The sequence below is a fragment of the Cytobacillus sp. FSL K6-0265 genome, from assembly GCF_038003465.1.
Taxonomy (GTDB): Bacteria; Bacillota; Bacilli; order Bacillales; family Cytobacillaceae; genus Cytobacillus; species Cytobacillus stercorigallinarum.
Map to the genome: position 1 here is coordinate 345456 of NZ_JBBOPE010000001.1, position 57671 is coordinate 403126.

Genomic DNA, 57671 nt, shown 5'->3' on the forward strand with positions numbered 1-57671 from the left:
TAAAGCGATTATTGGATTTGCATCTGTTCCCCTGATGGAAGAATTAGGATTAAATGCTGAACAGTGGGGTATTATTGGCAGTGCTTTTTTCTTTTTATATTCTATTTTTGCTATTATCGGTGGTACTTTAGCTGACAGATTCGGTGCGAAAATTGTTATTGCTTGTATGGCAATTGTTTGGGCGACCGTGCAGTTTTCTACCCTATTTGTGTCAAGCTTTACCTTTTTACTGATAACGCGCATTATATTAGGCGCAGGAGAGGGACCGTCTTATTCACTTGCAATGACTGCTGCAACAAAATATCTACCAAAGGAAAAGCTTGGAATAGGTTTAACACTCGTATCTGTAGGTGGTCCTTTAGGCGTGGCTATGTCGGCACCTATCCTTATTTCATTAATCACCCAATTTGGTTGGCGTTCGGCATTTCTAGCGACTTGTATTGTCGGTTTGATTTGGGTTGTATTTTGGCTAATGATTGCAGAAAATGATCGCAAAGAAGCAATAGCAAAATTCAAAGCTAATCGACAACAAGACCAACAAACAGCAGTAAGTAAATTTGGGCCCGTGCTAAGGTCAAAAAACTTTATTCTTATAGCCATCTGTGGTTTTGCGACGTATTGGTCTTTTACTATAGGGTTAAATTGGCTTCCTAATTACTTGGAAAATGTTCGTCAATTGAGTGCGGAAACCTTATCCATAGTAGCAGCACTCCCATGGATCATGATTACACTTTCTCAAATCATTTTCTCTACTGTCTCAGACCGATTATTTAAGAAAACGAAAAGTATTGTGAAGGGCCGGGTGTTTGTACTAGGTCCGGTCATGTTAGCGGGAGCAGTTAGTTACTTTATTGGTACATTATTAAATGCGAATATGTTGGTTATTGCCTTTCTCTCTTTAGGACTTACTTTCGGTTGTATTACACTTGTGCTTGGTCCGACTATTCTATCGAGTATGGTCTCAAAAGAGCATATAGGTAAAGTACAAGGGTGGTTTATGGCGTTTACCTCTTTAGGAGGAATTGTTGGTCCTTATATTACGGGTCTCCTTATTGAAAGATCTGCCACGCAAGCAGCGGGCTTTCATATGGCCTTTCAATTATGCGGTATAATCCTGCTTGTTTGTGGTGGACTTGTCTGGTTATTTGTCCGACCGAATAAGGATGAGAATATCCAATCGAATGTAGCTTAATGAAGAAAATGAATGCGGTTACAACCCGATTTTTAAAAAAATAAAAAATCAGAATAATTTATATTGACAAACAAAAGGAAAACATCCTACAATTTTAATATGATATTAACGAATGACATTCGATATTATCGAACTACGGAGGATGTATGACGATACAATCAGTTTTGCGGGCAACAGATATTTTAGAATTATTTCTTAGTGGACAAAAAGAGCTAAGTGTAAAAGAAATAGCGGAAGCCATGGAACTTTCTAAAAGCACGGTCCATGGTTTAATAAAAACATTGGCTTCGAAAGGTTATCTTTATCAAAATCAGGAGAGTGGTAAGTACCGTTTAGGTATGAAGCTTTTTCAACTAGGACATATCGTTGAAAACCAATTAGATTTTGCTGAAGTTTCGAGACCAATCATCAACAGGCTCGTTACTACTCTAAAAGAAACGGTGCATTTAGTTTCTTTTGAGCAAGGTGAAGCGATTTACATTGAAAAGAAGGAAGGTACTCATTCTTTGCGAATCTATTCGCAGGTTGGTAGGAAGGCACCCTTTCACTGTACGGGAGTAGGGAAAGCGATATTGGCTTTTTTACCTAAAAAAGAACAAGAGGAAATCATCGAAACCCTTCCTTTAGAGCCGTTCACTGAGAAAACCATTCTCACTAAACAAGCATTAGTAAAGGAATTAGCTGTAGTGAAAGAGCAGGGATTTGCTGTTGATAACGAGGAGATTGAGATCGGTCTTAAATGTACTGCAAGCCCGATCTTTAATTATCAAGGAAGAGTAGTTGGTTCCATTAGTTGCGCGGTACCAACCGTGCGATTAAATGAGACACATCAACAAGAGGTTATTTCTGGGATTAAAAAGGCAGCCAATGATATTTCAACTGCACTTGGATATCAGAAGGAAATTAAGGAGGGAACTGAGGTTTGAGTAAAGTAAAAGTAGCGATTTTAGGATCAGGTAATATTGGTACAGATTTAATGATTAAATTAGGTCGTTCAGACATTTTAGAACTTACAACGGTTATTGGCATTGACGCAAATTCTGATGGCTTAAGACGTGCGAAGGAATTAGGGTATGTCGCCATTGATACTGGGATTGATGGATTTTTAGAACAAGCAGAACTTGCAGATATTGTTTTTGATGCGACATCAGCAAAGGCGCATATTCATCATGCAAAAGCTTTAAAAGCGGCAGGTAAGAAGGTGATTGATATGACACCAGCAGCTGTAGGTAAGTTGATTGTTCCCCCAGTTAATTTAAAGGAACATTTAGAGGCTGAGAATATCAATTTAATTACATGTGGTGGTCAGGCAACGATTCCAATGGTACATGCGGTGAACCGAGTAAGCCCAGTTGCCTATGCTGAAATCGTTGCGACAATCTCTAGTAAAAGCGCCGGACCTGGTACGAGGGCTAATATCGACGAATTTACTGAAACAACTTCAAGGGCGATTCAAGAAGTGGGTGGCGCGAAAAAAGGAAAAGCTATTATTATATTAAACCCAGCTGAACCACCAATTCTCATGAGAGATACCGTCTACACGTTAGTGGAAGAGGGGACGATGAAAGAAGAAGAGATTAAAGCATCTATTGCTGACATGGAAAAAACCGTGCAAAGCTATGTACCGGGATATCGATTACGTACGGAGCCAATTATCGACGGTAATCAAGTAACTATTTTTATAGAAGTAGAAGGAGCAGGCGATTATTTACCTAAATATTCAGGGAATCTAGATATTATGACAGCGGCTGGTGTGAAGGTAGCTGAAGAGTTTGCAAGGAATTTAATTACACAGTAAAAGGAGAGAGATTCATATGACCGAACGTCAAAAGGTATTATTAACGGAAGTGGCATTGCGAGATGGGAGTCATGCGCTTTCACATCAATATACTGTTCAGCAAGTGGAGAAGATTGCGAAAGGCTTGAATGAAGCTAAGGTGCCTTATATTGAAGTAGCTCATGGGGACGGTCTAGCAGGATCATCTTTGCAATATGGAAGGTCAAAAACGAATGAGTTTGAATTAATCGAAGCAGCTGTGGCTGTAACTGACTTTTCAAAGGTGGCTGTCTTATTAATTCCTGGTATAGGAACAGTTAAAGAATTGAAACAAGCGCAGCAACTAGGGGCGAAGATGGCGCGTATCGCTACACATGTGACAGAAGCAGATGTGTCTGCCCAACATATTTATGCTGCTAAAGAGCTTGGGATGGAAACGGTTGGATTCTTAATGATGTCTCATATGGCAGAACCGGAGAAAATCGTTGAACAAGCAAAACTAATGGAAAGTTACGGTGCTGATATTGTTTATGTCGTTGATTCTGCTGGAGCTTTATTACCGAATCAAGTGACAACAAGAATCAAAGCAATGAAAGAAAATATTGGTGTGGAAATTGGTTTCCACGCTCATAATAATCTCTCATTAGCAATGGCAAATACGTTAGCTGCCATTGAAGCAGGCGCAACAAGAATCGATGGAAGTGTTCGTTGTCTTGGAGCCGGTGCGGGTAATACGCAAACAGAAGTGTTAGTTGGTGTATTAGATCGAATGGGCATTGAAACAGGTGTGGATTTTTATAAAATGATGGATCTAGCTGAAGACGTTGTGGCACCTATCTTACCTGTTCCTCAAGAAATTACTAAAAATAGTTTAGTTCTTGGATATGCAGGCGTTTATTCTAGTTTTGCTTTACATGCCCAGCGTGCAGCAGAAAAATTCAACTTAGACGCACGAGATATTTTAATTGAACTAGGTAACCGAAAAGTTGTCGGCGGGCAAGAAGATATGATTGTGGATGTCGCGGCAGAGTTAGCGAAAGTAAAAACATTCGTCTAAAGTTTAAAGCATGTGAACTTTCGTTTCAAAACTAGCAAATCATTCAATCTTCTAATAAAATAGACTGAAAGGGGCGAAATTTCCCCTTTTTTTAAAGAAATAGAAATGTTTGCGCTTTCAATCTTGGGATTTAGGAGGTTATCTATGCATATTGTTGTTGATGAAGTTTCAATCAATCCTATTACAAAAGGGCATGAAAGAGTCGTTTCGACACCATCGGCATCATTAGGTATTTTGCGTCATCAACTCGTTAAGCATATAGGTTTTGAGCGCCTTAAGAGTTTCTTATTTTCTTTCGGATGGGAGAACGGGGTAAAGGATGCTAAAAAGGCAATGAAAGAGCATACTTCGATTCCTTACTTAATCAAGCACGGTCCCCTGTATCATAAGGAAAATGGGCAAATTACGGGTGTGAAGCATATTTGTCATTTAACAATGTGTGAAAACAATCAGTATGTAAAATCTCTCTATTCAGAGGGGATTTGGTATGGTTCTTATGAAGCTGAAGAACATATTCGACTACATGGATATAGTGATACACCGCAATGTCATACATTAGTAGGTTATGCAAGCGGCTATATGACTACCATCACAGGTGTGTCACTGCTAGTAAAAGAAACTTGTTGTGTGGCGAAGGGTGATGCCGAATGCAAATGGACAATCCAATCGCAAGAGCAATGGGCGATGAAAGGGGAAGATGCTCATTCACCCTATGAAGAAACCCCCATTGTTAAAGAGTTAGCTTATACATATGAACAATTATTAGATCAGCGCAATTTTGTAACAAAACTAGCTGAGTTTCAAAGCAAATTAACCGAAGAGATTTCCGGGGGTAGTAGTTTAGAAGAAATTACTGAACTTGTCTACGATCATATGCAATTACCGATTGTGATAGAGTCAATTGATTTTTATCAAATGTCTAGTGCAGGCTTATCTCCAGATGAATGCCGTGAACTGACGGATGATATGAAGCAATATTTTTCACTTCATATGAATGATAAAGAAGAAAAGCATCCTACCTATCCATTATTTTTTCAAAAGAGAATCGTCCATACTGAAAAGCAGACAAGGCTGATGGCCCCTATTTTAGTTCAAAAGAAAATTCAAGGGTACTGCTCATTTGTTTATGAACCAACGATAGATAACAGTCATGAATCTGACTATTTATTACTGGAACGCTTTGCTAATGCTGCTTCCCTAATATTATTAAATGAAAAAACACGCTTTGAATCGTTAGAGAGAATGAAAGGTAGTTTCTTAGAACGTATATTAGAAGGAAAAACGTCTAAAGCAGAGATTATTAAAAGGGGTAAATATACAGGTATCGATTTAACACAGTCCTATTTCTTGGCCATGATTGATTTTAGTATCGGTACAGAATCATTTGAGGAAGAATTTCAGTTACAGGAAGATATATATGAATGGATGATTCGCTACTTTAGTGAAAAAAAGAAAAGTGTATTAATCAATATGCGTGATCATCATCTAATCATTTTGGTCCCTGATGCGGCACTTTCCTATGAACATCATGAAAAATTTTTCCGTCCATTAATGAAAACTTTACGTATGGACTTTCCTAATGGTGAATTTACCATTGGTCTTAGCAATCAAGGAAATGAGATTACAAGCGCCCATCAACACTATGAAGAGGCTCTTGTTTCTTTAAGACTATCTTCAAAGGAAAATATGATGTCCTTTAAACAGTTAGGAATCGTTGGCGTTCTCATTAATTCTAAAAATACAGCTGGGGTGAAAACAATCGCCAAACAAGAATTAGGCGCACTATATGATTTATCTGACTGTAAGATGGTAGACCTATTGCAAACCTTATATGTGTTTTTATTAAACGGAGGAAAGTTGGAACAAACCACAATTGATTTAAATTTATCTATGAGCGGTCTTCGCCATCGAATTCGAAAGATTGAACATCTATTAGAAAAGGACTTGCGTAATCCACAAGAAACACATCAACTATTTTTAATTATTCAATCTTTAATTGCTTTAGGGGAAATGAAAATAAATTAATTATAAGATCATATAATCCACCAGAGTTGGTTTCTGGTGGTTTTTTATGTGCATTTATATCAACTATTCCTATCTATTTAATCTTTGTTGTAATGAGCATTCTAAGTAAAAGTTGTTATAGAAAGAAACATAAAAAGTAGTTGTCCTTCATATTAAATTAAAAGAAAGACAGAGAAGAATATGGAGGGAAATATGGACGAAAATAACGAAAAACATCAGTCACAAGCAAAGATTCATTTCAATAGTCGAGGAAATCAACCAGAAGAAGAAGCGCAAGGAAGAGATTTAAATAAATGGAAAGGGGACGAACCGGCAAAGCTTCATTCACAAACTGTTGGCAAAAGAGGACCTATCTTAAAACAGGATAGTGTAGAACATGAAACACTCCAAGAATTTATCCATGAGAAAATCCTTGAGCGACCTGTTCATGTCAAAGGTTTCGGTGCTTTCGGCTATTTTCAAACCGTGCATTCGATGAAAGAGCATACAAAGCTAAGCTTTTTGCAGCGCCCTGGTCAACAAGTACCTGTCATGGTGCGATTTTCATTAGCAGTAAGTACGAAAGGAACGCCTGATACGTCAAGAAATGTAAGAGGGTTTGCAACTAAGTTTTATACAGACGAAGGGATATTTGATTTAATTTGTAATCATATTCCTGTTTTCTCTGTGCGTGATACGATCCGTTTCCCAGAGGCGATTAAAGCGTTTTTACCATCTCCAGTTAATAATTTAATTGATCCGAATCGTTTTTGGAGCTTTGTAGCAAGGGCACCAGAGTCGTTAAATTTTGTCGTCCACCTTTATTCCGATGCTGGAACGGTGAAAAGCTTGCGGCATATCCCAGGAAAATAGTGTGAATACTTAGTTAGGGGGAGTTTAATCTTAACGGTTCTGTTGCATTTTTAAATAGAAATTTAGTTATTAATTCTATCAGTCATAACATTTACTTTCGTAAAAAGATATCAAAAAAGATTAACAAATAACGCTTTCTTCCAATTCTGGTTTGATTTGTTTTTTCTGCGGTCTATTTTCGTCCTCAAACGAATTGATACATTTCATGTCTGTTCATTTTGTTAACAGGAAAAATTTTCTACTATTTCAAAATTTACACTTACAATTTAATTGATATAATGGTATATTTTAACTGAACTACAACCATGCAGTCGATAGGATTAAACACATTATATTTGTGCTACATATTATGTGTTTTGGAAATATTGGAGGGGAAAGGAGGTTATGGAATAAAATTACATTTAATAACTGTTATAATTTTTATGTTTTCTATTGTTCTGTCAGGTTGTCAGAATTCCAATGAAAACTCGGAATCTATCACAGAACAACTTGAAAAAGCTAAGTATGAACAAGTGGTTCCGTGGGGTATTGAACTTGTGGGTTATCAAACCAGTTTATCTAGTGATCCTATGAAAATAGCAATTTTAGATAGTGGTATACATAAAAGTCACGAGGATTTACAAGGGAAAGTATTGAAAGAATATAACGTAATTAATCCTGGACAGCCAATTGAAGATGATTATGGACATGGAACAGCAGTAGCAGGAGTTATTACTGCTAATGATAATAATGTAGGCATTGTAGGTGTAGTTCAAGACGTAGAGCTTTATGATGTGAAAGTTTTAAACTCTGAAGGGAAAGGAAATATCGAGGATTTGATTTCCGCCATTGAGTGGTGTAAGAAGGAACAAGTAGATATTATCAATATCAGTTTTGGTTTCCAAGCAGAAAATGAAGAACTTGAGAAAGTAATCGAAGAAGCGGTCTCGCAAGGGATTATTATTATAGCAGCAGCAGGTAATAACTACGGTTTGAATACTGATTATCCTGCAAAATATGATAATGTCGTTTCTGTTACGGCAGTAGATAAAGCGATGAATATAAGCAAATCACATTCTGCTAAAGGGAAGGTAGACTATGCTATGCCAGGAGTGTCTATATTAACTACCTCAAAAGATGGCGGGTACGCCATTCACAGTGGCACGTCAATGGCAACCGCTTATATGACGGGTGCTATTTCTGATTCATTAAAAAACGATGATAGATATAGTATGGAAGAAAAAGGTCTGAATTCACTTCAAAAAATAAATGAACTGCTAAAAGACAATCTAGTTTCAATTAATGAATGTAGTGATTGTGGCAATGGTCTAGTAAAAATAAAATAATAAGGTGGTAATCGTTGTGAAAAACTTCAATAAGATTATAGCAATCATTTTAGTATCAACAATGATAGTTAGTTTACCATTAAATGTCTCAAATGCTCAGGGTGTCCCCAAAGAGAATTTTGACGAGATTCTTTCAGATGAACTCGATTATGAGATTAATGAAGAGGGCTTAACAGTAGAAACTGAATTATCGTTAGAGGAAAGTGAGTATTCACAAGAGAATAGCTTTCAGTTGGATAATAGTACCCAAGAAAAGGATGTCGAACACGTAGAGGTAAACTTAGATTTGACCCTTGATGAGGATGAAGATAGTAGATTAATATCTATTGAAACTGATTCAGATGGAAATACAGTCGAAAAAGAGTATCAAGTAGTTATCGAAGAAGCGGATGAAGAGAAAATCATAGCAACATTCATTGATTTAAGTACAGGAGAAGAATATACTTATAACTCTACAGAGTTATCAGCCTCGTTTGCTCCGGCAATCCCAATTGGTATTGGTATAGGCAAAGCATTGTTAGATTCTTTATTTGCAGCAGGGTTGGCAGTAGTTATAGCCGGAGTTACATATGTTTCCTATTCTGAGTTTTCTAAGAAAAAGAAAACTAAGAGCCATTATATGGCTACTAGAAAAAGTAGTGGTTTGTTTATTGGTAATGGAATGTCTCGAACTAAGGCTGTTTCTCATTTGAAATCTGGTAAAGATACGTGGTCAACTTCTAAGTCGAATGCTCAATCAATTGCGAAATCTGCAAGTCCAAAAGGAAAAGCTGTTGGTGCAGAAATAGATAAAAATGGAAAAGGAAAACATTATCACTATCATCCAGTTAAATCGGTTAAGCAAGGTAAGTCAGTAAGAATGGCTTCTCATGCTTTTTATGGTGCTCCAAGAAAATAAGAAAGTTTTTTACTGTGTCGTGTACTTATTATCAATATGAAGGGGGGAGAGTAGATTGATATTATTGCAGAAAAATCCAAGTGGAAAAACTTATAACGATTTAATAGATTTATGTTTTGATATTTGCGATCAGTTTCATTTGGTTTTAAGAAATGATATGGGTTCTCTAAAGAGTTTTGATAAATTCCTAAATAAAATTGATTCTGCTTTAGTTACAATGAAAGAAGAATCTGAATGGGCAAGTACCATTTTAGATGAAGGGCAAACGGCTAAGGTGTATTATTACCATACTAAAGACGAGAATGTTAAAAGAATTATTAAAGAAACTGTTAATTCTTTATATGAGTGGGAGATGCCTAATCATCCGGAAGACTTATCTTTCTTTATAGATGGTGAGGTTTGGTTGGCAACAAGCAGTCATGAAAGGGAGTGTTATATATTTTCAAAGGAGGAAGAAATCGGGAAGATTATGAATATAAATGGAATAGATGCTATAATAGAAGAAGATGAATAATATGAAGCTATGAAGGAATTGAAGAAAATATCTTCTTTAAAAGGCCATTTCTCACCTGAAATGGTCTTTTATATAATCTTTGATATTAAAGATATATGCTGTGATTGTTTAGTGAATTGGATTATTTTAAGCTAAATAATTATTATTGGTAAACAGCAAGTATTCCTGGATTAAAAACTTGAAGTAAACTTAACTCAAGTACTTTATTAAAATCAGTAATTACTAATAGAATTAATTAAGAAAGGAGATAAGTAAATGTCTCTAAAGCATTTCATCGCAGCTCCACATGAGATACCAGTTGGAGAATTTGGAATGAAGCCAGCTAAAATAAAACTTTCAGATTTGAATGCAGAAAGAAATAGAAAAAGAGATAAGAAAAAGCAATCAAACACAGATGAACAATATGTGATTCATTATGAAAAAGAAGAAGATTTTTATGGTGTTTATATTTCTGAACTAGATCATGGTTTGAAACAAGTTCTTAAAACCAAGTTTTCTAATCCTTATATTTACGAATTTGAAGGTTACTTCTACGATACACAAGATGCTTGTCATAGAAGAGGTATCTATGCACTTTTCGAATATATCAATGATCATTTAGCGAAAGGGCAGTATGCGGAGGTTTATTCTTGTTGGGATGGGGAAGAACAAGATGATAAGAATGAACAGCTAGACACAAAAATTAACCTTTCAACATGTCAGTTCGAAAAGTATTTAACTTTTTCAAGTCTAAATGAATTAAGTCAGATGATTCAGCTTGAAGAAAAACAATTTATCACTGTTTTAAAATGATTGAATCTAGTTTATTCATATTTCAAATCTAAAAATGCAAATTCAAAATGAAAAGTAAATAAAATGAAAAAAGAACCGAACTTTAATTTAGTTATTCCAGTCACGAATTAGAACGCAAGCGTATACACAATCATGAACATATTATAGGGAACTAAATTGATGAGGCTCAGTTTTACTCAAAGAACATTATGAGTTTAGTAGGGGAGCTGGCTTATCGTAAAAAATACGTGATAGTGGCTGGATTAAATATGGACTACCGAGGGAAAGAATTCGGTTATATGGGTGGACTACTTGCGATGGCAGATGAGATGACTCGATTCACTCTTTCTGTTCTATTTGTGGAAGTGAACGTGGAGCCCATACCCAAAGGTTGCTAAATGGGAACCAGCCAAAAAGGGTTCTCCCATAGTCATGTTAGGGGATACAGAGGCATATGAACCACGATGTCGAAATTGTTTTATCCCACCAGAAAAAGCATAGAAACAGAAAAGAAGCATCGCTCTATTGGAGTAGTGCTTCTTTTATTTATCCATTTCCTTTATCCAACTAAACAATAAAAGCCTTCCACTTGAGGAAGGGATTTAACCAGCTAAGACATCTATGTATGTCCAGACAAATTTCATAAAGAAGTAGATGCTAAATCCAATAGAAATGATAAAACTAATGATCCTTTTTCCTGCGGAGAAAAGCATTTTAACAACAATAAGAACAACTACAATGATGATTCCGATTTGAATTAGTTCTGGAGACAAGGTTTATCTCTCCTCTCTAAGATGTTTTTCATCCCTTATCTTATGAATCTACCAACTTAAATAATCGCCCCTAATGAAGTTATGAAGACCCCCTTAAAGAAGTAGGATAAGTGGAATCAAAAAACCAGGTATTGCTCTTACTAAGAGTAATTATTTTATTTCAGGGAGGAAAAAACCAAAAATGGTTGAAAGCAAAGGATATGTTGGCAGGATTAGAAGGAGAGAACGTGACAATTGAAAATATCGACAAGTACTTTCAGCAACAAGGAGTAATTGTTCGAGTTCACGTTGGAAGAATTCGTGGAAATTTTGAATTAACTCCATCGACATTAGGTGTAAACATGCAGTCCGATGAAGTAAAGTCATTCTTCAAGGATCATGTAAAAAACGGGAGTATGGCGTTTATTCCACTTAGCCTGGAGAAGGAATTCCAACGAATCGAAAACAGGATTAGAATGGCAAAAACTCACATGTCTATAGGATATGATAATACCTTTATGCCGATAGAGGTCTACAAGGATTGTTCAGAACAAGTAACAAAAGCGAAAGATGAGTATTTAGCCGTTCGGGACCAGGTTCTTGTTCAATGGGATCAGTTGAAAGCGAACTTCAAAATTAATTTAGATTTTGCATTAAATGAAATGAATCCAGTTGATAAAGAAAGAATTACTAAGGTAATTTTTGATAAGTACGCATCTCGAAACGCTTACGAAAATAGCTTCTACTTGAAGACTTCGTTAAAAGCCTTTCCTGTAATGGCTAACTTATCGCTATTGGATGATGATTTAAGTGAAGAGGTAAAAGAATCCGCACTTGAAGACAACATGCAAATGGTCCATGAAGTCTTAGGTGTTGCCTTTAACGAACCCTTCCAAATCGCAAATACTATTTATAAGGCGTTTGACCGTTCTCGTAAATTATCCAATAAAACAAAAGGAGCTTTATCTAATTCAATTAAAAGCATTAAGAAGAAAAACCTTTTGAAACATCCAGCAGTTGAAAGACTCGTAGATGATTTGGATACTATGTATCATGCAACTGAAACAGACGAAGCTATTGAACTTGCAGAATCTATTCTAGCAAGAAGCTATGGTGAAGCATCTGACCTGAACCTACTTGGTTATATTGATACTCGTGATTGTGAGTTAAGTCAAGCAGATTTAGAAGTTCTATACCAAGCCTATGCCCATGTAGCATAGGTTTAGGTTTTATTTAAAAGGAGGAGTCATGAATGGATAAAGTATATGTTGATTCATTTTACATGAATGTATGGGAGGAGGATCTGGAAAGTAACGGAGAAAAAGCTCTATTCGAACCAGGCTTTAATCCGAATCACGCTATCTATCTAGGAAATTCTCTTCGCATTAATACGAGAGAAAAACAGAAGGAAGCGGTAGAGAAAAAGATATTTAGTTCGGAACACATGCAATTCCAGATAGATGAGTTTACCTGTGAAGAACATGAGTATGGTTGGGAATATAAAGGTTTCTTCGTAATGGATGAAGGATTTAAAGTAAAAGAGGATCGTGAGAACTATACACATATGATTAAATTCTATGTGGAAATTAAGTTCTATGAGGAACGCAATGCACTCGATTACTTGAAGAGAATGTAATATGAATTTACCAGGGGGAAAATGCTATTAACTAGATTCTGTTTTGCATTGTGAACAGGTTGGGAAGTTGGACGAAACCTGAAACATATGGTGGGAGAAGTCTCTTACATTAGTGGAGACACCATGAATGATTACAATGTTGCTTAACATAAGAAAAAGCACCAGGAATTATAAACTGTACCCTATAAGATAGACACTTTGAAAAAAGTCCATCTTATAGGGTACTTTTGTTTATAATGAGAAAAAAAGATGTCGGAGTAGATTGAAATGACGAAAAGATTACTTACAAAGAAAGAACAAGAGCAATTAAAGCAAAACCCTAGCGTGAAAGCAGTGAGTGAAAAAACAATTACTTACACAGACGAATTTAAACGTCATTTCATTGTGGAGAATGAGAATGGTAAACTACCACGAGAAATATTTGAGGAGTCTGGTTTAAATGTTGATTTAATTGGAATGGGACGTATTAAAACTGCCGGAAAACGTTGGCGGGCAGCTTATCGTAAAGCTGGTGTGGAAGGCTTACAAGATACGCGTAAAACAAATTCGGGTAGGCCATTAGAACGTGAATTAACGTTAGAAGAAAAGATTGCACGATTAGAAGCAAAAAACCGATTACATGAGGCAGAGAATGAACTATTAAAAAAGCTCGATTTACTCGAAAGGCAGATGTTGAAAAAGAAGTAAAAATGGCACCAGAATTAAAGTTTAAACTCATCCAGCAAACGATAAAAGAATACAAATTGAAGCGTATGGTGAGCTATTTATGTGAAGTAATCGGCGTATCTCGTTCAGGTTACTATAACTACTTCCTGGAAGAGTCCGTACAAAGGCGTGCAGCTAAAGGGGAAACGGATGAAGTAGTAAAAGAAATCATTTTAAAGGCGTATCACTTCCGTGGGCGCAAAAAAGGGGCACGCCAAATTAAAATGACGCTTCAAAACCAATACCAGATCACGTACAATTTAAAACGAAATCGCCGTATTATGAATAAATTTGAGATTGTTTGTCCAATTCGTAAAGCGAATCCTTATCGACGCATGGCCAAAGCAACAAAAGAACATCGTACGTGTCCAAATCATTTACAACGCAACTTTAAGCAGGGTGTGGCAGGCAAAGTACTCTTAACTGATATCACGTATTTACCATATAAGGGTGGTAAACGTGCTTACTTATCAACGATTAAAGATGAAGAGACGAATGAAATTTTAGCTTATGAAGTATCAGATTCATTAAGTATGGATATTGCCTTAAATACGCTTCGAAAACTAAAACGAAAAAACCATTACCTAAAAGATGACGCTTTTATTCATTCAGATCAAGGTTTTCATTATACCAATCCACAATTTCAGAAACTTGTGAAGAAAACAGGTTTAGGTCAGTCGATGTCACGCCGAGGAAACTGTTGGGATAACGCGCCTCAGGAATCATTCTTTGGGAATTTAAAGGATGAAACAAATATAAAAGAATCTGAAACACTAGAAGAAGTAAAACAAGAGATTAAGAGATATATGATATATTACAACCATTATCGAGGTCAATGGAATTTGAAAAAGCTGCCGCCTGCAAAATACAGACAGCAGCTTCAACAAGTTGCCTAGGCTTTTTCAAAATGTCCTTTACAAAGGGTACACTTTATTGGTTTCTGGTGGTTTTTTATGTGCTTTTATATCAACTATTCCTATCTATTTAATCTTTGTTGTAATGAGCATTCTAAGTAAAAGTTGTTATAGAAAGAAACATAAAAAGTAGTTGTCCTTCATATTAAATTAAAAGAAAGACAGAGAAGAATATGGAGGGAAATATGGACGAAAATAACGAAAAACATCAGTCACAAGCAAAGATTCATTTCAATAGTCGAGGAAATCAACCAGAAGAAGAAGCGCAAGGAAGAGATTTAAATAAATGGAAAGGGGACGAACCGGCAAAGCTTCATTCACAAACTGTTGGCAAAAGAGGACCTATCTTAAAACAGGATAGTGTAGAACATGAAACACTTCAAGAATTTATCCATGAGAAAATCCTTGAGCGACCTGTTCATGTCAAAGGTTTCGGTGCTTTCGGCTATTTTCAAACCGTGCATTCGATGAAAGAGCATACAAAGCTAAGCTTTTTGCAGCGCCCTGGTCAACAAGTACCTGTCATGGTGCGATTTTCATTAGCAGTAAGTACGAAAGGAACGCCTGATACGTCAAGAAATGTAAGAGGGTTTGCAACCAAGTTTTATACAGACGAAGGGATATTTGATTTAATTTGTAATCATATTCCTGTTTTCTCTGTGCGTGATACGATCCGTTTCCCAGAGGCGATTAAAGCGTTTTTACCATCTCCAGTTAATAATTTAATTGATCCGAATCGTTTTTGGAGCTTTGTAGCAAGGGCACCAGAGTCGTTAAATTTTGTCGTCCACCTTTATTCCGATGCTGGAACGGTGAAAAGCTTGCGGCATATCCCAGGGCATAGTGTGAATACATATGTTTGGCGGAATGCGAAGGGAGAAAGGAAATATGTGAAATATCATTGGTATCCGTTTGCAGGGATTGAATATATTACGAGGCAGGAAGCAGGGAAACTAGCCGGTGAGAATCCAGATTACGCTGGGAAAGACCTTTTTGATACAATTGCGTCTGGCAAAACAGTAGAATACGGATTGTACGTCCAATTAATGGATCCCACCGATGAGGAAAAGTTAACCTTTGATCCGCTTGATGATACGAAAGTGTGGGATGAAAGACAGTATCCATTGGTACCTGTTGGTCGAATGGTTTTAAATAGAAACCCGCAAAATTATATGGAAGAAGTAGAGAAAGTCTCTTTTTCACCGGTTAATCTGCTAGAGGGAGCAGAGTTATCAGATGATAAGATGCTACAAGGTCGAGCGAATATTTATAGCGATTCACAAAGAAGAAGGATCGGGCCGGGGTTTAGGAAGTTACCGGTAAATAACCAAGCAGATTGGACGCCTGCCAATCAGGTGACAAGTGGAGATGGCCGATTTGTTGAAGGGAAATTACAAAGAAGTGATTTAATAAAGCAAAATGATTATGCCCAGGCTGGGGAATTTTATCATTCTTTAAATCCACAAGAGAAGGAGCATTTAATCGATAATATTGCTGCAGATTTAAAAGGGATTGATCGAGATATAAAAGAAGTGGTATTGTCCTATTTCCATCAAGCTTCTTCAGAACTTGGAGAAGCGATTGCCAAACATGCCTAAAAATCTCAACATAACCTCTGTTTAAAATAATCTGTTACGAGGTAATAAATAGTTAAGAGATGGAGGCGATAGGAAATGGCAGAATTAACAGCTGTGAAAATCGTATTACAGGATGAAATGGAAGAATATTTTACAGACGATAATGAACAGAAGGAAGCAGCAGATGCTTTATTAAGAGTAGATACAGTTTTGTTTTATGGAAAAAATATGGAGCTTTTAAATGATTATGAGCCGGCGAAAGAATGGGACCACTTTTATGATTTTGAATTCAATTCAGCTGATGATATTAAGAAAGAAATTGCTGAGAGATTAGATATTAGTCCTGATATTGTGGAGGTAGAATAAACCAGCTATTGGCTGGTTTTTCTATGTGTGCATAAAGATAAGTGAACGCCTACTTCTTGTGAGTCCCATTCAAGCAACTTCGTTTTAAGATGGTCAATAGATTGGTATACTAGCTTGTATGAAAACGTGCGTTTAGAAAGGGTATGAAGCATGCATCTAGGAATACTTGATCAAATGCCGAGGCCTCGCTACTTCTCAGTTGAGGAAACGGTAGAAGAAACCATTAAAAAAGTACAATTGGCAGAAGAGTGGGGATATGAGCGTTATTGGTTTGCTGAGCATCACGGGACAAAAGGGATGACTGCTAGTGCACCTGAAATCCTCATGGCAACGGCAGCGGCAAAAACCAAGTCCATTCATGTAGGGAGTGGCGGGATTTTGTTGTCTCAGTATAGTCCGTATAAAGTAGCTACGCAGATGCTGCAACTTCAATCAATTTTTCCAGGAAGAATCGAAGCGGGTATAGGGCGTTCACCAGGGGGACCGGAAAGAATTCGTTCGGCTTTAGCTAATGGCGTAAAGAATGAAACGGGTATCTATCCTGAAAAAGTAAAACAGCTGTTGCATTACTTCGAAGGGGATCAATCGGTACAAGCAACCCCAAGAACGAGGGTATTGCCAAACCTTTATAGTCTAGGGTTAGGAGAAAATAGTGCCCAGTTAGCAGCAGAGCTGGGAATCGGCTATGTGTTTGGTCACTTTATTCAGCCGGGAAGAGGTGTGCATGCGCACAAACAATATCAGCAGGATTTTCAACCGGGGCTTTTAGCTAATCCCCAAGCTATTACTGCTGCCTTTGTCATATGTGGTGCGACAGATGAAGAGGCGGAGGAGTTAGCAATTACGCAAGATATATGGTTATTAAGAACGGAAAAGGGTATCGATAGTCGCATCCCGACATATGAGGAAGCAAAAGCAATGCGGTTAACAACAGAAGATAAGAAAAGAATCGCAGCAAATAGAAAAAGAATGATTATCGGTGGGCCAGCAAAAGTAAAAACAGAGCTCAGCAAATGGAGTGAACTTTACGAATGTGACCACTGGTTATTATTGAATAACACCTATCATTTTGCTGATCAACGCCAATCTTATGAACGCATTGCGGATATTTTTGCTTGAGTTTGCAGATAAAACATCTGTTTAAATAGTGGAGGTAAATGCCTTAGTTTGATTTAGCAAGATTCTTAAGAGCATAAAGGACGTCCAGAAAGTCATTTTGCGACTTCTGGACGTCCTTTTATGTTATATTCCATTTTGGAGTGACCAGGTTTTTATTATTTCAAAAACTCAGGGTCAGCAAAACTTGGGTTCGGATATTTATAGAAGCCTTCTCCTGTTTCACGTCCGAGTTTCCCTTTATCAATATACTCTGTTTTTAAAAGGTTCGCTAATTTTTTAAAGGCTTCATTACCAGTAGCATCTGCTTTTGCTTGTGAGATATTGTATGCTGTGCGGATTCCAACGACATCTAGAATAGCGAACGGACCTAGTGGAGCACCAGTACCAATCATCCATGTTTTATCGATGGTTTCTGGGTCAGCTACTTCATTCACTAATAACATTTGACCTGCCTCTAATAATGGAACAAGCAAAGAATTTAAGATATAACCTGGTTGTTCTTTGTGCAATTGAAGCGGGACCATCCCGATTTCTCTTGCAAATTCAACGATTTGGTTAAAAACAACCATGTCTGTACCTGGGTGTTTCATTACTTCAGCCGTATTGTTTTTCCAAATTTCATTCGCAAAATGCAATGCTAGAAATTGTGATGGTCTCCCTGTGAAAGCGACAAATTGGCTAGGAAGTAATGTGGATGAATTCGTTGCAAAAATGGTTTCTTTCGGTGCGACTGCACTTAACTTTTTATAAAAGTCTTCTTTGATGCTTACGACTTCTGGAACAGCTTCAATCACTAAATCAGCTTGCTCGACAGCTTTAGATAAATCAGTATAAAAAGCCATCCGGTCGAATGCCGCATCGACTTGTTCATCGGTTGCCTGTAAGTCATGTTTATAGTTTTCCTTTAGCTTCAGTATTCTACCTTTAGCTGTTTCTAATGCTTCTTCAGAAATATCATATACACTTACTTGAAAACCACTATACGCTGTTTGGTAAGCAATCTGGCTGCCAAGTACCCCACTACCTGCAACTGTAATATGTTTGAATCCCATTGTAATCCCCTCTTTATTAGTAATTTCATACTGCACTTTTATTATGTCATAGTATAGTAGACAATGACTTTCGTCTTATAAAAGGATTGTTAAGTAAAACTGAAACATCTTTATTCTGTTATGATTGCTCTTCATTTATGTAGGTAAACGGAGAGTTTAGTAAACATAAATATTTTTTACCTTTACAGAAAACAAAAAGGGGAGTAATATAACTTCATCAATTAAATATCATCTCAATCGCTGAGTCCTTAATTGGAGCGGAGGAACCACTTTTGTAGAGACTAATCTACTTGGGGTGAATCCTTTAAAGAAAAAAGGAAGGGTTATTCTTGACCCTAATCCGACAGCTAACTTCGTAAGCGTTAAGAAAGGATGGAAACTTGTGATCAAATAACGTGACCACGGGGGATTCCTCTGTGGTCTTTTTGCTGTTCTTTTTTTTCTCATTGAAATATTTACAAGTCGATAGTAAGGAAGGGATAGAATATGAAGAAAACATTTGCTTTGTTTGGTCTGGGGCATTTTGGGTCAACGATGCTACAAGAATTGAATGAGATGAATGTTGAAGTTTTAGCGGTCGATAAGGATGAAATGAAAGTAATCAAACATCGTGACCTTTCTACACATGCTGTCTGTTTACAGTCACTAGATGAGCAATCCTTAAGGCAAATTGGGGTGAATAATGTGGATCATGCCTTTATTTCATTTGGAGAAGATGTACAGGGAAGTATTTTAACTGCTTTTCTTCTGAAGGATATGGGTATTCCTAAGATTTGGGTCAAAGCACATAACGAGTATCATGCGAAGGTTTTAGAAAAGATAGGTGTTGACCGAGTGATCCAACCAGAAAGAGAGATGGCGATCAGAGTGGCGCGAAATATTGTCTCAAATTCAATGGTTGATTATATTGAACTAGCTCATGATTATAGTATCGCTGAAATTCTTGTTGGAAAGAAATTTGGTGGTTGTAAATTAAAAGATTTACGAATGGCTAAGCGGTTTGATTGTCATATTGTCGGAATTCAACGAGAGCACACCTTTATCGTTTCGCCAAGTGAACAAGAACCAATTCAGATGAATGATATTTTAATAGTAGTAGGTAAAAAAAGAGATATTATACGCTTTGAAAAAGAAGGAGCATAGAAAGATGAACAACGCAATCGTTCGGTTAAACCCATCTCAGTTGCTAGTGTTAGTGTTCTTGTTTTTCATTATATTAGGGACGATTTTATTAAAACTCCCATTTGCAACAACAACACAGGTTACCTGGACAGATGCCTTATTTACAGCGACTTCATCTATGACGGTAACGGGGTTAGCTGTTGTAGATACTGGTACAGTCTATACACTATTTGGACAATTAGTTATCCTTGCGTTAATACAAATCGGCGGCTTAGGGATTATGTCTTTTGCAGTGTTAATTTTTATGCTTCTTGGGAAAAGGATAGGGTTTAGAGAACGGTTATTAGTCCAACAGTCATTAAATCATACCTCTATTGGTGGAGTGATTAAATTAGTAAAAAGTTTGTTCATTTATTCCTTTACGATTGAACTAATTGCTATGTGTTTTTTAGCCATTACTTGGGTCCCTGAATTTGGTTGGAGCAGGGGTATGTACCTCAGCTTCTTTCACTCCATTTCTGCTTTCAATAATGCCGGCTTATCGCTGTTTCCTGATAATTTAATGGGATATGTGGGAGACCCGATTGTTAATATTGTGATTTCATTTTTGTTTATTATTGGTGGGATTGGTTTTACTGTTTTAGCGGATATTTGGTATAAACGTAAATTTAAGAAGCTGAGTTTACATTCAAAACTGATGATTGTTGGGACTTTCATTATCAATGCTTTTGCGATGTTCGTTGTATTTGTGATGGAGTTTCATAATCCCCATACATTAGGCGCTATGTCTGAAATGAGTAATAAACTTTGGGCAGCTTACTTTCAAGCGACATCACCGAGGACGGCAGGATTCAATACAATCGATATAGGTCATATGCATGAAGCAACCATTACTTTCATGCTACTTCTCATGTTTGTTGGTGCGGGTAGCGGCTCTACGGGTGGTGGAATTAAGTTAACGACTTTTTTAGTAATCGTATTATCAGTTATGAGTTTTTTAAAGCAAAAGCAGCAAATTACCATTGCTAATAGAGCCATTAAAGAAACCATCATATTTAGATCATTGGCCATTTCTATGATTAGTTTCTTATTTATCTTCTTAGCTGTATTTATTTTGAATATTACAGAACCAGAGCCGTTTTTAAAATTATTGTTTGAAACGGTCTCAGCTTTTGGGACGGTTGGGCTTTCTATGGGGATTACGGCTGATCTCTCTAACATTGGTAAAATTATTATTGTATTTATTATGTTTCTCGGAAAAGTTGGGCCATTAACATTTGCCTTTTCTCTAGCCAAACCAAGACAAGAGAAGATTAGATATCCGAGTGAAGATATCATGACAGGTTAAATAAAATTGAGTCAGCTTTTATTCTTCATATAGGTAAGGGCTGACTCGAGAAACTCGATAACTTCTTGCTTAATAGGATATAAGTTTAATTCTTCTGATTGCTCTTTTGATCGTCGTGTTTTCCAAAATTGTTCAGCGAGTGTTTGGTCACCTTTGAACATCTCCATTGAGTAGATTTCCACATCACTCGCAATCAATTGGGCAACATCAGAAGAAGGCGCTTCTCCGTTTTTTAAACAAAGTTCTATGCGCTTAATAATATTCATCCATTTCTTAATTTGACCATCATCATTCTCTAATTTGGGAAGTGATGTCTCCCATTCCTTTGCCTGCGGTGTATGATCCTCACTCTCTTTTAACGTTAATGGAAGAAGTTGTTCCCAACCAATCTCTCCTTCTAAATCTACGATGTTCCTTAAAGTTTGCGTATATTTTTGCGCTTGTCCGATATCGTTAATTGTCGCTTTCAATGTTTGAAGATGGATATCTAGCACTGATGATACAGTCGTCTCGTCAATGAGCTTTTGTATATCTTCTAACGACATATTTGCTTTCTTTAATAGCAATACCTTTTGCAGACGAAGTAAGTCCAGTTTGGTATAGAAACGTTTGCCATAATCGTCTTTATATGTAGGGGTGACTAATTGAATTTCATCATAATATCGTAAAGTTCTAACAGAAATTGACCAATCTTTAGCAATTTTACCCGTCGAAAAATAATTCATTTTTTCTCTCCTTTGGACTTGAAGGTGACGTTACGTAACCAGGTACTCTTAATATATCAAAAAAATTGGGGGTAAATGGAATGAATACGTTATTTTTAAAAGAATTACGCTGGTCAATACAAACGTTTTTACTTATTCTGATGTTTGTCTTCATCATCGTGCCGATATTAATTGAAAATTGGGCACATGACCTATTACAGCAATGGTTTCAAAACGATTTATATGCGGGGACTTTGACAGGGTTAATCATGGCAATTGTCTTTACAGTGGCTCTTTATTATATTACGATTAAACCATATGGATTGAATTGGCAGTCGCTTGGCTTGAGGCCGTTTGCTAAGAGCTATTGGCTACCGATTATCGGATGGACAATTTTTCTCATTGTGGGCAGTGTATTGCTTGTTATTCTCATGGACTTATTCAGTGTTGGCGTAGAAAATAAAAAAACGGCTTCATTAACAGCAGAATTGAATGGATTGACGATTTTAATTGCCTTTATATCTGCGGCCATTGTGTCACCCATTTATGAAGAAATTTTGTATCGTGGCTTTATTTACAGGTGGTTAAGGGCTAAATGTAATATTGGACTGAGTATGCTCATTAGTTCCACAATCTTTACGGTGGTACATTTACCAACTTATAACACATTACCAGTTAATTTTTTCAGTGGACTGATCTTTGCTTGGACTTACGAGAAAACAGGCTCCATCTATCCTGCGATGATTATCCATAGCATTTTTAACGGACTGGCGATTCTATTAACTGCCTTTGCTTAATTATCTTAATCTTTAGTTTTTACGAAACATTAGAAGGGGGTTTTCGTAAACAATAGAGGGGGTGAATAGAATGAAATGGTTATTTGCTATTTTACTGCTTATGTTATTAATTTTTTATTATTATCGTTTATTTAATGTTTTCTTTAAGATTAAGAAAAATAGGGTATTCCCATTGCCAGATGAAGTATTAGAGGACATTCGTATTGAGGCGCAAAGGCCGATAGCAGAACCAAAGGTAGCCAGTCAGAAGGGTAGTGTTTTTACTTTTATTTTTATCACAAGTTGGGTGTTTATCGCGATCATGTTCATTGTTTTTACTGATCAGTTAAATGTCGCGAATTATATGCTGTTACTTTTACCTCTTTTTCAAATGGAATTTCTGTTTAACCAATTGGTTTTTCTTCAAAAAGGGATGGTGAAAGGACTAAAGTATATTCCTTGGCATAAAATTGATTCTTATGAGGTTCAGTCTATTGACATTAATAACCGTCATTTTGGTTTTGATAAAAAAGTAAATGATGGTTTTGAGATGAAGCTTCATTTAGGTCGTTCGAGTCAGGTAAGCTTACTAATTACTTCAATAGAGGCACATGATCAGTTGCAAATCCTGTTAGCCTCTCATGGTATTAAACAAAAAGCCTAAATAATGGGGGGACGAGATGAGTAATCACGAACAATTTTTAACAGAGGCAGTGGATCTAGCGGTAGAAAACGTCATAAATGCAGGTGGACCTTTCGGAGCAGTCATTGTAAAGGATGGGAAGGTGATTGCCAAAGGTGTGAATAGGGTAACGGATCTTCATGACCCAACAGCACACGCGGAAGTAATGGCTATTAGGGAAGCTTGTACGAAATTACAATCTTTCACATTAACAGGCTGTACGCTTTATACAAGCTGTGAACCTTGTCCCATGTGCTTAGGTGCGATTTATTGGGCGCGTTTGGATAAAGTTTATTACGCAGCGGATCGAAAAGATGCAGCAAACGCGCTTTTTGATGATGATTTTATTTACCAAGAGATTGCCATAGACCCGAAAGATAGAGGTCTTCCGTTTGTACAATTAACACTTAAGCAATCACAGCTCCCTTTTGATGCTTGGAGTAAGCAAGTCGATCGAACTTCATATTGACTTCACGGAAATTCCTTATTTTCTGCATAAGAATATATTATTCTTAAAAGTGGTACATCTACATAAAGGAGAGCAGTATGAGCGCAAATAAGAATCAATTCCAACCGATGAAGTTATTATTTTTTATTACGATTATTGTCGTTATAGCAGTTGTTATCATGGTGTTCATAAACAATCAAGATAATGAAAAGGATGCGTATACATCTTTTGAAGAGGCTCCCTTTATTGAAGGGCAGCCTGTTTTGGGCGAGGTGGAATCACCTGTCCAGGTCGTAGAATTTGGCGACTTTAAATGTCCAGCGTGTAAACAATGGGGTGAAACCATTTATCCGCAATTAGTGGAAGATTATGTAGACACGAATCAAGTAAGTTTCTCTTATATCAACGTGCTCTTCCACGGGGATGAGTCTAAATTAGGTTCAGTCGCAGCCGAAGCTGTTCATCAATTGGAACCTGATTCGTACTGGGTATTCCATAAAGGGTTGTTCGATAAGCAACCAGAGAATGGTCAACATGATTCTGTTTGGTTAACAACGGAAGTGTTAGAGGAAGTCGTCGCAGAAACGACGTCAATTCCACAAGAAGATCTGTTGGCAGAAATGAAAAAAAGCGTAACAATAGAGGCGGTTAATCATGATACTTCACTTGTAAATGAATATGAAGTCAAGCTCACACCAACGATTATGATTAACGAGAAAATGGTGACAGATCCATTTGATTATGATTCAATCAAACGTTTGATTGAAGAGGAGTTAGAGGGATAAGAATGAAGAAAAATCAAATCATGTTGTATTTTTCTTGGATGGTCGCACTCATAGCCACATTAGGCAGTTTATATTTTAGTGAAATTAAGCAGTTTATTCCTTGTGAGCTTTGTTGGTATCAACGAATATTCATGTATCCACTCGTTTTAATCTTGGGCATTGGTACGTTCTATCAAGATATTTCTGTGAGAAGATTTGCCCTACCAATGGCGTTTATTGGCTGGTGTATTTCTCTCTATCATTATCTTGTACAAAAAGTGCCTGGACTCGCTGAAGTCACGCCGTGTACAAATGGTGTACCATGTAGTGGCCAATATATCAATTGGCTCGGGTTTATCACCATTCCTTTCTTGGCATTAACGGCTTTCACGTTTATTATCATCTTTTGCCTGATGATGAAAAAAGACAATCAAGCATCATGAACCTTTCCTCGTACATATGATTGTACGGGGTTTTTTATTTTTTGAAAGAGAAGCCGTTGTGAATTTGAAAATGGCATAACGGGGCGCGAAAATCCGGAATGCATGCAATGTATACGAAAATCCTAGGTTAATTGCGTTTAAATCCGCCTTGCCCACTTCCATCTACTTTTCTTGTTTGACATGTGTGTACAAAAGAGGCATTTGTATTTTTTCTTCGGTTCATGTTCCGACAATGTCTGAATATCCCCATCTGTTATTGAACTAATGATATATGTTTTTTTATGCTTAATCCCCTTGAAAATGGGTAAAATAATGTTAATTATAATCTGCCATTTATTAAAGGAGGAAATGTGATGAAAAACCCAATAAAACAAGGGATGATGTTAGGGCTAGGTTTAGCAGCAGCAGGGAAAGACCGTGCGCAAGAAATGATGGATGAGTTAGTGAAAAGAGGAGAGCTAACAAAACAGGAAGCGAAAGATTTTATGCAGGAGGTAAGGACGAAAGGCCAAGAGAAGCAAACGCAGATAGATGACAAGGCCCATCAACGAATGACGAGTTTATTGCATGATTTGAATATCGCAACAACGGATGATGTCCTAAGATTAGAAGAACGGATTCTAGCGCTTGAGGCAAAACATCGAGAAGAGGATTAAGGGAGGTTTTTTCCATTTTCAAACCAAAGATGAGCCATATTCATCGCTATCGTGAAATTGCTGTAGCCTTCTCTCATTACGGTTTTGGTTATCTCTTAAAAGAATTAGGCTTGCATGAGGTGTTGTCTCTACCTAAGCGGATGTTCATGCGAAAGCAAGAAGAACATCATGAAAAGACAACAGGGGAACGTGTTCGTCTGTTTTTAGAAGAGCTTGGACCGACGTTTATTAAAGTTGGTCAGATTGCGAGTACAAGGTCAGATATTTTTCCGGAATCAATCATTAGGGAATTGGAAAAATTACAGGAACATGCCCCCTCATTTCCATTTGCAGAGGTAAAAAAAATTGTTGAAACAGAACTAGGCGAAGAAATACATGACGTCTTTACAGAATTTCAAGAAGAGCCACTAGGATCGGCATCTATCGGTCAAGTCCATTATGGTGTCCTCCATTCTGGTGAAAAAGTGGCTGTTAAGGTACAACGACCTGATATTGAGAAGACCATGAGAACAGATTTAGAAATTTTATTAGAAATTGCTAAAATCGCAGAAAAAAGGCTGCATTGGGCATCGCAATATCAATTAGTCGAAATGATGAAGGAATTTTCTAAAGCATTGTTAAATGAGTTGAATTATTTACTTGAAGGTCGTAATGCAGATAAAATTGCCAATCAATTTGAAGACAATAATCATTATAAAATCCCAAAAACATACTGGAAATATACGACGAAAAAAGTTTTAACAATGGAATATATTGAAGGTTGTGGCATACTTGAAAATAATAGTTTGGCGGAACAAGGGTTCAATAAACAACTGATTGCCGAAAGAATCGTTGAAGGCATCCTTCAGCAAATATTAGAGGAAGGTGTGTTTCATGCAGACCCCCATCCCGGTAATATTTGTGTATTACCAGGGAATGTGATTGTTTTCATGGATTTTGGTATGGTCGGTCGTTTAACTGAGGATATGAAAGAAAATTTAACATCATTAATTATTGCCATGTTGCAGCAAAGCACGGATGGGGTCATTAAAGCCATCACTAAAATGGGTATTATCAAAGACGATGTCGATGTTGAACTTTTAAAAATTGATGTTGATTTACTAAGAGAAAGATACTATGATGTCCCCTTTAGTGAAATATCTATTGGCGAGGCGGTTAATGATTTGTTTTCCGTTGCCAATCACCATCATATACATATCCCAACAAACTTAACGTTGGTGGGGAAAACATTATTGACAATGGAAGGGATTGTGGAGAAGCTTGATCCTCATATAAGCATTTTAAAAATTGCTGAGCCTTTTGGTAGACGATTAATTATTAATAAATATCGACCGGATCATTTGGCGAAAGATTCGCTAGCGCATATCGGTGAGTATTTTGATATTTTAAAAGAAGCGCCGTATAATTTGAAAGATTTGATTGCTCTTATCAAAAAGGGGAAAATCCCGCTCGAACTGAACTTGCCCAACAGTGAAAAATTCCTAACGAGAATTGATCGTATCAGCAACCGGCTAGCATTTAGTATCGTGTTGCTGGCATTTAGCATTATAATGGTGGGCTTAATTATCGGTTCCGCCCTTGGTAGGCAATCATCTCTCCTATGGAATATACCGGCAGTAGAAATCGGCTTTGTCATTGCGATATTAATGTTCTTATTTCTTATATACACCATCATTAGAGCAGGGAGATTCTAACGATTCTCTGCTTTTTGTTTTGGATAGAATTTTTCTTGTTTTACTACACAAGCAAATCATGGTGAGAATATAGTGTAGAGAGGTGAACGGTTTTGTCTACAAACGTTAATGTTGCTTATGATTAATACAAAAATTCTCATTGGTAGTCCAATTAATCAAGAACCCGTTATTTTAAAAGAGTTTCTACTTTCGTTAGCCAATTTAAAAACGGATACAATGGAAATTCATTATTATTTCATAGATGATAATCAGGATGAAGAATCAAGTAGACTACTACGTCATTTTGCCAAATGGAAGAACAATGTTGCGATATTATCTGCAAAAGAAGATAGTATCTATATTCGCACCGACTTGACACATTTCTGGAATGATACCCTCATCTGGAAGGTTGCGCGCTTCAAAGATATGCTTATTGAGCAGGCGAAATTTGAAGCATTTGATTATCTGTTTTTAATTGACTCTGATTTGCTTTTACACCCGGATACCCTTCATACACTTATTGCCGCAAATAAAGAAATTGTCTCTGAGGTCTTTTGGACGGCTTGGCAAGAAGGGACCATCCCTTATCCGCAAGTTTGGTTAACAGATGAATATACCCACTGGAGACAGGCGGATGATGGCGTCATAACAGATGAAGAAAAACAAGTTCAAACCGAGGCGTTTATTCAACAGTTACAAACTCCAGGTGTTTATGAAGTAGGGGGATTAGGTGCGTGCACCTTAATTAGCAGGAAGGCTTTGTTAGCAGGTGTTCATTTTAGTAAAATTAAAAATCTCAGTTTTTGGGGAGAAGATCGGCATTTTTGTGTGAGAGCAGTGGCATTAGGATTGGATTTACATGTCGACACACATCTCCCTGCTTATCATATTTATCGCTCTTCTGACTTAAAAGGTATACCTACTTTTAAAGAAAAATGTCAGTATGTTCATAGCGAACTACCTATTTATCCAGAAAAAGCAGAAAACCATCAAATTCGCTTATCTATGATTGTGAAGAATGAAGAAGGTCGTTATTTACAAACGATGTTAAAGAAAGTCAAGCCCTTTATCGATGAAGCTGTGATTATAGATGATGCTAGTACTGATCAGACTATATCGATTTTCTTGAAAGAACTAAAAGGTGTGCCAATTAAATTGGTCAAGAATGCAAGTTCCCAGTTTGCCAATGAAGTAGAACTAAGAAAACAGCAGTGGTTAGAAGCAACAAATGGATTTTTAGGTTGGGTATTAAATCTTGATGCAGATGAATGGTTTGAGGAGAGTTTTATTGATTATATTGATGACTTTGTTAAACAGGATACCATCGATTTGTACTGTTTTAGACTGTATGATATGTGGGATGAAGATCATTATCGTGAAGATGAATATTGGCAAGCACATTTCCTATACCGTCCATTTCTAGCAAGAGTCGATTCAACCTTTCAGCCCGTCTGGAAAGAAACGCCCCAACATTGTGGGAGATTTCCAGAAAATATCTTTCAACTTACCCACAGCTTATCCACAATAAGAGTCAAGCATTTAGGCTGGGCAAAAGAAAAAGATCGTTTGGAAAAATACGAGAGATATAAGCTGCTTGACCCGAATAGTCTCTATGGTAATGAGAAACAATATGAATCGATTTTAGATAAGAATCCCCGTGTCATGCGATGGGAAGAAACATAAAGCGAATGGTCAAGTTGGAAATTAACCTCGATTCATAGCTATGCGACTATTTATATGCTAAACTAAAAATAATTAAAATTGTTGCAGGGGGACTCAGAATATGAGTTGAGAAGGTTAAAACCTGACCCTTAGAACCTGTTCGTTAAGACGATCGTAGGGAGCATTTTCCAACTATATGAATACGTATGGTAGGCTCTCCATTTTCGGGGAGCCTTTTGTTTTGTTTCCCTGAACATTTTTAATGACATCGATTGAAAAGAGGGAATAGAGTGAGAGAAGAAGTTGTGTTAGTAACAGGCGCAAGTCGTGGATTAGGAGCTGCAATTGCTAAGAAGTTCGGTAAGGAAGGCTATAAAGTAGTCGTTAATTATTATAGTAGTAAAGAAAAAGCTGATGCCGTAGTTGAAGAAATCGGGCATGATCGTGCATTGGCCATCCAAGCAGATGTCAGAGATCAAGAAGCAGTAAAAGCGATGGTGGCAAACGCTATTGCTCATTTTGGTCGCTTGGATATCGTTGTAAATAATGCATTAGTTCAATTTAAATTTGATCCTGTGGCACAGGCAAAAGTAGAAGAATTATCTTGGACTAGCTATCAAACCCAGTTTGAAGGTGCGATAAAAGCAAGCTTACATGTTGTACAAGCTGCTTTCCCAGCTTTAAAGGATTCACAGCAAGCCCGTGTGATTGGTATTGGCACGAATCTTTACCAGAATCCCGTCGTTGCCTACCATGAATATACAACAGCGAAAGCGGCATTAATTGGCTTTACACGCAATATGGCCAAAGAGCTTGGACAATATGACATTAATGTGAATATGGTTTCTGGTGGATTATTAGAAACAACGGATGCAAGTGCTGTTACTACCCCTGAAGTATTTGCGATTGTTGCTGATAACGCTGCTATCCGCCGTGTGACAAAACCAGAAGATGTAGCAGAAGCCGTTGTTTTCTTAGCCTCTCCAGGTGCTAGAGCGATTACGGGACAAAATCTAGTAGTCGATCATGGATTGACGATGAACTAAGATAAAAAAGGTCGTCATCTTTGTATGGCGGCCTTTTTCAATCATTAGATTCAGTTTGCGGGTCTATAATTGAGTAAGGCGTTTATATAGATGGGCGTATAAAAGCAAATGTGTGAGCTAAAATCCAATTTATGCGCAGAAGATGATAAAATGATTATTACTTCTAATTATCTCAACTACATCTAATTGATTGAACGCTCAATCAGGATTGTTCAAATTTTCCCCTGTTTATATCGATAGCCAAACATAGAAGATGCTTGTAGATGAAACGCCAGCAGTTGCTTGCTCATCGGATCCGTTACTTCATTTGGCATGTTATCGTTAAATCCAACCACTGTCACTGCACCGAGTAATTGATTCTGGTAGTCTAGCAAAGGGACGGAAGCAGACGAAATCGATGGAATTAAAGGTTCGGTTGCGAAGGAGATTTTCGATTGTTGAATCATTTGCCATTCTTCGTTATCGATTGATTGCTCGTTTCCTAGCCATTCTTTTGTCAGTGCAGGGTTTAAGAAACTTAAGAAAATCTTCCCCGCAGCAGATGTTGGTGGCAAGCTTCCGCCAAGTTGTGTACCAATATGAAGTGGTTCATTGGAATGACAAATCTTTGTCGTAATCGGACCGTTGTTTGTCCATAATGAAAACGAAACGGTGCAGGAAGTTAGCGAAGAAAGTTCCTGCATATAAGGAGTAATCGCATCGGCAATATCACGACTACCAAAGGCAGCTGTACCATATTGAATCAATTTGTTGCCAAGATAATACAGGTTTGTTCCTTTTTCACGATAGAGCATATTCAATTGTGTAAGTGTATTTAAATATTTATATAAATTACTTTTTGTAATACCGGTTTCTTCTTGAATGGTCGAGAATTTCATCGGGGTATCTTTTTGATAGATTAATTCGATGATAGAAATGCCAATTTGCAAGGATTGAATCGTCGTACTGCTTTTTTGTATCTCCATGTATGTAACTCCTCATTATGCTAGTCATGTTGAATCCTAATTTATCAGAAACCACATCAAACAACAACCTACCTTTAAAGGGTTGGTAGGATATTCCTATAAATTTAGTATATTTAAGAATAGTTAGTGAGTTGGCGACTATTAACTTAGTCAGAGAAGGTGCCCAACTCACGAAAAATAGGAAGCGGTCAAACAAAATTACTTTAACCTTTTCCATTTTTGTAGCTCTTTTTGAACATAGGATAATGATTGTAGTTTTTCTTTTAGTTCAGCTACAGAGAGACGATACGTATTATTGGAGTGATATTCTTCTACAGAGTTTGTATCAGTTTCTATTCTTGTATCTCGAGGAATGCGATAGAAGCCTTCAAGATCAATGGCTTTTGCTGCTTCTTCTTTTGTTAGTAGCACTTCATAGAGCTTTTCTCCTGGGCGTGTGCCAATTAATTCTAAAGGAAGATTAACGTGAAAAAGTTCTTTAATCGCTTGTGCTAAATCTGTAATATAGGCTGCAGGTGATTTTTGTACCATAATATCCCCATTATAAGCCTTCTCAAAAGCGTACAATACAAGTTCGACTGCCTCATCTAAACTCATCATAAAACGGGTCATTAAAGGATGCGTAACAGTTAGCGGCTTTCCGGCCTTTACTTGTTCTATAAGTAGCGGGATGATTGATCCCCGTGATGCCATGACATTTCCGTATCTTGTGCCACATATAATGGTACCACGAGCATTAGCTTGTCTCGATTTAGCGATAAATGTTTTTTCCATTAAAGCTTTAGACATTCCCATTGCATTAATTGGATAGGCTGCTTTGTCTGTTGATAGACAGACAATTTTCTTCACCCCTGCCTGTATGCCTGCACTTAATACATGATCGGTGCCAAGTATATTCGTTTTCACTGCTTCAAGTGGATGTGACTCACATGAGGGTACTTGTTTTAAGGCTGCTGCGTGGAAAATATAATCAACCCCGTCTACAGCTGGTATTAAAGTACTCATATCCCGAACATCGCCGAGGATAAAGGAGATTCTTGCATCGCCGTACTGTTTTTGCATATCGTCTTGTTTTTTTTCATCACGAGAAAAGATGCGTATTTCTTTTATTTCACTATGCAAAAACCGTTCTAACACGACATGGCCAAACGAGCCGGTTCCACCTGTAATTAATAGCGTTTTATTATTAAACATAAGTATGGAACGCACCTTTCTGTTATTTACCAAAATGGCCTTACTTTAATCCAAAATAGTATAAATAATATTCAGAGTTTACTCGTGGGTAGTTATACCAATAAGCGATAATCCCTGTTATGTGCACAGAAGGGTTTTGGACTAAGAGTGCTTGATGAAAATCACAGTCTCCCGCCATATCCGGTCTTTCTGAAAATCTCGCCTCGCCCACACAGCTTCTCCTCATAATTCTAAATTGCCCACACCATTCACGATAATTGTCTTCCGTTGCTTGAAAGAGCTGACCATCCTTTGTCATCATGCTGTAATAATAAATGTCGTACTCACCATCTATTTTCGCGAGTACTTCGCGAATGGTTGGTAAATAAATATCATCGCTATCAATAATGGCAATATAATCTCCAGTTGCGGCTTCGATACAACGATTATATGAATAGCTAGCGCCACGATTTTCCCCATTTTCTAAGATTTTTAGTTGAGGGTATTGTTGTTGATATTCTTTTAACATCGCTAATGTTTGATCGGTTGAGCCGTCGTCACAAACAATGATTTCATCGGCATATTCTTTTGGAATGCTGTCTAGCATCAAACGAACCCATTGTTCACCGTTATAAACTGGGGATAAAAAGCTGAATCTCATGATTTTTCCTCACTTTATTAAGCATGATTTTTGCGGCAGGTGTTATATCGATTAGTGTATGCGCCTAATAAAAAGTGGTGAATTTGAAAAGAAAATATTTACAGTAAATTACTTTTAGTGTAGTATTACACTAAAAAAGGGGCGAGGGGATGTTTATGGTGAGTTTACCGTTATGGTTTTGGTTATTGTATTACCTCTCTTTGTTTATTTCATTTTTGATGGCGTTAAGAATGTTATGGAGGAAACGAAGTAGAAAAACAGCATTGTTTGTCATCTTTTTTGTTCTAACAATCCCTTTTATTTCTATTTTCAATGCTATTGGTCGCGGTGAAGAAATGAATGAAGGGGAGTTTTTCCTTCATGAGCTTGCTGATGGTGCACTATGGGCGTTGTATAGTGTCTTTGGGTATCTTGTTTTGTTGTGGTATTGGTGGAAGGCTATCATATTGTCTGTAAAAAGAAGGGGATGAACGCTGACATGAAGATGTTTTTTCGAGTTTTATTACCCGCAATATGTATGTTTATATTCACATGGATATGTTCATTTTTTCCGTTTAGCAAAATTTTATTATTAGGGATTTATGTCCTGTTTCCGCTAGCCTTTATTATCCAAGGTATCATTTGCGCCCGCTTAAAAAAGCAGATGATCATAGGCTTTATCTTTTCATCTGCTGCGATAATGATGTCGGTTTCATATTGGTTTGAGGTAGGTAGTATGGTGAATGCTGTTATAGTTTATACCATATTAGGGTTCATTTCATTCCTCTTATATGGACGGAAGATGAAAAGTGCTTAGTCTATTTAAGCTACTTCATATTTGTTCTGATTTTCTCTGGGATTATAACGACTTCTGTATTTAAATTAACTGGTTGGTAGGTTTCATCTATACAATCTTGCCAATATTGGAGATGTTTTTTATCTACCCAGTGAGTCGATTCAGTCACTTCAACTCCGCCTCTACCTTGTACAGAATACCAGTAAAGATATTCATCTTCGTTTTGTACTTCACGAAAAATCGTTTCAATATACATTTTTTCTCCTTCAAGTGTGAGGAGTACTTCTTCCATATGATGATTGAGGAATTGTAACCATTCATCTACAGCTTTTGTTTTCCCTTTTTTTACTTTAAAGCGTGTGAGTTCAACGTTCATAGAATCTCTCCTTTTATTAGAATTTTAACATAAAAAGGAATAAAGAGAGCTGAGATCGAATAGTATGAGAGGCTTGAAGGAGAAAAGTGGGGGTGTTTAAAGTGGAATGCATGTTAAGTAATGGTGAAGTGTATGATTATCTGAAAAAGGATGGGGGAGAGAAAGTTCTTCTTCTCGTTCATGGCAATTATGCCTCAGCGAATCATTGGGACGTATTTTTAGAGAAAATACCTTCAAAGTATACGGTCTATGCCCCGGATTTAAGAGGTTATGGCCGATCTACTTACAATCAACCAATAGAGGATTTTAAGACATTCGCTTATGATTTGAAATTATTTTGTGATCATTTTTCTTTAAATAAAATAACAATCATCGGTTGGTCAAATGGGGGTGGTATTGCGATGCAATTTGCAGCCATGTATCCAAATCTTGTTGAAAAAATGGTTTTGCTCGCCTCCATGCCAGCCGGTGGTTATCCAGCCTATGATGAAAACAATCAGCGCTATCAAACAAGAGAGACAATAGAAAAAGATCCAATGTTAAATCGGTTGGTAGAAGCACAGAAGATGAAAGAGTTGCCATTTTTCACCGAAGCGATGGAACAGTTGATGTTTGTTAAAGGCAGGCAGGTATTAGGGGAACGGTTTGAAAGATATATAGAAGCAGCCATACAACAAAGGAATATCATGGATGTTGCTCATGCAGCTAATGTGTTTAATATAACTGATATTGATAATGAAATAGCTGCAGGAACAGGAGAAATAAACAATATTAAAGCAGAGACTTTTCTAATGTGGGGAAATAAGGATGTCTTAACGACAAGGGAAATGACGACTACATTATTACAGGATTTAAAGCAGTCTGGCGTTAATGTCATTTTTAGAGAATTAGATGCAGGCCATGCGTTTGTCATAGAAGAAGTGGATGAAGTGATAAGGGAATTAGAAAGCTTTTTCCATAGATAACTAGGAAAATGAAAAGAGCCAATAGATGGCTCTTTTTTTACATCTCAATTAATTAGCAACTTTCATCGTTTCATCCTCTTTTACCAAAGCAGCTTCAGGCTTATAGGCCCGTTTAATCGGCACGAGAGCTAAGGCAATAGCAGCAATCAACCCTGGAATCGCAAATGCGATAAAGTTCATATGAATAGGGAGAGCAGCTGTTAATAAGAATCCGCCGAGCAGTGGCCCAAGCATGCCGCCGAATCTCCCAATTCCTGAAGCCATTCCTAATGCTGTGGACCGGATATTCGGAGGATAATATTGAGAGACATAAGCTTGTACGAGGTTTTGGGCACCGATTGTACTAGCACCAGCTATAGCAACGAGTATATAAATGAATAATTCACTGCCGCCAAATCCAAGTAATGTTAAGCTTACTGCACCAAGGGCATATAATGGAACGAGCATTTTCTTTGAACCGTATTTATCACAAAGCCAGCCAATAATGAGTGTACCAACAATGGCTCCACCTTGTAGTGTAATAAGGAAGGCAAGGCTGGAATTTAAGGCATAGCCTGCTTCAATCATTAAATTCGGTAACCAAGTATTTAGGCCATAAACCATTAATAAGCACATGAAAAAGGCAATCCAGAACATGACGGTACTTAGACCGCGGTTATTTTTGAAAAGTCCGACAACAGGGACTTTGTTTTCCTCTTGGACTTGTAGGAAGAATTCTGTGCTTTCATCCATTTTTTGTTCAGGGTTCACTTTACGCAACACAGATAATAGCTCTTGTTTCTTATTTTTCTTAATTAAATGGGCTGAAGATTCAGGTAAAAATTTGTATATAAAAGGTAACAGTAATAAAGGTAGGCCAGCAAACCAGAAAATCGATTCCCAACCGAGTGTAGGCATAACGAAGATTCCTAGAATCGGTGCAAGCATCCCACCAAAAGAGTATCCACATAATACAATGGAGACAGCCATACTTTTCATTTTTGTTGGCGCATAGTCTGTCAATAAGGCAATAACGTTAGGCATAATTCCACCTAAACCTAAACCAGCAATGAAACGATAAACAGAGAAGGTTGTAGGTGAAGAGGCAAATCCACAAAGAAACGTAAATAAGCTAAAAAGAATGAGTGAAATGGCAATCACATTTTTTCTTCCCATTTTATCCGCGAGAATACCAAAAAAGATGGCACCAAACATCATCCCTAATAATCCATAACTACTCATGGCTCCAGCTTGGACAGAACTTAATCCCCATTCTTCAATTAAAACTGGTACGGCTGTACCATACACAACCAAATCATAGCCATCAAAGAGAATAATAAGGAAGCTCCAGGCAAGTAAGCCAAAATGAAACCGATTAAACTTACTATTATTAATCACTTCCGCTGTGTTTATTTTGTTCATTGGTTACCCCCATTAATTAGAAGTTGCAATCGCTTACACATATATGAAAAGAGAGAAGAAAGGATCAAGCCTTTCTTCTCCAGATGAGACCATTAATGATGACTTTATGGAGAACGGTCTTAAGCTTCAATTAGTTTTGCATTTTTATTATAGCCATGGAATTGATCGACAAATTCAAAGTCATTTGATTGTCTTTTTCCTAAAATAATGTTTCTAAGTAAAATACCTTCGTTTGTTGTATTGTGAATAATTTCACCCCATGTCCGTGCAGAACCTTGGACATAGGCTGTTCGCGGTTGTCTTTCTTTTTGGAACGCTGCAAATGCTGCAGGGATATCTTCACCATGTTCACTGAGCATATCTGACATGTATGCAGCATCTTCAAGCGCTTGGCAAGCACCTTGAGCAAGATATTGTAGCATTGGGTGAGCGGCATCCCCAGTTAGCGTAATGTGACCTTGCGTCCAGTTTTCAATTGGTAAGCGATCGAACATTGGCCAACGTTTTTGACGAGAGATAAATGAAATTGCGTTTTGCACTAATTCACATGAACCAGCGAACACAGCGTCCATTTCTTCCGGAGTGCCCCAATCTTCTGTCTTTTCAATTTCAGGACGGTAGTTTTTACTTTTGAATACAACGACTTGGTTATAAAGTTCACCACGACGAACTGGATATTGTACTAAGTGAAGATCTGGTCCAATCCACATATAGACGTCATCCATAGCTCCAATAGAGGTTTTCACTTCTTCAATCGGGATTGCCCCACGATAAGCAACATATCCGGAACATACAGGTTGGTCATCAGAGAACATTTTCCGAACATTAGACCATAGACCATCTGCACCGATTACTGCGATTCCTTTATGAACATCACCGTTTTCTGCTTTAACAGTTATCCCTTGATCGTTTTCTTCTGTTGTCGTAATTCTTTGGTTTGTCGCAAGTTCAATATATGGATTTTCCTTACAAGCTTCGAGAAGCACACGATGTAGATCAGAGCGGTGTAATACAATATAAGGAGCACCGTATCTTTTCTGATAAACCTCGCCTAAATCAAGTGCAGATAATTCTTTACCTGAGAAAGCATCCATAAGGACAAGACGTTTAGGGAAAACAGCAATTTCATTGATTTTATCCATTACTCCTAAGCGTTGCAAGACATTAGTTGCATTGGCTGCTAGTTGGATACCGGCCCCGACTTCTCCAAATTCAGGAGCTTGTTCTAGTACTTTTACATATTGTTGGTTTTCAGCTACGCCCAGTGCAGTAGCTAATCCGCCAATTCCTCCGCCGATTACGATAAATGGATTCTGTGCTGTGTTTGCCATTATATTATCCTCCTTTTGTTTTACAAAAAATAAATATTCTGTTTTATAAGCGTTTTCATTTACTGTTATATTTCGAATCTTTTAAGAACAACCGGGCCGAAACCCGGTTGTTCTTGTGCAGTTAACGGAAAGCTTTAAATTCACCTGTGATTTTTTGTTCTCCGTTGTTTTCTTCAAGCTTTTGTGACTTTTCTAAGTCAAATCGCTCCATAATTGGAAGGTCGTTGACTGAGAAAAGATAGCTATCTTCAGCAGGTACATGTTCGTGCCATGCCCAGTTTGGAATACAGAAGTAATCTCCTTTTTTCCAATCGAAGCGTTCACCATTTATTACTGTATAACCAGAACCTTGATGTACTTGGTAAATGGTAGAATGTGTGTGTCGATGTGCCTTTGTACGGAAGCCTTTTGGTAATAATTGCATCCAGGCACCCATTGTTGGATTAGCTGTTTGTCCATTTGACGGATTGATATATTCAACAGCGTAGCCATCATATGGATCTGGCTCAAATTTAGTTAATCCTTTAATCGCATCTTCAGTACGTTTCCACTTGTAATTTGCGAGTGGTGCAACGCTAGAGTAGCGGTCATTAATTGGCCTTACCATTCCACCACTGTATCTTTGTTCAGAGAAGTTATCTGGACGAGTAGGTGTTTCAATCTTATGAGGGAATGGTTCAAAGAATGTACCCCCGATTGAATAGATGGTTGGGATATCAAGGGCATCCATCCAAATCATCGGTTTATCGCCAACATGACCATGTCCATGCCAGAGGTTCTTCGGTGTAATAAGGAAGTCACCTTCTTGCATGAAGATCCGTTCACCTTCAACAATTGTGTAAGCTCCTTCTCCATCAGTGATAAAGCGCAGAGCACTTTGAGAGTGACGGTGTGAAGGTGCTACTTCACCAGGAAGCAGCAACTGTACAGCAGCATACAATGTTTGAGTGGTTGAAGCCCATCCCCATGGTTGTCTATAAGTTAAACCAGGGTTTTGAAAGTATATCGCGCGTCTTTCTCCACCACGATCAGGTGTGAAGATTTCAGCTGCCTCAGATAATTTCTTCTTTAAAAGCTCATCTGACCATAAATATGGAACAGCATGAGGTTTTGGTGTATGGTTCATCAGTGCAGGGATGGCTTCCCATAATGGACCGAGATGATATTCTTGGATTTCTTTCGTAAAGTCCTTTACGTCTTGATCCTCCATATATGCATGTTTTTCAGCCATAATATTTCGCCACCTTAATATTATTTTGCAAGCTTAGACAAGTTACGTTGAATTTGGTTGTAATGACCAGCGGCATGCTCATTGATAAAGTGATCAACAATAAAGAATACAGGTTTATTGCCGAATTTGGCAAAGTTACGATGAGGTGATTCCTGAGCCAATGTGTCAGCAGATAAAACAGATAATTTAGTTTGAACATCTTGTTTGATTAGAGCTAATTTTTTCAATTCGTCTTCAACTATTTGTTGTTCAGTATTTTCTACTGCTGCGAGGCGAGCAGGGTCCTGTAAGCCACGTCCCCATTGGGAACCAGGGGCCTTTACAACTGTATCTATTTCACCTAGCCAATAAGGAAGAGCCTCATTTAAGTGAGTAATAATTTGCATAATGGACCATTCATCTTCTGATGGATTCCAACGTATGGATTCTTCAGATAATCCTGAAACGGTTTCAATGATTTGATCTAATGATGTTTGAATAGATTCAATAGATTGTTCAATCGTTTTCGTTTCGCTCATAATTATTTTTCCACCTTTGAAACTTTATTTTCGAGAACGCCGACTTTATCTATTTCAATGCGAACGACATCGCCATCTTTCAAGAAAACTTGAGGATCACGAGCGAATCCTACGCCACCAGGAGTTCCTGTTAATACGATGTCACCAGGTTCTAAAGTCATTAAGTTAGATAAGAATTCTACAAGTGTTGGAACATCAAAGACAAAGTTGGCTGTATTCGTTTTTTGTCTTTCTTCGCCATTAACAGTTAAAAGAACACCTAAACCAGATGGATCTTGTAATTCATCAGAAGTGATTAACCAAGGACCCATTGGTGCACTTCCTTCAACTGTTTTACCTTGCAACCATTGAAGTGTACGACGTTGGATATCGCGGTAAGTGACATCATTAGCGATTGTATATCCTGCTACATAATTGAGTGCGTCTTCTTTTGCTACGTTTCTAGCTTTTTTACCTACAACAAAAGCAAATTCAGCTTCATAATCTAATTGTTCAGAAATTGGATAGAAAGGAATATCATCTTGTGGTCCAATAACTGTGTTGGCAAATTTAGCAAACACTACTGGATGAGGTGGTAATTCTCTTCCCATTTCAGCAATATGTTCACGGTAATTATGACCTACACAAATGATTTTTCCGGGTTTTGTTACAGGTGCTTCGATTTTTACATCTTCAAATGCATGTACAAGGGGATGTTTGAACGATTCACGATTATTTAATGCATAATCAACCATTTCCTTTGCGATGGAAAGGCTTTCATTTCCCCCTTGTAGGAAACCTTCCATTTGTGCTGGAATGTATGCTTCAGCAATCAATTCAGAACGTAGTTTACCTTCTGCTTCAAGAAAAGCTTGGTAAGCAAAGTTTAAGTCTACTACTTCATTTCCCTCAGTAACTGCTCCGATACGCGTGTTGTTATTGTAAGTGAAAGTAACTAATTTCATATTCAAACCCCTTTATGAAAAGTTTTTTTGTCTAGGAATGGCCCTTAAATAACATGGGCAAAAAGTAAAAACGCTTTGTGTGGAAGTGTTAGGCATGCGTTTCTTACATTCTATTTGTTTTGAATTCCATTAATAGTGAACATCGTTATCTATTAATGATAAAGTAATAGTATCCTAATTTTCAGATAAACTCAAGTGAATTTATTGTGGTTTTTTAAACTTTTCGAAAAATGACACCTTTCAAAAAGGCGCAAAACATAGATGAAATCTGAAAACATAGTGTTTTTCTGATATACTAAAAAAAATATAAAATAGGGGTTTTTACATGAAAAATCAAAAACAAGCTACGATCCAATCGATCCAAGTTGGCATGAGAATTATTGACCTTTTAGTTGCTAGTGGAGAACCATTGCGGTTATCTGATATACAGGAAAAAACAGGCATTACAAAAAGTAATCTTTATAAATACTTGAACACTTTTACTGACCTCGACATTCTATACAAGGACAAACATAATGGAAATTATCAGCTTGGAAGTAAATTAATTGAATATGGGATGGCTGCCATAGGGCAGGAAGATGTGATTTCACGCGTTCTACCTTATCTGAAGGATTTAAGTCACCAACTAGACAATACATGCCTCTTAACAACGTGGACATATAATGGTCCGATTATCTCGAAAATATGGAACCCAGGACATGCCTATAATATTGGTGCACAGCTCGGTTCACTTTTACCACCTTTATCATCAACTGGGAAAATTTTTGAGAGCTTCCTTGATTCAGTTACAACTAAAGATTGGATTAAGCTTATGGGGAAAGAAGGAAAAGGAAATGCAGTAGAAGAAATCAACCGCGTCAGGCAGGAAGGGATTGCCTTTGCTAATGAGCCCTTGATTCCTACTGTATCTTCTGTGTCTATACCAGTCTTTAATTATAACCAAGAATTATTAAGTGCGATAACAGTAGTTGGATTCTCAGAGTCGATTCCAAAAGATCCCTCTGCAAATAAAAGTCAATCTATTATAAAAGTAGGAAAGGAAATCTCTGCACAATTTGGTTATCGACCTTTATGAAGCAATTGCAACGAAGGAAAAGTTGTGTATCGTGGCTAACAGCGATGTTTTAGGCTATCAGCCACGAAATAGGTCTGAATGAAGCTAATATAGGGCTGGTATGAAATATGAGCTGTGGAAACATGTGAAATGAAGTTAATGAAGGATTGTATTGGGATATGAGCTGTGGAAAATTGCGGAACGAAGCTAATAAAGGATTGGATTGAAATATGAGCGATGGAAAACCGCGGAACGAAGCAAATAAAGGATCGGAACGAAATATGAGCCATGAAAAACCCGGAAGCGAAGCAAATAAAGAAATGGAACAAAATATGAGCGACGAAAAGCCCCGAAACGATGCAAATAAAGAAACGGAACGAAATATGAGCCACGAGAAATCCCGAAACAAAGCAAATAAAGAAACGGAACGAAATATGAGCCACGAAAAACCCCGAAGCGAAGCAAATAAAGAAACGGAACGAAATATGAGCCACGAGAAATCCCGAAACAAAGCAAATAAAGAAACGGATCGAAATATCAGCCACGAAAAACCCGGAAGCGATGCAAATAAAGAAACGGAACGAAATATCAGCCACGAAAAGCCCCGAAGCGAAGCAGATAAAGAACCGGAACGAAATATGAGCCACGAGAAATCCCGAAACAAAGCAAATAAAGAAACGGATCGAAATATGAGCCATGGAAAATCCCGAAGCGAAGCAAATAAAGAAACGGATCAAAATATGAGCCATGAAAAACCCGGAAGCGAAGCAAATAAAGAAGCGGATCAAAATATGAGCCACGAAAAACCCGAAAGCGAAGCAAATAAAGAAACGGAATGAGATATGAGCCACAAAAAACCCCGAAGCGAAGCAAATAAAGAAAGGGAACGAAATATGAGCCACGAAAAATCCCGAAACGATGCTAATAAAGAATCGAAATGAAATATGAGCCATGGAAAATCATAAAGCAAAGCAAATAAAGAATTTGAACGAAATATGAGCCACGAAAAACCCCGAAACAAAGCAAATAAAGAAACGGATCAAAATATCAGCCATGAAAAACCCGTAAGCGAAGCAAATAAAGAAACGGATCGAAATATGAGCCACGGAAAACCCCGAAGCGAAGCAAATAAGAGAAACGGAACGAAATATGAGCCATGAAAAACCCGTAAGCGAAGCAAATAAAGAAACGGATCAAAATATGAGCGACGTAAAATCCCGAAACGATGCTAATAAAGAAAGGGAACGAAATATGAGCCACGAGAAATCCTGAAACAAAGCAAATAAAGAAACGGAACGAAATATGAACCATGGAAAATCCCGAAATAAAGCAAATAAAGAAACGGATCGAAAGATGAGCGACGTAAAATCCCGAAACGATGCTAATAAAGAAACGGAACGAAATATGAGCCACGAAAAATCCGAAAGCGAAGCAAATAAAGAAACGGAACAAAATATCAGCCACGAAAAACCCAAAAACAAAGCAAATAAAGAATCAAAACGAAATATCAGCCACAAAAATTAAACTCCATCCAATCCCATTGCGGCCACTGTATCTATTATTTTGAAATGAAGACATAGCTATTAATTAAAAATCGTTTCGTGTGATTTTATTGAATATTTAAAAGAGAAGGTCTATAATTTTATATAAATAGTAAAGGTGGTGCTCTAATAGTGAACAACAATAAAGATATGTCCAATCATGTATTTTTTGATATATTAGCAGAGAAAATTAAAAGAGATAGTCATGAGGAGTACAATCAATTTGTTAATTATGTAAGCGCATTAGCTAAGGATAAAGGGTGGAGAGAATTACAAGAAGAGGTTGTGCATTTACAAGCTTTTCTTCCGTATTTAGATGATAAGTTAGCTATCATCGATGATTATGAAGATATTATGAATATGAAAGCAACTTTGCTTGATATGCTCGTAAACGATTTAGATGATGCGTCTGTTTATCTTTTAGTGGAGGCTCTTATGTATAATAAAGAGCTGAATCATTTGCACGCCTTTGTATCTCCAGTTGAATATTGGGTATCAGTAATAAAGGCAAAAGAAAGGCTTCAGGTTGCATAAAAGATTTACAATTAAAAGCGGTTAACAGAGCGGATTGATAAGGTCGATTTATCCCGAGAGGTAGAGGGATTGGCCCTTTGAAGCCTCAGCAACCGACCAAAACTAGGGTAAGTCCTCTCTTTTTTATCAAGAACGGCTTGATTTATGCCGATTTAAAGGCGGCTTTCAATGAAAGAGTACAATTTCTTTTTTGAAAGTGGTCTTTTTCTGTTCTTGGGAAAAGGGTTAAAAGACAATCCACAAAAGCAACGATTCTGCTGCATAACCATAAGCACATCACTGATAGATTGGTCTGAGCTAAGTTTGTTCATTTTTTGTTCCTTTACCAGATACTATGTTGAATAAAGTATTAACAAAGAAAGTGCCATCAACACTGATGTCTACCATTACAATGCCTTGTTTCCTTTTATGGAAAAGAGGGGTAGTGAATCACTGTGGATGAAACTTTTTCATTTTCCGTTCGTAAGGATTGGAAAGCAGAACGGAGAGAGGAGTAATAAATATGAATAGACCCGTACTTAAATTGCCTAGGACAAAATCGGAATGGGGATGGGATATACTTGGTCTGGTTGTATTCATTGGGGCGATTATATTCTTAGTTGTTTCTTGGTCATCTATACCTGAACAAGTACCGGGACATTATAATGCTGCCGGAGAAGTTGATAGGTGGGGTTCTAAATATGAATTATTTATATTACCAATAATCGGCGTGTTTCTATGGTTCATGATGCAGATATTTGAAAGGTTTCCTCATATTCATAATTACCCTGCTCGCATCAATGAATCGAATGCAGCGGCGTTTTATTTAACGAGTAGAAAACTGCTAAATGTCACAAAGAATATATGCCTCGTATTTTTTGGTGTTATACTTATTCAATCCATTAGGGTAGCATTAGGGTGGGCGGATACTTTAGGTATTTGGTTTCTACCAGTGTTTTTAATTGCCACGATTGCTCCATCTATATTTGCCTTGATTAAGTTTAGGCGAATTCAATAGTTCAACTTATCCTTTTCGGATAGGTTGTTTTTTTATTTCTGACCAATAAGAACTAAAGGAAATTGATAAAAAGATCATTTTAATAGGTATGGTCACAGGCGAAATGGATTTACTGTTTGTAATATATATAAAAGGATAAGAAGGTGAAAAATAGTGAGCAAGTTTAATAAAAAAGGTTTTTGTTTGCCTGGAGGTTATCGGTATTGCGGTCCAGGTTGTAGCGGTCCGGGCAAGCCTATTAATTATGTGGATTCATGCTGTCAGCAACATGATGCATGCATTGATCGGTATGGCCATTGCTATCAATGTGACCAAATGTTAATTGATTGTGTAAATCGAAAGAAATATACATCCAGACATGAAGGGGCGACAGCTAGAGTAATTGATGCAGCGATGCGTTTTCGCATATTTTGGGGATAATTTAGATAGCTAGAGGGAAGGGAACGACTATTCCTTCCTCTAGCTATTTTTTATATTAGGGAATATTTAGTAGGAGAATAGCAAAACTTAGACACAAGAATGGTAATTTTTATAAAAGTAGGTGACGGAATGGTCAATCGAAGTAAAATGACATCTACAGAAATAGGTGCACTGTGGATATCTTATCAAAAGAAAACATTGATATTAAGGGTTTTAGAACATTTTATAGAAGTGTCTGAGGATAAAAGAGCGAAAAAGCTTATGAAAGGTTTATGGTCTGAGTTAGATCCGAATGTCGATCGTATTGAAAAGATGTTTAAAGATGAAGGTGCTGTCATACCTCAAGGTTTTACTAAAGCCGATGTAAACCTACAAGCGCCTAAACTTTTCGGGGAGGGGTTTGATATTCTCTTGTGTATGATTTTAAAGGAAATCAGCATGGGGCTGTATACCCTTCATATAGCAACGTCCTATCGAAATGATATTATTGATTTATATCGTGAGATGACAAATATCACGCAGAAATATTATCAAAAGTTTTTAAATTATGCGGTGGATGAGGGATATTACCCATTACCTAATTTTATTAATGTTCCTACAACAGTCGACTTTGTCTCAGATATGAATTATATAAAAGGTTATCGTTTATTTGGTGATAAAAGAGAAATTAATACGATTGAGTTTAGTTATTTATATCAGTCAATCCAAACGAATACTATTGGTATGGAGCTCATGACGGGATTCGCCCAAACGGCGGAACATACAGAAGTGAAAGAGTACCTTATTAAAGGGAAAGAGCTTAGCAAGGATATCTTGGAGGGAACATATGACATTTTAATAAAGGATGATATTAGAGTACCGACAATTAAAGGGTTATCGCTTACTAAGTCTAACATTCCACCGTTTTCGGATAAATTAATGGTGTATTTAACTTTTTTATTAAGTAATTTTGGTCTTGGTAGTCAGGGGTTTGGTGCAGGTTTTAGTATAAGAGATGACATCAATGTCAAATTAGGTTTATATGTAAAAGATATCATGTTATTTATTAGAGAAAATATAAAAATTATGATCGAAAATGGATGGTTAGAAGAGCCACCAAGAATGAGTATGAATAATTTAAAAGAATAAATTTTGGTTGGAAAGTCTGTTTCATCATGAAGCACTTTCCTTTTTTTATTTCTGAAATAAAGATTGCGATTATTCGGGAATTAGATTAACATCAAATTAGATGATTATCTAATTAATTAAGGGGGGGAAGAGAATGATTTCTATATTAAAAGAAGAGAAAGACTATGCGCGCTTATTTTTTGCGGGTGTTCTCAATGGAATAGGTGATCGGTTTAGTCAAGTTGCGTTATTAGCACTGTTATTGCAAGTAACAGGATCGGGTCTTGCTGTTGGTCTTGCTTTAGCGATAAGGGTCATTCCATTTTTGTTCTTTGGCCCATTAGGGGGGATGATGGCAGACCGTTTTTCACGGAGAACCATATTAGTTTGTACAGATTTAGGACGTATTCTGTTTGCTTTGTCGTTTGTGTTTGTAAATGATGCTTCATCTGTCTGGATTGTTTATCTGTCGAGTTTTTTCTTGGCTGCAGGCGAAGCCATCTATGCACCAACGAGGAAGTCTGCGATACCATTGATTGTTAAAGAAAAAAACATGATTAAAGTTAATAGCCTTGAACAAGTAATGGTTGGAGTGGTTCTGATTGGAGGATCGTTTTCAGGAGGAGTGGTCACTTCTTTATTCGGTGCTAATTTCACCTTTTTGGTAAATGGTGTTTCCTTTTTAATTGCTGCTGTTTTGTTATCAAAATTGCGGGTCTTAGATATAGAAAGAACAGGGAAATCAGTGTCCAGAAATAAGGAGAAATCTTCATTTTTTATAGTTAAGGATATTATTTTTTCTTCCAGTTTATTATGTATCATTTTTCTATCAGAACTGTTAATTCCTCTATTTAATGGCATTGATAATGTGTTATTAAGCGTGTATGCAGTTCAAGAATTTCATTTAGGAGATGTTGGTGTCGGCATATTCTATGGTTCATTAGGAATCGGTTTAATGCTAAGCTTTCCTGTAGCAGAGAAGCTAAAAAATCATCTAATGAGAATCGCTTTAATTGCGCTTGTTTGCCAAGGATTTTGTCTCATTTTATTAAGCCAGTCACAACAAGTGTGGATGGCAATTGTTTTTTTAATAATGGCCGCGTTTTTCTCTGGATTAGGCAACACCTGCTTTGATACGATGCTAATGAGAGAGACACCTAAAGAAAAGAGTGGACTTATATTTGGTCTATTTACAACGATTTCTAATACAATGATAGGTATCTCGATGTTTTTAGCTGGGCTTGCCACGGTATGGATGCCTAATCGCTTGCTTGGATTATTAGGTGGGATGGGTTTTATTCTTTCTAGTATTCTCCTATTTTCAATTTATTATTTCATCCAAAACAAGAAGAAGGAAAATAGGCCTGGCAATATAATATAGAGTTTAAGAAAGAGGTGTTTATTTTGAACTTTATTGAGACCATCGTTCCGTTTGCACAGAAAATAGCTAAACAATATCACATATTGCCGTCACTTGTGATCGCACAAGCGATGCATGAATCTAATCATGGGAAAAGTAAATTGGCCATAGAAGGTAAGAATTTGTTCGGTATAAAAGGGGAGTATAACGGACAGTCGGTAAAGATGCTGACGAAGGAATTTATTGATGGACAAATGGTTACGACGGAAGCGGTATTTAGAAAGTATCCTTCATGGGAGGAATCAATTGAGGACTTAGCTAAGCTTTATAAGAATGGTGTATCTTGGGATCGAAATAAATACCTTGCTATTATAGAAGAAAAGGATTATAAAAAAGCTGCAGAGCAGGTACAGTTATCAGGTTACGCAACAGATCCTGATTATAGCAAAAAAATCATTCGTACCATTGAGACCTATCAATTACTACAATATGATACCAACCCTAAATATCATTTATCAACAGATAAAAAAGGTTATGTAACAGTGGAAGAGGCAAAGAAAGAGATTAGGGAAAAATCCCTGTTAAAGGCAGGAAGTTACTATATTTTTAAAAAGGTTGGAGAAATACTCAATCTATCAAAAGTGGAAGGTACGCCAGGGGCTTGGGTGAATCTCAATCAATTAGAGGAAGTGGCGTTTAGCTATACAGTCAAATCTGGCGATACGCTTTCGAAAATAGCAGCTATGCATGATACAAGTATCAGTAGCTTGCAAAAAATCAATCATATACTTAATCCTCACTTGATTACGATTGGACAAATAATCAAGACAGGGGAAAAACATTACTATTACACCGTTCAGCAAGGTGATACAGTCACAACTATCATAAAGAGATTTAAACTAACGGCGCAACAGTTACAAGAATGGAACCATTTGAAAGATATCAATGTGATTTCAGTTGGACAAAAGTTACGAGTGAAATAATCGGAGGTGCAATCAAGTAATGGTGAGAGCAGTGATGTTTGATTTAGACGGAACTCTTCATAATCGAGAGGCATCTATTTTATCGTTTATTGAGAATCAGCAAGAGAGACTCTTTCCACATTTAGATAAGACATTATATGCAGAGGGGTTCATTGATTTAGATCAAGGCGGCTATGTTTGGAAAGATAAAGTGTATCAACAGATGATAGAAGAGTTTTCTATATTAAACTTTTCTTGGCAAGAATTACTGCAGGATTATTTAACTCACTTTCCTTTACATGCCGAACTGTATCCTCAGGCAATCACAGGGCTTAAAAGGTTGAAAAAAAAGGGCATGAAAATGGCCATCATTTCGAATGGGTACAGTAAGTTTCAGCGAGAAGTAATTAAGTCATTGCAGATAGAAACATTTTTTGATGAAATCGTTATTTCAGAAGAGGTTGGTGTAAAGAAACCACATCCTTATATCTTTGAACATACTCTTTCAAGACTTGGCGTATCAGCAGATGAGACAATATATGTAGGGGACCATTTCAAAAATGATATCGTTGCTGCTGTTGGAGTGGGGATATATACGATATGGAAACAGCCCCGCCCTGCCTTTACGACAATAGGGGAAGAGCATGTTTCCGATTTATCAGAAGCATTTGCAGCTATTATGAAAAAGGTAAATACTGAATGGTGTCAGGACCAAATCTTGTAGATAGATGCGGTCTTTTTATTTTAGCCAGATTGGTTTCGGCAAAGGGATATTTTTAAACGTTTTGCGAGAGAGAGAAGGAGAAAAGCCAAAAAAATTGAATGTGAGTAGTATCAAGATTCATTTAAAAAAGGGGGTACCTAATGTTATATCATCAAAACGAAAATAAAATCGAGACGAACCAATTAATGCTTCGTCTGTTGAATGAGGCCGATATACCAGAGGTTGTTAAACTATGTAACAATTATAATCTTTATAAAAGTACTTTAAATCTCCCCTATCCCTATTCAACTGAACATGCTCTGATTTGGATGAAAAATCATCTTAGTCATTTCAATCAAGATAAGCGGTTTGAGTTGGCAATAACGGATAAAATGACTGGCAAGTTATACGGCGCAATTGTACTCTCGCATCATCAACAGTTCAATCATGGAGAACTTGCTTATTGGATTGGAGAAGAATATTGGGGGAATGGCTATGCTACAGAGGCTGCTAAAGCATTAATTGAGTTTGCCTTTAGCGCAAAAAATTACAATAAAGTGTTTGCACGCTCATTCGAATCAAATCCAGCTTCAATGAGAGTGATTGAAAAGACCGGTATGAAGAAAGAAGGCGTGTTGAAACAACATGTAAGAAAAGACGGAAAATATATAGATCTCGTATGTTATGGCATTCTTAAACAAGAAGCTGAAGTTTTGAGTTGAATGGAATATGTAGATTTGTAAGTGGGCAAAGTCCCTTACTATTTATAAAAATCAATGGAGGGTTCAATAAGAACAAAAGAAAGGGCAACCTTAAGAAGTATTGGTAAATGCATAAAATGCGAATAATAATACCAAAGGCGTTCTAAAAAAGGCAAAAAATAAATAACCCGAAACGAGTTTCGGGTTATTCTCATCTATATGAGGTTATTTCTCTACAGATACAGAGATATGGTTAAAGGTGTTGACATCAAAGAGGCCAAGGTCTGTTAGTTTTAGTGATGGAATAACAGGTAGTGCAAGGAAGCTTAATGTTAAGAATGGATTAAATGTATGGTTAGCTCCGATTTTAACCAATGCTTGATTGATTTCCACTAGCATCTTATTCACTTTCTCATATGGTTCATGTGACATGAGACCGGCGATTGGCAAGTTTAATTGAGCAAGCACTTTTCCTTTATCGACAACTACAAGTCCTCCTTGCATGTCACGGATTGCATTGGCAGCGACTGCCATATCCTTATCCGTTGTACCCGCAAGAATTACGTTATGGGAATCATGGGCTACCGTTGTTGCGATGGCGCCCGATTGTAGTCCGAGCCCTTTTAAGACGCCAAGTCCAATGTTGCCAGTATGATGATGACGTTCCATGACAGCAATTTTTAAATGATCTTTCTCAATAGAGGCGATGAAATGATCGTGTTCATTTTTCTGAACGGCTTCAATCACATGATCAGTCACTATGCTGTTCGGAATTACTTCAATAATATGTGCCTTTTCTCCGACAATGTCTAAATGAAACGATTCTTCAGTAATGAAAGGTAGGTGTACGGTATTAGTGAGATGAGAAAATTCTTTTTGCTCTAATTCTTTAGGAAAAGCAGTTAATTCTCCTTCACTAAAAACACATTGTCCATTTTTATAAACAGATTGAATCTCAATTTGCTCAAGATCGTCTAATAAAACAAAATCAGCTTTATATCCTGGAGCGATGGCACCTTGTTCCTTAAGCCCGAAGCACTCGGCAGTATTAAGAGAGCCCATTTGAATCGCTGTAATTGGATCCAGCCCTTTCTGAATCGCTTTCCGAATCATATAGTCAATACTACCTTCGCTAATAATATCATCAAGGTGGCGGTCATCTGTAACAAACAGAAATCTCCGTGCATTTTTCTCATTAACAATTGGTAGGATCCGACATAATTCTTTTGCTGCTGTACCTTCGCGAATCATGACATACATCCCTTTTTGCAATCGTTCTTTTGCTTCTTTTGCAGTAGTTGCTTCGTGATCGGTTCGGATCCCAGCTGTCATATATACATCTAATTGTTTGCCTTTTAGCCCTGCCGCGTGCCCATCAACTTTTTTTCCTCTTTCGTGAGCTTCGAGAATCTTAGTCAATAAGTCGTGATCACCTTTCATCACACCGGGATAATTCATGACTTCTGCTAAACCAATCACTCTCTCATATTCATAAAAAGGAGATAGGTCGTTTGCGGTTAATGTAGCACCTGCATGTTCAAAAGGTGTTGCTGGTACACAAGAGGGTAGCATAAAATAAGCATCAAATGGAATATCATCAGATGCATGAAGCATAAACTCGATCCCTTTTCCACCAACGACATTAGCAATCTCATGTGGATCACAAATGACAGCTGTAATCCCATGCTGCAAGAGGATTTTTGAAAACTCAACAGGGGTTACCATGGAGGATTCTATATGTACATGTCCATCTATAAAAGAAGGGGCTAAAAAACGGTTTTGAGCGTCAACTGTTTCTATTCCTTTATAGTCACCAATTCCAACAATATATCCATCTGTGATGGCCACATCTCCAGAAATAATTTCACTTGAAAACACATCAACGATTTGCGCATTTTTGATGACAAGGTCTGCAGGTGACTTACCTGAAGCTACTTCAATTCGTTTTTTCATCTTTTCCATTAAGGCTCCTCCTCCAAAAGTGGCTCCGTTCAATTTCGATTTTTTAATATTTATTGTACCATTAAGTAGTTGGTTCACTTATGACATTGTTAATTGTTCTTACAACAATAAGTGAGAAAGCTTAAACTATTTAGGTCATTATACTAGTGTTCTTAAACTAAGAAAAATAAAAGAGAATTTCGACTCTTTATAAAGATGATAGTTAAGGTTGGAACCAAATAATGTAAATACACTCTTATATAAGATATGATGTTAGTTGCTTTTTAATCAATAAAGGTGGTAGTCACTCGATGATTATTTATGAAAAACAGTTGAAAGAAATGTTAGAACAAAATGAGGAAATGATTCGTTTATTATATTGTTTATCGGATTTAGATCTACCCTTTGATTATTATGTAGCTGCGGGATGTGTGGCGAATACCGTGTGGAATCGATTATCTGGCAACGCAATCGATTATGGCATATCAGATGTCGATCTTGTTTACTATGACAAGGAAAACCAATTGAGCGAAAAGGAGTTTCAGCGAATATTAAGTGGTATGCTCAAGTCGTTTCCATATCAATTAGATATAAAGAATCAAGCGAATGTCCATTTATGGTACGAGGAAAAATTTGGCTTTGCAATTCCTGCTTATACAAGTGTAAAAGAGGCAATTGCGAGCTGGCCAACAACAGCTACTGCGGTGGGGGTGAAAATGGAGAAAAATAAAAAGATGACTGTATATGCCCCTTATCATTTAGATGACCTGTTTAGCATGAAGGTTGTACCGAATAAAGTAATCGTCACGAAGGAGATATATGAGTGTAAGGCAAGGAAATGGAAAGCGAAATGGCCCCATCTTGTCGTATATAATTGGTGAGGTCGGGGATGGGTAAACATGCCCCGGCCCCGTTACCTTAATCAAATCTACGTTTCTTATAAATGACGATGGTGAGTAGGAAGGAAACGGCTACCCACAAAAATAAAATGAACAAATTCATGAGGATATCAGCCGCCCCTTTACCGTCACTTAAACCAAACCAAATCTGGTTTAATTGTTCATTAGGTAACAACTCGATTATATTGATTAATGTAGCATTCTCAACCATTGGTTTGAACATGGAGCTCATGCCGAATATAACTAATACAGGCATACCGATAATGCTTGTTTCCATGACTGTTCGTGATAGCAGACCAAGAATCGTTCCTGTTGCAAGGTAAAACACTAAGCCTAATAAAATGCTAAGAGAAAAAAGTAGAAGGGATGGGACTGCGTATCCTGAAAAAATAATTGATCCGATAATAACAAGGATGGTCATCAGTCCAGACAATGCGCTTTTTCCAATCAAGATTTCTAATGTACTGGCAGGAGATAATAACAAGCCCCTCAAAGTATTTTTCTCTTTTTCTTCTGCAACCATCGCAGCTTGGATAAAGGCACCAGCAATAATCAGTGCGAGATTAATTGGATAAGTAGAAAGGACGGTTGTTGCTTCATTCATTCGACCTAACATTGCGGCAAAAACTAATGGAATCGCTAAGGTGAAAAGAATATATGAATTTCTTTGTAAATCTTTCCAATCCTTAATAAATATCGCGTTGACACGTTTAAATGAAAAGATCATAATAATTTCCTCCCCGTTAATTTTACAAATACATCACCAAGTGTTGGCTCATCTGAATGAATGGATACGATTTCTCCGTCTTTCATATAGTTATATATTTCTTTTGCACCTGCTTCATCTTTTTGCACAACTACTTTACGGTTGTCTCGCAATAATAGGGAGATGGAAGAAGTGCTTTGTTGTGTTTTAATATTCTCTGGCGTATCCATTAAGCTGACTTCACCATTATGTAAGAATGCCACTCGATCACAAATGGTCTCTGCTTCTTGCATATCATGGGTGGTTAAAAATATTGTTGTTCCTTCTTGGTTTAGCTTTTTAAGTCCTTGGTGGATATGCATCGTGTTAACAGGATCCAAGGCGGAAGTAGGCTCATCTAAAAAGAGTAATTCCGGTTGATGAAGCATGGCTCTAGCTAATGTCACTCGTTGCTTCATTCCTTTTGACAGTTTTTGCACGATTTTTTGACTTTCTTCTATTAAATTTACCGTCGCCAGCACTTCAGCGATTCTTTTTTTCTCTACTTCATATAAATCACAATATAATGCGAGATTATCATATATACTAAGCCTTTCGTATAAGCCACTATTATCAGTTAATATACCAATTCTCTTCATATAAGTAGGATCTTTTAGTTTAGCAATTGGCTCTCCGAATACTTTGACTTCTCCAGCGGTTGCATGGAGTTGAGCAGTTAGGATTTTGATTGTTGTTGTTTTACCCGAACCACTCGGTCCTAAGAAACCAATTGTTTCTCCTTTTTTTACTTGAAAACTTACTTTCTTTAAGGCTAGTTGATTTTGAAAAGACTTTTCAAGGTCTCTTACTTCGATGACATTTTCCATTTAATAGGCCCCTTTTCGCGTTTTGCATTTCTTGTCTCCATATTAGCTGTGAAAAGGGATAAATACAGTAATATTAAGGTGAAAAGAGCCTATATTTAGATGAATGGAAGCCATTTAGCGGTGAATGGAGCAAGGAAAGTAGGTGAAAATAGGGTGTCATTCGTTGTTAGGCTCAAGGTGGTAAACAACTTATATGCCCATAATCTCTTTCAACTCATTTAATTTTCCTTTTGATAATGGAATCGAACTCTTTTTTGCGTCATCGAGAATGAGGCTATAACTATTTCTCGTCCAAGTAATGACTTCTCTCACTTTCTGCAAATTAACAATATAAGAACGATGACAGCGGAAGAATCCAAAAGGATGCAGTCTTTCAAATAATGTATTGAGCGTAAGGGCACAAGGAAAACTTTCACCATTTACATGTAAATGGGAAATGCCGTCATTACTCTCAACGTAAACAATTTCAGTCGGATCAAAAAGAATGATTTTGTCATCCACTTTTGCAGGGATTTTTTCAAGACGCAATGGATTGTTCATGTTTTGGATCTTTTCTGAAGAAGGTGAACCGGCTTCTTCGATAGGCAATATCTCTTGTTGCGGCTGTAATTCTTCCTTTTCGATATCTTGGTGACCGTTCTCTTCATCCATGACCTCGATTTTTTTTAGGCCGTGCTCATTTAAACGATACACAGTATCCGTCATTGATAGTGCACTTTCGTAATTGTTAGTAATGATTAGTGCCACTTTACCCTGTTTTTTATGGTCTTCTAATACTTTCTGTAGTGTGATTTTACTTTCTATATCAATGTTTTGGTCTGGTTCTTCCAAAATAAGCAAATCTGGTTGATGGAGGATTGCCCTTCCTAAATGCAGCCTTTTCTTTTCAGAAAAAGTAAGTTTACTAATCTTCGTATTGACCTTGTCTATTAAGTTTATCTTTTGTAATAAAGTATCTATTTCTATATTGACGTCATGTAGGTTCTTATAAAAGGTTAGAAATTCTCGGGGAGTTAACCGGTCGTAGAGGGCATCGTCTAGTAGAGAGAGCCCAATTCTATTAGATAAGCTTTTGAAATGCTTATTTAACTCTGTATCTTCCAATAATATTTGTCCATTTGAAATGTGGTTCTTTCCGATCATCATCATGATGAGATGTTTGCCCACATCGTTATGACATTGGAGTGCGACAATTTCATTTCTATGTAAAGTTAAATCGAATTTAGGGAAAATAATTGTATTTCCGATTGTTTTTTCAAGTTGATTCATCTGCAATAGCTTCATGTCGACACCTCATGGTAGATTAGTATGGTTTACATTGACTCTACGATTTCCGTTAAAACAAGCATAAACGATTTGAAGAGGAGGGTGATGAATGTCGTATTTCTAAATAGTTAAATATACCTTAATTGGATTTTACAGGATTTTATAACTGATTAAAAGTGGGAATAGTAAAATGATGAGGCTTTATATGAAAAAAGAAGGAGGTTGGGACATAAGTATTCTAGCTAATGATTTATCCGAATGATTAGAAGTCTAGCATCTAATCATTCGGTTTTTTTGAGTGATTTGAACCCTTATATGAAAAGAATAGTGAAATGGAGCGGAAGACACTCGACTCCTGCGGGAAATAGAGGGAAAGCTGAGATCCCACAGGCAATGCCTTAGGAGGCTCAGCCCCTCCCCGCGGTATGACTGTAGCGCAATGGAACGGACTTTTTTTAAAATGATGTTTTAAGATCAATTTGTTATTGTTCTTTTTTTGAGGTTAGCTCATTTAGTTATGTCCCGCCTCGTTCTTTGACTTATTGCCATTTCTTTTTCTGTTGTAGAAGTTGCTGGAATTCCTTTTCTAGCTCCTCTGTTGGCTCGATACTTAATCGTGATAGGACTTCTGTTATTTTTGTTTCGATGAGTAAACGTTCTTCCTCATGATTATCCCTCTTCACCTCTGGTACAAATGATTCATAAGTTTCGTGATTGCCTCTGAATACTTCAATTTGTTTATTTTTAATAATCAGTAACCTGTTTGCTACCTTATTCGTCAGACGGCGATCATGAGAGACGAAGAGGATGGTTCCCTTATATTGCAATAATAGTTCTTCTAATGCTTCTACAGCTTCAATATCGAGAAAATTTGTCGGCTCATCTAGCACTAATGTATTCACTTCACTCACAAGGATTTTGGCTAATGCGACTTTCACTCGTTCGCCGCCACTAAGAAGTGCTACTTTTTTATATACATCGTCTCGGAAAAAGCGTAGCCTCGCAAGTATTGTACGAATAATCGTTTCTTCTTGAATAGAGGTTTCTTTAACATTTTCTATAATCGTTTTATCCTTTTGCAGGATATCTAAGTTTTGACTAAAATAGCCAATTTTTAAAGAAGGAGAGACAGTCAATTCTTGCCCTTGCAAAATCTTTTTAATCAAGGTTGTCTTTCCAGAGCCATTAGGGCCAATAATCGCCCATTTTTCTCCTCCGCGAATTTGAAAAGAGGCGGGTTCGAAAAGCAGGTGATCATCTATTTTTCCTTTTAGGTTTTCCGCTCTAATAATAATTCGGTTCTTCGTATTTTTTTCATTAGGTAAGGTCATTTGTAAAGCCGGGAGGTCCTTTATTTTTTCTACTTTCTCAAGCTTTTCCAATCTTGTTTCAATTGATTTAGCCGTTTGTTGCAGCTTTTTTTGTTTTTTAGCAAAGTAAGGCTTTGATCCCGTGATCCGTGCTTCAGAAGAACTTAAATTTTTTGGTTTTTTAGTTGCTCTTTCTGCCTTCTTAGCCTTCAAGGTGAGGGCATTTTCTAATTGTGCTTTTTTCTGTTCATATTGTTCGTAAGCTTGCTGTTTCTCTTTTAATGCTAATTCTTTTTGCTGCTTATATTGCGAGTAATTACCAGAATAAATCTTTATTTTCTCCTCATCAATTTCCCAAATTTTTGTACACACACGATCAAGAAAAGTTCGGTCATGCGAGACTAGAATAAGAGCACCTTGCCAATGCTTAAGAATCTTTTCTAACCATTCAATATGTGAAGTATCCAGATGAGTCGTTGGTTCATCTGCAAGTAATATTTCCGGGTTTTTAGCTAGTGCTTCTTTTATATATTGTTGCGTTGTTTCTCCACCACTTTTGTATTGATCATCGTGTTTTAATTGTGGTAATAATTCCATTGTGCCGTTGCGGGTGATTTGACCATCTTCGGCAGCCATTTTTCCTACAAGTGTATCTAAAATTGTCGTCTTTCCCGTTCCGTTCCGACCGATTAAACCAATACGATCGTTTTGGTGTACAGTTAGTCTCTCGGCAGTAGCTAATAGCCGGTCACCTACAGTGATTTTCAAGTCAGTGGCTTCTAATAATAGCATATGGATCTTCTCCTCTCGTTTTAGGGAGACAGATTCTCGAAAAAAAATGCCCCCTATTTCTTCAGAATAGGAGGCATAAAGGTACACAAAAAAAGTGGGAGAAATCCCGCGGGTAACCTTATGAAGTGCAATCCTATTCTGAAAACATTGTTTGAAAGCATAGCAAAATAAAGCGTTCCTTTACTCATTACCTTCAATTGTTTGTTTTCGATAAATAGGATTCTTACTTCATTGACTTAGAGTCACCCTTTCGCATTTAATAATATTATCATACTTAAATGGATAGAAATTGTCAAAGTTATGTGTTTTAATGTTT

The 57671-nt window shown here is 37.1% G+C and carries 57 protein-coding genes, 2 pseudogenes and 2 riboswitches (1 of these 61 only partly in view); of the genes and pseudogenes, 42 read left to right on the forward strand and 17 right to left on the reverse strand.

Features of this window, described 5'->3' with window-relative positions:
* From MHH73_RS01845 to MHH73_RS01895, 11 genes and pseudogenes are all read left to right on the forward strand, one after another.
* Positions 1-1192: the 3' portion of an MFS transporter gene (locus MHH73_RS01845; protein ID WP_191813734.1), read on the forward strand. The gene continues 98 nt to the left of window position 1, outside the view; only the last 1192 of its 1290 coding nucleotides appear in the window; its start codon lies off the left edge, out of view; it ends in the stop codon at positions 1190-1192.
* Between the two features lie 146 nt (positions 1193-1338).
* Positions 1339-2118 carry an IclR family transcriptional regulator gene (locus MHH73_RS01850; RefSeq protein WP_191813732.1) on the forward strand — a complete coding sequence of 260 codons (780 nt, stop codon included), beginning with the start codon at positions 1339-1341 and terminating at the stop codon, positions 2116-2118.
* Positions 2115-2990: an acetaldehyde dehydrogenase (acetylating) gene (locus MHH73_RS01855; RefSeq protein ID WP_191813730.1), complete on the forward strand. Its 876-nt coding sequence runs from the start codon at positions 2115-2117 to the stop codon at positions 2988-2990. Before MHH73_RS01850 ends, MHH73_RS01855 begins: the two co-directional genes overlap by 4 nt.
* A gap of 16 nt (positions 2991-3006) precedes the next feature.
* Positions 3007-4026 carry a 4-hydroxy-2-oxovalerate aldolase gene (dmpG, locus tag MHH73_RS01860; protein WP_191813728.1) on the forward strand — a complete coding sequence of 340 codons (1020 nt, stop codon included), beginning with the start codon at positions 3007-3009 and terminating at the stop codon, positions 4024-4026.
* A gap of 144 nt (positions 4027-4170) precedes the next feature.
* Complete coding sequence (locus tag MHH73_RS01865) at positions 4171-6051, forward strand: helix-turn-helix domain-containing protein (protein ID WP_191813726.1); 1881 nt, start codon at positions 4171-4173, stop codon at positions 6049-6051.
* Positions 6052-6243: 192 nt separating this feature from the next.
* A pseudogene (locus tag MHH73_RS01870) lies at positions 6244-6897 on the forward strand (catalase); the annotation flags it as partial.
* A 542-nt stretch (positions 6898-7439) separates the two neighbouring features.
* Positions 7440-8228 (forward strand): S8 family serine peptidase, encoded by a 789-nt coding sequence (locus MHH73_RS01875; protein ID WP_341064226.1) that lies wholly within the window; start codon positions 7440-7442, stop codon positions 8226-8228.
* 16 nt (positions 8229-8244) lie between these two features.
* Positions 8245-9126 carry an SAR2788 family putative toxin gene (locus tag MHH73_RS01880; RefSeq protein WP_341064228.1) on the forward strand — a complete coding sequence of 294 codons (882 nt, stop codon included), beginning with the start codon at positions 8245-8247 and terminating at the stop codon, positions 9124-9126.
* Between the two features lie 55 nt (positions 9127-9181).
* Complete coding sequence (locus MHH73_RS01885; RefSeq protein ID WP_341064229.1) at positions 9182-9640, forward strand: stage III sporulation protein AH; 459 nt, start codon at positions 9182-9184, stop codon at positions 9638-9640.
* Between the two features lie 255 nt (positions 9641-9895).
* Positions 9896-10432, forward strand: coding sequence for a hypothetical protein (locus MHH73_RS01890; protein ID WP_341064231.1), 537 nt, complete (start codon positions 9896-9898; stop codon positions 10430-10432).
* A 158-nt stretch (positions 10433-10590) separates the two neighbouring features.
* Positions 10591-10912 (forward strand): annotated as a pseudogene (locus MHH73_RS01895) (thymidine kinase); the annotation flags it as partial.
* Positions 10913-11013: 101 nt separating this feature from the next.
* Here MHH73_RS01895 and MHH73_RS01900 read toward each other — a convergent pair.
* Positions 11014-11184 carry a hypothetical protein gene (locus tag MHH73_RS01900; RefSeq protein ID WP_341064233.1) on the reverse strand — a complete coding sequence of 57 codons (171 nt, stop codon included), beginning with the start codon at positions 11182-11184 and terminating at the stop codon, positions 11014-11016.
* Between the two features lie 110 nt (positions 11185-11294).
* Between MHH73_RS01900 and MHH73_RS01905 the strand changes: the two genes are divergently transcribed.
* From MHH73_RS01905 to MHH73_RS01930, 6 genes are all read left to right on the forward strand, one after another.
* Positions 11295-12383, forward strand: coding sequence for a hypothetical protein (locus MHH73_RS01905; RefSeq protein WP_341064235.1), 1089 nt, complete (start codon positions 11295-11297; stop codon positions 12381-12383).
* Positions 12384-12415: 32 nt separating this feature from the next.
* A complete protein-coding gene (locus MHH73_RS01910) occupies positions 12416-12799 on the forward strand; it encodes a hypothetical protein (protein ID WP_341064236.1) in 384 nt (127 codons plus the stop codon).
* A 267-nt stretch (positions 12800-13066) separates the two neighbouring features.
* Positions 13067-14400 (forward strand): IS3 family transposase gene (locus MHH73_RS01915; RefSeq protein WP_341064238.1). Its coding sequence is split into 2 segments (ribosomal slippage): positions 13067-13448 and positions 13448-14400, totalling 1335 coding nucleotides; the frame shifts between segments, so codons are not numbered across the junction.
* Positions 14401-14603: 203 nt separating this feature from the next.
* Complete coding sequence (locus MHH73_RS01920) at positions 14604-16016, forward strand: catalase (protein ID WP_341064239.1); 1413 nt, start codon at positions 14604-14606, stop codon at positions 16014-16016.
* A gap of 75 nt (positions 16017-16091) precedes the next feature.
* Positions 16092-16361: a hypothetical protein gene (locus MHH73_RS01925; RefSeq protein WP_341064240.1), complete on the forward strand. Its 270-nt coding sequence runs from the start codon at positions 16092-16094 to the stop codon at positions 16359-16361.
* Between the two features lie 150 nt (positions 16362-16511).
* Positions 16512-17480, forward strand: a complete 969-nt coding sequence (locus MHH73_RS01930) for an LLM class flavin-dependent oxidoreductase (protein ID WP_341064241.1) — start codon at positions 16512-16514, stop codon at positions 17478-17480.
* Between the two features lie 155 nt (positions 17481-17635).
* On the opposite strand, the gene MHH73_RS01935 is transcribed toward MHH73_RS01930, so the two are convergent.
* Entirely contained in the window at positions 17636-18532 is an 897-nt protein-coding gene (locus tag MHH73_RS01935; protein WP_341064243.1) for a 3-hydroxyacyl-CoA dehydrogenase, read from the reverse strand.
* 228 nt (positions 18533-18760) lie between these two features.
* Positions 18761-18908: riboswitch (cyclic di-AMP (ydaO/yuaA leader) on the forward strand.
* Between the two features lie 110 nt (positions 18909-19018).
* Between MHH73_RS01935 and MHH73_RS01940 the strand changes: the two genes are divergently transcribed.
* The gene (locus MHH73_RS01940; protein ID WP_191813716.1) at positions 19019-19675 is read left to right on the forward strand and encodes a potassium channel family protein; all 657 of its coding nucleotides are present in this window, start codon (positions 19019-19021) and stop codon (positions 19673-19675) included.
* A gap of 4 nt (positions 19676-19679) precedes the next feature.
* Positions 19680-21002: a TrkH family potassium uptake protein gene (locus tag MHH73_RS01945; protein WP_341064246.1), complete on the forward strand. Its 1323-nt coding sequence runs from the start codon at positions 19680-19682 to the stop codon at positions 21000-21002.
* Positions 21003-21013: 11 nt separating this feature from the next.
* On the opposite strand, the gene MHH73_RS01950 is transcribed toward MHH73_RS01945, so the two are convergent.
* Positions 21014-21727, reverse strand: a complete 714-nt coding sequence (locus tag MHH73_RS01950) for a MerR family transcriptional regulator (protein WP_341064247.1) — start codon at positions 21725-21727, stop codon at positions 21014-21016.
* An 80-nt stretch (positions 21728-21807) separates the two neighbouring features.
* Here MHH73_RS01950 and MHH73_RS01955 point away from each other — a divergent pair, with 80 nt between their 5' ends.
* The 9 genes from MHH73_RS01955 (at position 21808) to MHH73_RS01995 (ending at position 29856) form a co-directional block, all read left to right on the forward strand.
* Complete coding sequence (locus MHH73_RS01955; protein ID WP_191813709.1) at positions 21808-22503, forward strand: CPBP family intramembrane glutamic endopeptidase; 696 nt, start codon at positions 21808-21810, stop codon at positions 22501-22503.
* A gap of 70 nt (positions 22504-22573) precedes the next feature.
* Positions 22574-23146 (forward strand): hypothetical protein, encoded by a 573-nt coding sequence (locus MHH73_RS01960; protein WP_191813707.1) that lies wholly within the window; start codon positions 22574-22576, stop codon positions 23144-23146.
* 16 nt (positions 23147-23162) lie between these two features.
* On the forward strand, positions 23163-23633 hold the full coding sequence (locus tag MHH73_RS01965; RefSeq protein ID WP_341064250.1) for a nucleoside deaminase: 471 nt from the start codon (positions 23163-23165) through the stop codon (positions 23631-23633).
* Between the two features lie 77 nt (positions 23634-23710).
* Positions 23711-24397: a DsbA family protein gene (locus tag MHH73_RS01970; protein ID WP_341064252.1), complete on the forward strand. Its 687-nt coding sequence runs from the start codon at positions 23711-23713 to the stop codon at positions 24395-24397.
* 2 nt (positions 24398-24399) lie between these two features.
* Entirely contained in the window at positions 24400-24819 is a 420-nt protein-coding gene (locus MHH73_RS01975) for a disulfide oxidoreductase (protein ID WP_341064254.1), read from the forward strand.
* Positions 24820-25172: 353 nt separating this feature from the next.
* A complete protein-coding gene (locus tag MHH73_RS01980) occupies positions 25173-25475 on the forward strand; it encodes a phasin family protein (RefSeq protein ID WP_191813699.1) in 303 nt (100 codons plus the stop codon).
* 29 nt (positions 25476-25504) lie between these two features.
* Positions 25505-27169 carry an ABC1 kinase family protein gene (locus MHH73_RS01985; RefSeq protein WP_341064256.1) on the forward strand — a complete coding sequence of 555 codons (1665 nt, stop codon included), beginning with the start codon at positions 25505-25507 and terminating at the stop codon, positions 27167-27169.
* Between the two features lie 117 nt (positions 27170-27286).
* Entirely contained in the window at positions 27287-28831 is a 1545-nt protein-coding gene (locus MHH73_RS01990; RefSeq protein WP_341064257.1) for a glycosyltransferase family 2 protein, read from the forward strand.
* A gap of 75 nt (positions 28832-28906) precedes the next feature.
* Positions 28907-29008, forward strand: a riboswitch (TPP riboswitch).
* A gap of 92 nt (positions 29009-29100) precedes the next feature.
* Positions 29101-29856 carry a 3-oxoacyl-ACP reductase gene (locus tag MHH73_RS01995; RefSeq protein ID WP_341064259.1) on the forward strand — a complete coding sequence of 252 codons (756 nt, stop codon included), beginning with the start codon at positions 29101-29103 and terminating at the stop codon, positions 29854-29856.
* 212 nt (positions 29857-30068) lie between these two features.
* Here MHH73_RS01995 and MHH73_RS02000 read toward each other — a convergent pair whose 3' ends face one another.
* From MHH73_RS02000 to MHH73_RS02010, 3 genes are all read right to left on the reverse strand, one after another.
* On the reverse strand, positions 30069-30821 hold the full coding sequence (locus MHH73_RS02000) for an IclR family transcriptional regulator (RefSeq protein WP_191813691.1): 753 nt from the start codon (positions 30819-30821) through the stop codon (positions 30069-30071).
* A gap of 198 nt (positions 30822-31019) precedes the next feature.
* Positions 31020-32015 (reverse strand): polysaccharide biosynthesis protein, encoded by a 996-nt coding sequence (locus tag MHH73_RS02005; protein ID WP_341064262.1) that lies wholly within the window; start codon positions 32013-32015, stop codon positions 31020-31022.
* A gap of 40 nt (positions 32016-32055) precedes the next feature.
* Positions 32056-32655 carry a glycosyltransferase family 2 protein gene (locus tag MHH73_RS02010; protein ID WP_191813687.1) on the reverse strand — a complete coding sequence of 200 codons (600 nt, stop codon included), beginning with the start codon at positions 32653-32655 and terminating at the stop codon, positions 32056-32058.
* A gap of 149 nt (positions 32656-32804) precedes the next feature.
* Here MHH73_RS02010 and MHH73_RS02015 point away from each other — a divergent pair, with 149 nt between their 5' ends.
* On the forward strand, positions 32805-33125 hold the full coding sequence (locus MHH73_RS02015) for a hypothetical protein (protein WP_191813685.1): 321 nt from the start codon (positions 32805-32807) through the stop codon (positions 33123-33125).
* Positions 33126-33461: 336 nt separating this feature from the next.
* Here the strand turns inward: MHH73_RS02015 and MHH73_RS02020 are convergent, their stop codons facing one another.
* Entirely contained in the window at positions 33462-33806 is a 345-nt protein-coding gene (locus MHH73_RS02020; protein WP_341064266.1) for a DUF6176 family protein, read from the reverse strand.
* A 92-nt stretch (positions 33807-33898) separates the two neighbouring features.
* Here MHH73_RS02020 and phaZ point away from each other — a divergent pair, with 92 nt between their 5' ends.
* A complete protein-coding gene (gene phaZ, locus MHH73_RS02025; RefSeq protein ID WP_341064268.1) occupies positions 33899-34771 on the forward strand; it encodes an intracellular short-chain-length polyhydroxyalkanoate depolymerase in 873 nt (290 codons plus the stop codon).
* 48 nt (positions 34772-34819) lie between these two features.
* Here the strand turns inward: phaZ and MHH73_RS02030 are convergent, their stop codons facing one another.
* From MHH73_RS02030 to MHH73_RS02050, 5 genes are all read right to left on the reverse strand, one after another.
* A complete protein-coding gene (locus tag MHH73_RS02030) occupies positions 34820-36172 on the reverse strand; it encodes an MFS transporter (RefSeq protein WP_341064269.1) in 1353 nt (450 codons plus the stop codon).
* 119 nt (positions 36173-36291) lie between these two features.
* Complete coding sequence (locus MHH73_RS02035) at positions 36292-37503, reverse strand: FAD-dependent monooxygenase (protein ID WP_341064271.1); 1212 nt, start codon at positions 37501-37503, stop codon at positions 36292-36294.
* A 121-nt stretch (positions 37504-37624) separates the two neighbouring features.
* On the reverse strand, positions 37625-38734 hold the full coding sequence (locus MHH73_RS02040) for a cupin domain-containing protein (RefSeq protein WP_191813675.1): 1110 nt from the start codon (positions 38732-38734) through the stop codon (positions 37625-37627).
* A 20-nt stretch (positions 38735-38754) separates the two neighbouring features.
* Positions 38755-39252 carry a DinB family protein gene (locus tag MHH73_RS02045; RefSeq protein WP_341064275.1) on the reverse strand — a complete coding sequence of 166 codons (498 nt, stop codon included), beginning with the start codon at positions 39250-39252 and terminating at the stop codon, positions 38755-38757.
* 2 nt (positions 39253-39254) lie between these two features.
* Positions 39255-40196, reverse strand: coding sequence for a fumarylacetoacetate hydrolase family protein (locus tag MHH73_RS02050; RefSeq protein ID WP_191813671.1), 942 nt, complete (start codon positions 40194-40196; stop codon positions 39255-39257).
* 325 nt (positions 40197-40521) lie between these two features.
* Here MHH73_RS02050 and MHH73_RS02055 point away from each other — a divergent pair, with 325 nt between their 5' ends.
* The 11 genes from MHH73_RS02055 (at position 40522) to MHH73_RS02105 (ending at position 49596) form a co-directional block, all read left to right on the forward strand.
* Positions 40522-41271 carry an IclR family transcriptional regulator gene (locus tag MHH73_RS02055; RefSeq protein ID WP_191813668.1) on the forward strand — a complete coding sequence of 250 codons (750 nt, stop codon included), beginning with the start codon at positions 40522-40524 and terminating at the stop codon, positions 41269-41271.
* A gap of 209 nt (positions 41272-41480) precedes the next feature.
* Positions 41481-42089: a hypothetical protein gene (locus tag MHH73_RS02060; RefSeq protein ID WP_341064281.1), complete on the forward strand. Its 609-nt coding sequence runs from the start codon at positions 41481-41483 to the stop codon at positions 42087-42089.
* Between the two features lie 463 nt (positions 42090-42552).
* A complete protein-coding gene (locus tag MHH73_RS02065; RefSeq protein WP_341064283.1) occupies positions 42553-42774 on the forward strand; it encodes a hypothetical protein in 222 nt (73 codons plus the stop codon).
* Between the two features lie 149 nt (positions 42775-42923).
* Complete coding sequence (locus MHH73_RS02070; protein ID WP_191813663.1) at positions 42924-43325, forward strand: hypothetical protein; 402 nt, start codon at positions 42924-42926, stop codon at positions 43323-43325.
* A 502-nt stretch (positions 43326-43827) separates the two neighbouring features.
* Positions 43828-44322, forward strand: a complete 495-nt coding sequence (locus MHH73_RS02075; protein WP_341064288.1) for a DUF1648 domain-containing protein — start codon at positions 43828-43830, stop codon at positions 44320-44322.
* Between the two features lie 153 nt (positions 44323-44475).
* A complete protein-coding gene (locus MHH73_RS02080) occupies positions 44476-44742 on the forward strand; it encodes a Parvovirus coat protein VP1-like protein (protein WP_318245471.1) in 267 nt (88 codons plus the stop codon).
* 129 nt (positions 44743-44871) lie between these two features.
* Positions 44872-45870 (forward strand): DUF3231 family protein, encoded by a 999-nt coding sequence (locus MHH73_RS02085; protein WP_341064292.1) that lies wholly within the window; start codon positions 44872-44874, stop codon positions 45868-45870.
* 133 nt (positions 45871-46003) lie between these two features.
* On the forward strand, positions 46004-47230 hold the full coding sequence (locus tag MHH73_RS02090; RefSeq protein ID WP_341064294.1) for an MFS transporter: 1227 nt from the start codon (positions 46004-46006) through the stop codon (positions 47228-47230).
* A gap of 23 nt (positions 47231-47253) precedes the next feature.
* Positions 47254-48192, forward strand: a complete 939-nt coding sequence (locus MHH73_RS02095; protein WP_341064297.1) for a glucosaminidase domain-containing protein — start codon at positions 47254-47256, stop codon at positions 48190-48192.
* 19 nt (positions 48193-48211) lie between these two features.
* Complete coding sequence (locus MHH73_RS02100) at positions 48212-48895, forward strand: HAD family hydrolase (protein ID WP_341064298.1); 684 nt, start codon at positions 48212-48214, stop codon at positions 48893-48895.
* Positions 48896-49035: 140 nt separating this feature from the next.
* Positions 49036-49596 carry a GNAT family N-acetyltransferase gene (locus MHH73_RS02105; RefSeq protein WP_341064300.1) on the forward strand — a complete coding sequence of 187 codons (561 nt, stop codon included), beginning with the start codon at positions 49036-49038 and terminating at the stop codon, positions 49594-49596.
* Between the two features lie 204 nt (positions 49597-49800).
* On the opposite strand, the gene ade is transcribed toward MHH73_RS02105, so the two are convergent.
* A complete protein-coding gene (ade, locus tag MHH73_RS02110; RefSeq protein WP_341069618.1) occupies positions 49801-51570 on the reverse strand; it encodes an adenine deaminase in 1770 nt (589 codons plus the stop codon).
* A gap of 257 nt (positions 51571-51827) precedes the next feature.
* Here ade and MHH73_RS02115 point away from each other — a divergent pair, with 257 nt between their 5' ends.
* Positions 51828-52397 (forward strand): nucleotidyltransferase family protein, encoded by a 570-nt coding sequence (locus MHH73_RS02115; protein ID WP_341064302.1) that lies wholly within the window; start codon positions 51828-51830, stop codon positions 52395-52397.
* Positions 52398-52434: 37 nt separating this feature from the next.
* Here the strand turns inward: MHH73_RS02115 and MHH73_RS02120 are convergent, their stop codons facing one another.
* From MHH73_RS02120 to MHH73_RS02135, 4 genes are all read right to left on the reverse strand, one after another.
* Entirely contained in the window at positions 52435-53142 is a 708-nt protein-coding gene (locus MHH73_RS02120; protein WP_341064305.1) for an ABC transporter permease, read from the reverse strand.
* Positions 53139-53987 carry an ABC transporter ATP-binding protein gene (locus MHH73_RS02125; RefSeq protein WP_341064309.1) on the reverse strand — a complete coding sequence of 283 codons (849 nt, stop codon included), beginning with the start codon at positions 53985-53987 and terminating at the stop codon, positions 53139-53141. The genes MHH73_RS02120 and MHH73_RS02125 overlap by 4 nt, the downstream gene beginning before the upstream one ends.
* Positions 53988-54176: 189 nt before the next feature.
* On the reverse strand, positions 54177-55271 hold the full coding sequence (locus MHH73_RS02130) for a LytTR family transcriptional regulator DNA-binding domain-containing protein (protein WP_341064311.1): 1095 nt from the start codon (positions 55269-55271) through the stop codon (positions 54177-54179).
* A 521-nt stretch (positions 55272-55792) separates the two neighbouring features.
* Positions 55793-57355, reverse strand: a complete 1563-nt coding sequence (locus MHH73_RS02135; protein ID WP_341064313.1) for a Vga family ABC-F type ribosomal protection protein — start codon at positions 57353-57355, stop codon at positions 55793-55795.
* Positions 57356-57671 lie beyond the last annotated feature (316 nt).

Excerpts from the sequence above, each read along its gene's own strand:
- MHH73_RS01850 (WP_191813732.1), top strand. The coding sequence starts at position 1,339 with ATGACGATACAATCAGTTTTGCGGGCAACAGATATTTTAGAATTATTT.
- dmpG (WP_191813728.1), top strand. The coding sequence starts at position 3,007 with ATGACCGAACGTCAAAAGGTATTATTAACGGAAGTGGCATTGCGAGAT.
- MHH73_RS01865 (WP_191813726.1), top strand. The coding sequence starts at position 4,171 with ATGCATATTGTTGTTGATGAAGTTTCAATCAATCCTATTACAAAAGGG.
- MHH73_RS01890 (WP_341064231.1), top strand. The coding sequence starts at position 9,896 with ATGTCTCTAAAGCATTTCATCGCAGCTCCACATGAGATACCAGTTGGA.
- MHH73_RS01910 (WP_341064236.1), top strand. The coding sequence starts at position 12,416 with ATGGATAAAGTATATGTTGATTCATTTTACATGAATGTATGGGAGGAG.
- MHH73_RS01920 (WP_341064239.1), top strand. The coding sequence starts at position 14,604 with ATGGACGAAAATAACGAAAAACATCAGTCACAAGCAAAGATTCATTTC.
- MHH73_RS01925 (WP_341064240.1), top strand. The coding sequence starts at position 16,092 with ATGGCAGAATTAACAGCTGTGAAAATCGTATTACAGGATGAAATGGAA.
- MHH73_RS01930 (WP_341064241.1), top strand. The coding sequence starts at position 16,512 with ATGCATCTAGGAATACTTGATCAAATGCCGAGGCCTCGCTACTTCTCA.
- MHH73_RS01935 (WP_341064243.1), bottom strand. The coding sequence starts at position 18,532 with ATGGGATTCAAACATATTACAGTTGCAGGTAGTGGGGTACTTGGCAGC.
- MHH73_RS01940 (WP_191813716.1), top strand. The coding sequence starts at position 19,019 with ATGAAGAAAACATTTGCTTTGTTTGGTCTGGGGCATTTTGGGTCAACG.
- MHH73_RS01945 (WP_341064246.1), top strand. The coding sequence starts at position 19,680 with ATGAACAACGCAATCGTTCGGTTAAACCCATCTCAGTTGCTAGTGTTA.
- MHH73_RS01950 (WP_341064247.1), bottom strand. The coding sequence starts at position 21,727 with ATGAATTATTTTTCGACGGGTAAAATTGCTAAAGATTGGTCAATTTCT.
- MHH73_RS01955 (WP_191813709.1), top strand. The coding sequence starts at position 21,808 with ATGAATACGTTATTTTTAAAAGAATTACGCTGGTCAATACAAACGTTT.
- MHH73_RS01960 (WP_191813707.1), top strand. The coding sequence starts at position 22,574 with ATGAAATGGTTATTTGCTATTTTACTGCTTATGTTATTAATTTTTTAT.
- MHH73_RS01965 (WP_341064250.1), top strand. The coding sequence starts at position 23,163 with ATGAGTAATCACGAACAATTTTTAACAGAGGCAGTGGATCTAGCGGTA.
- MHH73_RS01970 (WP_341064252.1), top strand. The coding sequence starts at position 23,711 with ATGAGCGCAAATAAGAATCAATTCCAACCGATGAAGTTATTATTTTTT.
- MHH73_RS01975 (WP_341064254.1), top strand. The coding sequence starts at position 24,400 with ATGAAGAAAAATCAAATCATGTTGTATTTTTCTTGGATGGTCGCACTC.
- MHH73_RS01980 (WP_191813699.1), top strand. The coding sequence starts at position 25,173 with ATGAAAAACCCAATAAAACAAGGGATGATGTTAGGGCTAGGTTTAGCA.
- MHH73_RS01985 (WP_341064256.1), top strand. The coding sequence starts at position 25,505 with ATGAGCCATATTCATCGCTATCGTGAAATTGCTGTAGCCTTCTCTCAT.
- MHH73_RS01990 (WP_341064257.1), top strand. The coding sequence starts at position 27,287 with ATGATTAATACAAAAATTCTCATTGGTAGTCCAATTAATCAAGAACCC.
- MHH73_RS02000 (WP_191813691.1), bottom strand. The coding sequence starts at position 30,821 with ATGGAGATACAAAAAAGCAGTACGACGATTCAATCCTTGCAAATTGGC.
- MHH73_RS02005 (WP_341064262.1), bottom strand. The coding sequence starts at position 32,015 with ATGTTTAATAATAAAACGCTATTAATTACAGGTGGAACCGGCTCGTTT.
- MHH73_RS02010 (WP_191813687.1), bottom strand. The coding sequence starts at position 32,655 with ATGAGATTCAGCTTTTTATCCCCAGTTTATAACGGTGAACAATGGGTT.
- MHH73_RS02015 (WP_191813685.1), top strand. The coding sequence starts at position 32,805 with ATGTTTATGGTGAGTTTACCGTTATGGTTTTGGTTATTGTATTACCTC.
- MHH73_RS02020 (WP_341064266.1), bottom strand. The coding sequence starts at position 33,806 with ATGAACGTTGAACTCACACGCTTTAAAGTAAAAAAAGGGAAAACAAAA.
- MHH73_RS02030 (WP_341064269.1), bottom strand. The coding sequence starts at position 36,172 with ATGAACAAAATAAACACAGCGGAAGTGATTAATAATAGTAAGTTTAAT.
- MHH73_RS02035 (WP_341064271.1), bottom strand. The coding sequence starts at position 37,503 with ATGGCAAACACAGCACAGAATCCATTTATCGTAATCGGCGGAGGAATT.
- MHH73_RS02040 (WP_191813675.1), bottom strand. The coding sequence starts at position 38,734 with ATGGCTGAAAAACATGCATATATGGAGGATCAAGACGTAAAGGACTTT.
- MHH73_RS02045 (WP_341064275.1), bottom strand. The coding sequence starts at position 39,252 with ATGAGCGAAACGAAAACGATTGAACAATCTATTGAATCTATTCAAACA.
- MHH73_RS02050 (WP_191813671.1), bottom strand. The coding sequence starts at position 40,196 with ATGAAATTAGTTACTTTCACTTACAATAACAACACGCGTATCGGAGCA.
- MHH73_RS02055 (WP_191813668.1), top strand. The coding sequence starts at position 40,522 with ATGAAAAATCAAAAACAAGCTACGATCCAATCGATCCAAGTTGGCATG.
- MHH73_RS02060 (WP_341064281.1), top strand. The coding sequence starts at position 41,481 with ATGAGCGATGGAAAACCGCGGAACGAAGCAAATAAAGGATCGGAACGA.
- MHH73_RS02065 (WP_341064283.1), top strand. The coding sequence starts at position 42,553 with ATGAACCATGGAAAATCCCGAAATAAAGCAAATAAAGAAACGGATCGA.
- MHH73_RS02075 (WP_341064288.1), top strand. The coding sequence starts at position 43,828 with ATGAATAGACCCGTACTTAAATTGCCTAGGACAAAATCGGAATGGGGA.
- MHH73_RS02085 (WP_341064292.1), top strand. The coding sequence starts at position 44,872 with ATGGTCAATCGAAGTAAAATGACATCTACAGAAATAGGTGCACTGTGG.
- MHH73_RS02090 (WP_341064294.1), top strand. The coding sequence starts at position 46,004 with ATGATTTCTATATTAAAAGAAGAGAAAGACTATGCGCGCTTATTTTTT.
- MHH73_RS02100 (WP_341064298.1), top strand. The coding sequence starts at position 48,212 with ATGGTGAGAGCAGTGATGTTTGATTTAGACGGAACTCTTCATAATCGA.
- MHH73_RS02105 (WP_341064300.1), top strand. The coding sequence starts at position 49,036 with ATGTTATATCATCAAAACGAAAATAAAATCGAGACGAACCAATTAATG.
- MHH73_RS02115 (WP_341064302.1), top strand. The coding sequence starts at position 51,828 with ATGATTATTTATGAAAAACAGTTGAAAGAAATGTTAGAACAAAATGAG.
- MHH73_RS02120 (WP_341064305.1), bottom strand. The coding sequence starts at position 53,142 with ATGATCTTTTCATTTAAACGTGTCAACGCGATATTTATTAAGGATTGG.
- MHH73_RS02125 (WP_341064309.1), bottom strand. The coding sequence starts at position 53,987 with ATGGAAAATGTCATCGAAGTAAGAGACCTTGAAAAGTCTTTTCAAAAT.
- MHH73_RS02130 (WP_341064311.1), bottom strand. The coding sequence starts at position 55,271 with ATGAAGCTATTGCAGATGAATCAACTTGAAAAAACAATCGGAAATACA.
- MHH73_RS02135 (WP_341064313.1), bottom strand. The coding sequence starts at position 57,355 with ATGCTATTATTAGAAGCCACTGACTTGAAAATCACTGTAGGTGACCGG.